This window comes from Streptomyces sp. NPDC024555 (assembly GCF_055559335.1).
Window position 1 is genome coordinate 180,356 of record NZ_JBVHKV010000008.1, and the last position, 55,400, is coordinate 235,755.

General features: G+C 72.5%; 52 protein-coding genes (2 of these 52 running past the window's edge). 28 read left to right on the forward strand and 24 right to left on the reverse strand.

All coding sequences use genetic code 11. The annotated features are described in order from the left end of the window. The 4 genes from ACZ4FH_RS15830 to ACZ4FH_RS15845 all read left to right on the forward strand — a co-directional run. Nucleotides 1-514, forward strand: partial view of an FAD-dependent oxidoreductase gene (locus ACZ4FH_RS15830; RefSeq protein ID WP_467305115.1) — the 3' portion only. The gene continues 1,241 nt to the left of window position 1, outside the view; only the last 514 of its 1,755 coding nucleotides appear in the window; the start codon falls outside the window, past its left edge; its stop codon occupies nt 512-514. A gap of 133 nt (nt 515-647) precedes the next feature. Further along, nucleotides 648-2,231, forward strand: a complete 1,584-nt coding sequence (locus tag ACZ4FH_RS15835) for an FAD-dependent monooxygenase (protein WP_467305116.1) — start codon at nt 648-650, stop codon at nt 2,229-2,231. After that, a complete protein-coding gene (locus ACZ4FH_RS15840) occupies nt 2,228-4,336 on the forward strand; it encodes an acetate--CoA ligase family protein (RefSeq protein ID WP_467305117.1) in 2,109 nt (702 codons plus the stop codon). The genes ACZ4FH_RS15835 and ACZ4FH_RS15840 overlap by 4 nt, the downstream gene beginning before the upstream one ends. Then, nucleotides 4,317-6,017: a (2,3-dihydroxybenzoyl)adenylate synthase gene (locus tag ACZ4FH_RS15845; RefSeq protein ID WP_467305118.1), complete on the forward strand. Its 1,701-nt coding sequence runs from the start codon at nt 4,317-4,319 to the stop codon at nt 6,015-6,017. Before ACZ4FH_RS15840 ends, ACZ4FH_RS15845 begins: the two co-directional genes overlap by 20 nt. A 52-nt stretch (nt 6,018-6,069) precedes the next feature. Here the strand turns inward: ACZ4FH_RS15845 and ACZ4FH_RS15850 are convergent, their stop codons facing one another. Beyond that, nucleotides 6,070-7,800, reverse strand: coding sequence for an outer membrane protein assembly factor BamB family protein (locus tag ACZ4FH_RS15850; RefSeq protein ID WP_467305119.1), 1,731 nt, complete (start codon nt 7,798-7,800; stop codon nt 6,070-6,072). Between the two features lie 139 nt (nt 7,801-7,939). Then, nucleotides 7,940-9,751, reverse strand: a complete 1,812-nt coding sequence (locus ACZ4FH_RS15855; protein ID WP_467305121.1) for an ABC-F family ATP-binding cassette domain-containing protein — start codon at nt 9,749-9,751, stop codon at nt 7,940-7,942. Nucleotides 9,752-9,904: 153 nt separating this feature from the next. On the opposite strand from ACZ4FH_RS15855, the gene ACZ4FH_RS15860 reads away from it, so the two are divergent. After that, nucleotides 9,905-10,570: a lipoprotein gene (locus ACZ4FH_RS15860; protein ID WP_467305123.1), complete on the forward strand. Its 666-nt coding sequence runs from the start codon at nt 9,905-9,907 to the stop codon at nt 10,568-10,570. Nucleotides 10,571-10,593: 23 nt separating this feature from the next. Here ACZ4FH_RS15860 and ACZ4FH_RS15865 read toward each other — a convergent pair whose 3' ends face one another. The 5 genes from ACZ4FH_RS15865 to rsmI all read right to left on the reverse strand — a co-directional run bounded on the left by ACZ4FH_RS15865 (nt 10,594) and on the right by rsmI (nt 14,813). Then, nucleotides 10,594-11,493, reverse strand: a complete 900-nt coding sequence (locus tag ACZ4FH_RS15865; protein ID WP_467305124.1) for a 4-(cytidine 5'-diphospho)-2-C-methyl-D-erythritol kinase — start codon at nt 11,491-11,493, stop codon at nt 10,594-10,596. Further along, nucleotides 11,490-12,395 carry a 16S rRNA (adenine(1518)-N(6)/adenine(1519)-N(6))-dimethyltransferase RsmA gene (rsmA, locus tag ACZ4FH_RS15870; protein ID WP_467305125.1) on the reverse strand — a complete coding sequence of 302 codons (906 nt, stop codon included), beginning with the start codon at nt 12,393-12,395 and terminating at the stop codon, nt 11,490-11,492. Before rsmA ends, ACZ4FH_RS15865 begins: the two co-directional genes overlap by 4 nt. A gap of 49 nt (nt 12,396-12,444) precedes the next feature. Next, a complete protein-coding gene (locus ACZ4FH_RS15875) occupies nt 12,445-13,311 on the reverse strand; it encodes a TatD family hydrolase (RefSeq protein ID WP_467305127.1) in 867 nt (288 codons plus the stop codon). Between the two features lie 65 nt (nt 13,312-13,376). Next, a complete protein-coding gene (locus ACZ4FH_RS15880; protein ID WP_467305129.1) occupies nt 13,377-13,757 on the reverse strand; it encodes a hypothetical protein in 381 nt (126 codons plus the stop codon). Nucleotides 13,758-13,916: 159 nt separating this feature from the next. Further along, the gene (gene rsmI, locus ACZ4FH_RS15885; protein WP_383646756.1) at nt 13,917-14,813 is read right to left on the reverse strand and encodes a 16S rRNA (cytidine(1402)-2'-O)-methyltransferase; all 897 of its coding nucleotides are present in this window, start codon (nt 14,811-14,813) and stop codon (nt 13,917-13,919) included. 53 nt (nt 14,814-14,866) lie between these two features. Between rsmI and ACZ4FH_RS15890 the strand changes: the two genes are divergently transcribed. The 4 genes from ACZ4FH_RS15890 (at nt 14,867) to ACZ4FH_RS15905 (ending at nt 19,283) form a co-directional block, all read left to right on the forward strand. Next, a complete protein-coding gene (locus ACZ4FH_RS15890; RefSeq protein ID WP_467305131.1) occupies nt 14,867-16,645 on the forward strand; it encodes a dolichyl-phosphate-mannose--protein mannosyltransferase in 1,779 nt (592 codons plus the stop codon). Between the two features lie 132 nt (nt 16,646-16,777). Beyond that, on the forward strand, nt 16,778-18,433 hold the full coding sequence (locus tag ACZ4FH_RS15895) for a penicillin-binding transpeptidase domain-containing protein (protein WP_467305133.1): 1,656 nt from the start codon (nt 16,778-16,780) through the stop codon (nt 18,431-18,433). A gap of 50 nt (nt 18,434-18,483) precedes the next feature. Further along, a complete protein-coding gene (locus ACZ4FH_RS15900; RefSeq protein WP_467305135.1) occupies nt 18,484-19,068 on the forward strand; it encodes a Uma2 family endonuclease in 585 nt (194 codons plus the stop codon). Beyond that, nucleotides 19,065-19,283, forward strand: coding sequence for an XRE family transcriptional regulator (locus ACZ4FH_RS15905; protein WP_467305137.1), 219 nt, complete (start codon nt 19,065-19,067; stop codon nt 19,281-19,283). Before ACZ4FH_RS15900 ends, ACZ4FH_RS15905 begins: the two co-directional genes overlap by 4 nt. A 57-nt stretch (nt 19,284-19,340) precedes the next feature. Here the strand turns inward: ACZ4FH_RS15905 and ACZ4FH_RS15910 are convergent, their stop codons facing one another. Genes ACZ4FH_RS15910 through ACZ4FH_RS15920 form a run of 3 tightly spaced genes read right to left on the reverse strand, consistent with a single transcriptional unit; the run spans nt 19,341 to nt 23,316 of the window. Beyond that, the gene (locus ACZ4FH_RS15910; protein ID WP_467305139.1) at nt 19,341-19,976 is read right to left on the reverse strand and encodes a GNAT family N-acetyltransferase; all 636 of its coding nucleotides are present in this window, start codon (nt 19,974-19,976) and stop codon (nt 19,341-19,343) included. Further along, nucleotides 19,973-21,667: a glycoside hydrolase family 9 protein gene (locus tag ACZ4FH_RS15915; protein ID WP_467305141.1), complete on the reverse strand. Its 1,695-nt coding sequence runs from the start codon at nt 21,665-21,667 to the stop codon at nt 19,973-19,975. The genes ACZ4FH_RS15910 and ACZ4FH_RS15915 overlap by 4 nt, the downstream gene beginning before the upstream one ends. A gap of 11 nt (nt 21,668-21,678) precedes the next feature. Beyond that, nucleotides 21,679-23,316 carry a beta-N-acetylhexosaminidase gene (locus ACZ4FH_RS15920; protein WP_467305142.1) on the reverse strand — a complete coding sequence of 546 codons (1,638 nt, stop codon included), beginning with the start codon at nt 23,314-23,316 and terminating at the stop codon, nt 21,679-21,681. A gap of 144 nt (nt 23,317-23,460) precedes the next feature. Here ACZ4FH_RS15920 and ACZ4FH_RS15925 point away from each other — a divergent pair, with 144 nt between their 5' ends. The 10 genes from ACZ4FH_RS15925 (at nt 23,461) to ACZ4FH_RS15970 (ending at nt 33,348) form a co-directional block, all read left to right on the forward strand. Then, nucleotides 23,461-24,471 (forward strand): ABC transporter permease, encoded by a 1,011-nt coding sequence (locus ACZ4FH_RS15925; protein ID WP_467305144.1) that lies wholly within the window; start codon nt 23,461-23,463, stop codon nt 24,469-24,471. Beyond that, nucleotides 24,468-25,361 carry a carbohydrate ABC transporter permease gene (locus ACZ4FH_RS15930; RefSeq protein WP_467305145.1) on the forward strand — a complete coding sequence of 298 codons (894 nt, stop codon included), beginning with the start codon at nt 24,468-24,470 and terminating at the stop codon, nt 25,359-25,361. The genes ACZ4FH_RS15925 and ACZ4FH_RS15930 overlap by 4 nt, the downstream gene beginning before the upstream one ends. 37 nt (nt 25,362-25,398) lie before the next feature. Continuing rightward, complete coding sequence (locus ACZ4FH_RS15935) at nt 25,399-27,042, forward strand: extracellular solute-binding protein (protein WP_467305147.1); 1,644 nt, start codon at nt 25,399-25,401, stop codon at nt 27,040-27,042. 40 nt (nt 27,043-27,082) lie between these two features. After that, nucleotides 27,083-27,820, forward strand: a complete 738-nt coding sequence (locus ACZ4FH_RS15940) for a ThuA domain-containing protein (RefSeq protein WP_467305149.1) — start codon at nt 27,083-27,085, stop codon at nt 27,818-27,820. After that, complete coding sequence (locus ACZ4FH_RS15945; protein WP_467305151.1) at nt 27,817-28,584, forward strand: sugar phosphate isomerase/epimerase family protein; 768 nt, start codon at nt 27,817-27,819, stop codon at nt 28,582-28,584. Before ACZ4FH_RS15940 ends, ACZ4FH_RS15945 begins: the two co-directional genes overlap by 4 nt. After that, complete coding sequence (locus ACZ4FH_RS15950; protein ID WP_467305152.1) at nt 28,581-29,561, forward strand: NAD-dependent epimerase/dehydratase family protein; 981 nt, start codon at nt 28,581-28,583, stop codon at nt 29,559-29,561. The genes ACZ4FH_RS15945 and ACZ4FH_RS15950 overlap by 4 nt, the downstream gene beginning before the upstream one ends. 55 nt (nt 29,562-29,616) lie before the next feature. Further along, complete coding sequence (locus tag ACZ4FH_RS15955) at nt 29,617-30,378, forward strand: GntR family transcriptional regulator (RefSeq protein WP_467305154.1); 762 nt, start codon at nt 29,617-29,619, stop codon at nt 30,376-30,378. An 83-nt stretch (nt 30,379-30,461) separates the two neighbouring features. Further along, nucleotides 30,462-31,499 (forward strand): SIS domain-containing protein, encoded by a 1,038-nt coding sequence (locus tag ACZ4FH_RS15960; RefSeq protein WP_467305155.1) that lies wholly within the window; start codon nt 30,462-30,464, stop codon nt 31,497-31,499. Next, nucleotides 31,496-32,395 (forward strand): N-acetylglucosamine kinase, encoded by a 900-nt coding sequence (locus ACZ4FH_RS15965; RefSeq protein ID WP_467305157.1) that lies wholly within the window; start codon nt 31,496-31,498, stop codon nt 32,393-32,395. The genes ACZ4FH_RS15960 and ACZ4FH_RS15965 overlap by 4 nt, the downstream gene beginning before the upstream one ends. A 2-nt stretch (nt 32,396-32,397) precedes the next feature. Then, a complete protein-coding gene (locus tag ACZ4FH_RS15970) occupies nt 32,398-33,348 on the forward strand; it encodes an alcohol dehydrogenase catalytic domain-containing protein (protein ID WP_467305158.1) in 951 nt (316 codons plus the stop codon). Between the two features lie 88 nt (nt 33,349-33,436). Here ACZ4FH_RS15970 and ACZ4FH_RS15975 read toward each other — a convergent pair whose 3' ends face one another. Continuing rightward, a complete protein-coding gene (locus tag ACZ4FH_RS15975) occupies nt 33,437-33,784 on the reverse strand; it encodes a VOC family protein (protein WP_467305159.1) in 348 nt (115 codons plus the stop codon). A gap of 269 nt (nt 33,785-34,053) precedes the next feature. Here ACZ4FH_RS15975 and ACZ4FH_RS15980 point away from each other — a divergent pair, with 269 nt between their 5' ends. The 3 genes from ACZ4FH_RS15980 (at nt 34,054) to ACZ4FH_RS15990 (ending at nt 37,511) form a co-directional block, all read left to right on the forward strand. Next, nucleotides 34,054-35,163, forward strand: a complete 1,110-nt coding sequence (locus ACZ4FH_RS15980) for a DUF1996 domain-containing protein (protein ID WP_467305161.1) — start codon at nt 34,054-34,056, stop codon at nt 35,161-35,163. Nucleotides 35,164-35,275: 112 nt separating this feature from the next. After that, the gene (locus ACZ4FH_RS15985) at nt 35,276-37,057 is read left to right on the forward strand and encodes a discoidin domain-containing protein (RefSeq protein ID WP_467305163.1); all 1,782 of its coding nucleotides are present in this window, start codon (nt 35,276-35,278) and stop codon (nt 37,055-37,057) included. A 16-nt stretch (nt 37,058-37,073) separates the two neighbouring features. After that, a complete protein-coding gene (locus ACZ4FH_RS15990) occupies nt 37,074-37,511 on the forward strand; it encodes a DoxX family protein (RefSeq protein WP_467305165.1) in 438 nt (145 codons plus the stop codon). Between the two features lie 102 nt (nt 37,512-37,613). Here the strand turns inward: ACZ4FH_RS15990 and ACZ4FH_RS15995 are convergent, their stop codons facing one another. The 3 genes from ACZ4FH_RS15995 to ACZ4FH_RS16005 are packed head-to-tail and all read right to left on the reverse strand — an operon-like array spanning nt 37,614 to nt 38,881. Further along, nucleotides 37,614-37,820: a DUF397 domain-containing protein gene (locus ACZ4FH_RS15995; protein WP_467305167.1), complete on the reverse strand. Its 207-nt coding sequence runs from the start codon at nt 37,818-37,820 to the stop codon at nt 37,614-37,616. Nucleotides 37,821-37,847: 27 nt separating this feature from the next. Next, the gene (locus ACZ4FH_RS16000) at nt 37,848-38,054 is read right to left on the reverse strand and encodes a DUF397 domain-containing protein (protein WP_467305168.1); all 207 of its coding nucleotides are present in this window, start codon (nt 38,052-38,054) and stop codon (nt 37,848-37,850) included. Then, on the reverse strand, nt 38,051-38,881 hold the full coding sequence (locus ACZ4FH_RS16005; protein ID WP_467305170.1) for a helix-turn-helix domain-containing protein: 831 nt from the start codon (nt 38,879-38,881) through the stop codon (nt 38,051-38,053). The genes ACZ4FH_RS16000 and ACZ4FH_RS16005 overlap by 4 nt, the downstream gene beginning before the upstream one ends. A 109-nt stretch (nt 38,882-38,990) precedes the next feature. Between ACZ4FH_RS16005 and ACZ4FH_RS16010 the strand changes: the two genes are divergently transcribed. After that, nucleotides 38,991-39,236, forward strand: a complete 246-nt coding sequence (locus tag ACZ4FH_RS16010; RefSeq protein WP_450682425.1) for a hypothetical protein — start codon at nt 38,991-38,993, stop codon at nt 39,234-39,236. After that, nucleotides 39,233-39,427: a hypothetical protein gene (locus tag ACZ4FH_RS16015; protein WP_467305172.1), complete on the forward strand. Its 195-nt coding sequence runs from the start codon at nt 39,233-39,235 to the stop codon at nt 39,425-39,427. The genes ACZ4FH_RS16010 and ACZ4FH_RS16015 overlap by 4 nt, the downstream gene beginning before the upstream one ends. A 124-nt stretch (nt 39,428-39,551) precedes the next feature. Here the strand turns inward: ACZ4FH_RS16015 and ACZ4FH_RS16020 are convergent, their stop codons facing one another. The 8 genes from ACZ4FH_RS16020 to ACZ4FH_RS16055 all read right to left on the reverse strand — a co-directional run bounded on the left by ACZ4FH_RS16020 (nt 39,552) and on the right by ACZ4FH_RS16055 (nt 46,716). Beyond that, complete coding sequence (locus ACZ4FH_RS16020) at nt 39,552-40,010, reverse strand: hypothetical protein (RefSeq protein ID WP_467305173.1); 459 nt, start codon at nt 40,008-40,010, stop codon at nt 39,552-39,554. Between the two features lie 271 nt (nt 40,011-40,281). Further along, the gene (locus ACZ4FH_RS16025; protein WP_467305174.1) at nt 40,282-41,328 is read right to left on the reverse strand and encodes a hypothetical protein; all 1,047 of its coding nucleotides are present in this window, start codon (nt 41,326-41,328) and stop codon (nt 40,282-40,284) included. Beyond that, entirely contained in the window at nt 41,325-41,888 is a 564-nt protein-coding gene (locus ACZ4FH_RS16030; protein WP_467305176.1) for an RNA polymerase sigma factor, read from the reverse strand. The genes ACZ4FH_RS16025 and ACZ4FH_RS16030 overlap by 4 nt, the downstream gene beginning before the upstream one ends. Nucleotides 41,889-42,035: 147 nt before the next feature. After that, a complete protein-coding gene (locus ACZ4FH_RS16035; protein ID WP_467305177.1) occupies nt 42,036-42,830 on the reverse strand; it encodes an SDR family NAD(P)-dependent oxidoreductase in 795 nt (264 codons plus the stop codon). Further along, nucleotides 42,827-43,987, reverse strand: coding sequence for a serine hydrolase domain-containing protein (locus ACZ4FH_RS16040; RefSeq protein ID WP_467305381.1), 1,161 nt, complete (start codon nt 43,985-43,987; stop codon nt 42,827-42,829). The genes ACZ4FH_RS16035 and ACZ4FH_RS16040 overlap by 4 nt, the downstream gene beginning before the upstream one ends. 131 nt (nt 43,988-44,118) lie before the next feature. Continuing rightward, entirely contained in the window at nt 44,119-44,892 is a 774-nt protein-coding gene (locus ACZ4FH_RS16045) for an energy-coupling factor ABC transporter ATP-binding protein (protein ID WP_467305179.1), read from the reverse strand. Further along, nucleotides 44,889-45,650: a cobalt ECF transporter T component CbiQ gene (gene cbiQ, locus ACZ4FH_RS16050; RefSeq protein WP_467305180.1), complete on the reverse strand. Its 762-nt coding sequence runs from the start codon at nt 45,648-45,650 to the stop codon at nt 44,889-44,891. The genes ACZ4FH_RS16045 and cbiQ overlap by 4 nt, the downstream gene beginning before the upstream one ends. Nucleotide 45,651: 1 nt before the next feature. Continuing rightward, nucleotides 45,652-46,716, reverse strand: coding sequence for an energy-coupling factor ABC transporter permease (locus ACZ4FH_RS16055; RefSeq protein WP_467305182.1), 1,065 nt, complete (start codon nt 46,714-46,716; stop codon nt 45,652-45,654). A gap of 234 nt (nt 46,717-46,950) precedes the next feature. On the opposite strand from ACZ4FH_RS16055, the gene ACZ4FH_RS16060 reads away from it, so the two are divergent. Beyond that, complete coding sequence (locus ACZ4FH_RS16060) at nt 46,951-47,322, forward strand: SsgA family sporulation/cell division regulator (RefSeq protein ID WP_467305184.1); 372 nt, start codon at nt 46,951-46,953, stop codon at nt 47,320-47,322. 221 nt (nt 47,323-47,543) lie between these two features. Here ACZ4FH_RS16060 and ACZ4FH_RS16065 read toward each other — a convergent pair whose 3' ends face one another. After that, a complete protein-coding gene (locus ACZ4FH_RS16065; protein ID WP_467305186.1) occupies nt 47,544-49,775 on the reverse strand; it encodes an MMPL family transporter in 2,232 nt (743 codons plus the stop codon). Nucleotides 49,776-49,903: 128 nt separating this feature from the next. Beyond that, nucleotides 49,904-50,476: a TetR/AcrR family transcriptional regulator gene (locus ACZ4FH_RS16070; RefSeq protein WP_467305188.1), complete on the reverse strand. Its 573-nt coding sequence runs from the start codon at nt 50,474-50,476 to the stop codon at nt 49,904-49,906. 260 nt (nt 50,477-50,736) lie between these two features. On the opposite strand from ACZ4FH_RS16070, the gene ACZ4FH_RS16075 reads away from it, so the two are divergent. The 3 genes from ACZ4FH_RS16075 to ACZ4FH_RS16085 all read left to right on the forward strand — a co-directional run. After that, nucleotides 50,737-54,018, forward strand: a complete 3,282-nt coding sequence (locus tag ACZ4FH_RS16075; RefSeq protein ID WP_467305189.1) for a S41 family peptidase — start codon at nt 50,737-50,739, stop codon at nt 54,016-54,018. Between the two features lie 179 nt (nt 54,019-54,197). After that, complete coding sequence (locus tag ACZ4FH_RS16080; RefSeq protein WP_467305190.1) at nt 54,198-54,770, forward strand: dihydrofolate reductase family protein; 573 nt, start codon at nt 54,198-54,200, stop codon at nt 54,768-54,770. Between the two features lie 45 nt (nt 54,771-54,815). After that, nucleotides 54,816-55,400: the 5' portion of a dihydrofolate reductase family protein gene (locus ACZ4FH_RS16085; protein ID WP_467305192.1), read on the forward strand. 21 nt of this gene lie beyond the right edge of the window; only the first 585 of its 606 coding nucleotides appear in the window; its start codon is at nt 54,816-54,818; its stop codon lies beyond the right edge, outside the window.

Genomic DNA, 55,400 nt, shown 5'->3' on the forward strand with positions numbered 1-55,400 from the left:
GGCCGCCTTCGACACGGCCGTGCGCGACACCCTGCTGTGCTTCAACACCCACGGGGTGGAGACCAACCAGAACTACACCTCCGGCGCGCTGGTGCCCGACGGCGAGGCGCCCGTGGCGCCGCGGGACGAGGAGATCCACTACTTCCCGACCACCTATCCCGGACGCCACCTCCCGCACGCCTGGCTGCTCGACGGCCAGCGCAAGGTCCCCGTCATCGACCTCTGCGGCCACGGCCGGTTCACCCTGCTCACCGGGGTGCTCGGCGCGGACTGGCGCGAGGCCGCCGCCAAGGCCGCCGCCGCGACCGGGGTGGAGATCGACGTGGTCTCCATCGGCCACGGCTGCGACTACGAGGACCGGTACGGCGACTGGGCCGGGGTGTCCGGTCTGGCGGAGGACGGCGCGCTGCTGGTCCGGCCCGACCACATCGTGGGCTGGCGCTCGGCCGGCCCGGTCGAGGACCCGGCCGGTGCGCTGCTGGACGCCCTGCGGTCGGTCCTGCGGACCGGCTGAGCCCGGCGCCGCCGGGCGCGGTGGCGGCGTCCCCCTCCGGACGCCGTCGCCGCGCCCGGCCCGGCCGCGCACCTTCGTGCCGTACCCCGTCGCGCGTACCGCACGGCACCCCCACAGAACCAAGGAGCACCTGATGCGCATCGCAGTCGCGGGGGGCGGCCCCGGCGGGCTGTTCCTCGCCACGCTGGTCCGGCAGGCGGACCCGTCGGCCGAGGTCACCGTCTTCGAACGCAACCGCGCCGACGACACCTTCGGCTTCGGCGTCGTCTTCTCCGACCGCACCCTCGCCGCGATCCACGAGGCCGACCCGGTGCTGCGCCGGGCGCTGACCGACCACGGCCGGCACTGGGACGAGATCGAGGTCCGGCTCAAGGGCGAACGGATCCGCTGCGGCGGCAACGGCATGGCCGCCGTCGCCCGGCGCACCCTGCTGCTGCTGATGCAGGACCGGGCCCGGGACGTCGGTGTCGACCTGCGCTTCTCCACCGAGGTCACGCTCGACGACCTGACCGGCTACGACCTGGTCGTGGCGGCCGACGGCACCGGGTCGAGGATCCGCGAGCAGCTGGAGGCCGAGCGGGGCGCGGACCTGGGGGCCGAGGTGGAGACCGCCGCCGCCAAGTTCATCTGGTTCGGCACCGACCACCTCTTCGACGGCCTCACCTTCATCCACGAACGCGGCCCGGACGGCGTGTTCGCCGTGCACGGCTACCCGGTCTCCGACACCGTGTCGACCTTCATCGTCGAGACGGACGAGGCCTCCTGGCGGCGCGCCGGACTCGACGCCTTCGACGTCACCCAACCCCCGGGCCCCAGCGACACCCGGTCCAAGGAGTACCTGGAGAAGCTGTTCGCCGGGCACATCGACGGCGGGAAGCTGCTGACCAACAACTCCCGGTGGGGCAACTTCCGCACCCGGCGCACCCGCCGCTGGCACACCACGTCCCCCCGGCCCGTGGTCCTGCTCGGCGACGCCGTGCACACCGCGCACTTCTCGGTGGGCTCCGGCACGAAGATGGCCATGGAGGACGCCGTCGCGCTCGCCGCGGCGCTCGCCGCCCACCCGGGCGATCTGCCGGCCGCCCTGTCCGCGTACGAGGAGGCGGCGCAGCCCTCGGTCCGCCGCATCCAGGACTCGGCGCGGCCCAGCCTCTCCTGGTGGGAGCACTTCGGCCGCTACCACGACACCTTCGAGCCGTGGCAGTTCGCCTACCACTTCCTCACCCGCAGCATCTCCGACGCCCGGCTCGCCCGCCGCGCCCCGGAGTTCGTGGCGGGCGGGCACCTCGGGTGGACGCGCACGCACGGCGCCGAGCCCCTGGAGACCCCGTTCCACGGCTCCGGCTGGCAGGCACCGGGCCGGCTGGTGGACATCGTGCGCAGCGCGGACGGCACCCCGACCGCCGTACGCGGCGTGGGTGAACTCTCCCTGTCCGCCGAGCCGGTGCCCGGCCCGTGGGGCGCCCTGCTCACCGCGCCCGACACGGAGGCCGGGCTGCCCGCGGTCCTCGACCGGCTCGCCGCGCTGACCGGGGCCGGTGGACCGGTCCTGGTCGCGGTGCACGGCGGCACCCCGCTGACCCGGGTCCTGGTCTGCGAGCAGGCCCGGATGGCGGAGGGTCTTCCCGCGCTCCTGATCGACCCGGAGCCCGACCGCGACCGGGCGCTGACCACGGTGCTCTCCGGCCGCGCCGACCTCGTGGGGGTGCCCGGATGACCGGCGCACCCGTCTCCGTCCGGGGGCTCGGCGCCCTCTTCTCCCCGCGCGGGATCGCGGTCGTGGGCGCCTCGCGCAAGCCCGGCAAGCTCGGTGCCGCGATGGCCCGTTCGCTGGAGGGGTTCGCCGCGCGCGGCGGACGTCTGGCCCTGGTCAACGACCGTGACACGAGCATGTACGGCTCGGTGCGCGCGGCGGCCCAGGACGGGCCGGTGGACCTGGCGATGATCTGCGTACCCGCGCCGGCCTGCCCGGACGTGCTGGCCGACGCGGCCGCCGCCGGGGCCGGTGCCGCGGTGATCTGCGGCGGCGGCTTCGCCGAGGCGGGCGGCCCCGGTGTCGCGTACCAGCAACGGCTGGCCGAGACCGTCGCGGCCACCGGCATCCGGCTGCTGGGCCCGAACACCAGCGGCTTCCTCGCCCCGCACACCGGGCTGACCGCCAGCTTCGTCCCGGGCGCGGCCCGGGTCCGGGCGGGCCGGGTGGCGGTGGTCGCGGCCAGCGGCGGCGTCAACCACGCCCTGGCGTTCCTGCTGGCCGAGGCGGGCCACGGCGTCAGTCTGGCCGTGGGGCTCGGCAACGGGGTGGACATCACCGCCCCGGACGTCCTGGACCACCTGGCCGACGACCCGCACACCGGGGCCGTCGCCCTCCATGTGGAGTCCGTCGCCGACGGCCCCCGGCTGGCCGCCGCCGTGCGCCGGCTCGCGGCCCGCCGCCCGGTGGTCGCCCTGGTCGTCGGCGAGCACGACGTCAGTGCCTTCGCCGCCTCGCACACCGGGGCGCTCGCCACGTCCTGGCGCACCACGCGGGCCGCGCTGGCCCAGGCCGGCGCCGTCGTCGTCTCCGACGCGCGGGAACTGGTCGACGCGGTGGGCGCGCTCTCCGTCACCCGGGCCCGGCCCGCCGCCGATCCCGGTGTCGGTGTGGTCACCGCCCAGGCCGGTCCGGGGCTGCTGCTCCTGGACGATCTGCGGGGCCGCCGCGCCCGGGTCCCGGAGCTGGCCGGGGCGACCACCGCGGCCCTGGCCGCGCTGCTGCCGCCGCTGACCTATCAGCTCAACCCCGTCGACACCGGCCGCCCCGGGCCGGAGCTCGGCCGGGTGCTCGGTGCGGTCGCCGCCGACCCGGGCGTCGACGCCGTCGCGGCCTACGCCCTGCACGAACCCGACGCCGTGGACCTGGTGGCGGCCGCCCGCGAGGGCGCCGTACCGGGGGTCCCGCTGGTGGTAGGGCTCGGCGGGAGCGGCGAGGAGGTGGCCGAGGCCCGGCGTTCCCTGCTGGACGCGGGGATCGCCGTGGCGGCCGATCCGCACGGGGTGGCCGCCGCGACGGCCGCCCTGCTGGCCGACGCCCGCGCCCGGCACTCCGCCGGGACGGACGCCCGTACGGACACACAGCCCGGCACGGACGCACCGGCCGGTGCCGCCCCCGGCCTCGTCGTCGAGGCGGGTGCCGCCTTCGACGAGGACGAGGCCAAGGGGATCCTCGACCGCCTCGGCGTGACGACGACGGCCCGCCGGGTCTGCGCGGACCGGGCCGGGGCCCATGCCGCGCTGGCCGAACTGGGCGGTCCGGTGGCGGTCAAGCTGCTGGACGCCGCCGTCCTGCACAAGACCGAGATCGGCGGTGTGCACCTGGGTGTCGGCTCCCCGGCCGCGCTCGACGCGGCCCTGGACCGGCTGGAGGAGGCGGGTGCCCGCCGCTTCCTCGTGGAGTCGATGGCGCCCTCCGGGGTCGATCTCGTCCTCGGGGCGCGCCGCGATCCGGTCTTCGGTCCGATCGTGCTGCTCGGACTGGGCGGTACGACGGCCGAGGCCCTGGCCGACGTCACCGTCCGCACGGCACCGCTCGCACCGGCGGTGGCCGAGGCCATGCCGGCGGATCTGGCCGGACGGGCGCTGCTCGACGGCTGGCGGGGCGGCCCGGTCCTGGACCCCCGGGAACTGGGCCGGATCGCCGCCGCCCTCGGTGACCTGCTGGTCACCCACCCCGGCCTCGAAGAGATCGAGGTCAACCCCCTGCGCCTGACCCACGGGGGTCTGGTCGCACTCGACGCCGTCGTCATCACCAGGGAGGCCGACCATGCCCACCCCCATCGCTGAGCACACCGTCCCCTGGCCCGGGGCCGAGGCAGCGCGCTATGCCGCCGAGGGCTACTGGGCGGGCGTCCCGCTCGGCACCCTGCTGCGCGAGGCGGCCGACCGGGCGCCGGGCGCCCCGGCCCTCACCGACCCGGTGGCCCTGGGCGGCGCCGGACTCCGCCTGACCCGCGCCGAGCTGGCCGACCGGGCCGACGCCGCCGCCGTACGCCTGCTGGACCTGGGCATCGAAGCCGGCGACCGGATCGTCGTCCAGCTCGGCAACGGCTGGGAGTTCGTCGTTCTGACCCTGGCCTGTCTGCGCGCGGGCATCGTGCCCGTGATGGCGCTGCCCGCCCACCGCCGTGCCGAACTGCGCTATCTGGCCGTGCACGCGGAGGCCGTGGCGATCGCGCTGCCGGACCGGATGCGGGACTTCGACCACCAGGCGCTCGGCCACGAGCTGGCGGACGAGGTCCGGGCCGCGACCGGCGCCGGCTGGCGGGTGCTGGTCGCGGGCGACGAGATCGCTCCCGGCAGCGTCGATCTGCGGGCCCTGTGCGCGCCGCCCGCCGATCCGGCGGCGGTCCGCGCCCTGCTGGACGCCCGCGCCCCGCACTCCCGGGACGTGGCGCTGTTCCTGCTGTCCGGCGGGACGACGGGGCTGCCCAAGCTCATCGCCCGTACGCACGACGACTACGCCTACAACGCGCGGGTCAGCGCGGAGGCCGCCGCGCTCGGCGAGGAGAGCGTCTACCTCGTCAGCCTGCCCGCCGGGCACAACTTCCCGCTGGCCTGCCCCGGCATCCTCGGCACCCTGCTGAGCGGCGGCCGGGTCGTCACCCTGCCGTCCCCGGAGCCGGTGCGTGCCTTCGCGACCGTCGCGGCCGAGGGCGTCACGCACACCGCGGTCGTCCCGGCCGTCGCCGGACGCTGGCTGGAGCACGCCGCCGAGCACGGTGCCGGGCAGCTGGCGAGCCTGCGGGTCCTCCAGGCGGGCGGCGCCCGGCTCGCGGACGAGCTGGCCCGCAAGGTCGGCCCGGTCCTGACGGCCACGCTCCAGCAGGTGTTCGGCATGGCGGAGGGGCTGCTGAACGTCACCCGGCTCGACGACCCCGAGGACGTCGTGTGCACCACGCAGGGACGGCCCGTCTGCCCCGCCGACGAGGTGCGGCTGGTCGACGAGTGGGACCGGGACGTCCCCGAGGGCGAACCGGGCTCGCTCCTCACCCGCGGCCCGTACACCCCGCGCGGCTACTACCGGGCGGCCGAGCAGAACGCCCGCGCCTTCACGGAGGACGGCTGGTACCGCTCCGGCGACATCTGCCGCCGCACCCCGGAGGGCAACCTCGTCGTGGAGGGCCGCGACAAGGACATGATCAACCGGGGCGGCGAGAAGATCTCCGCCGAGGAGGTCGAGAACCTCGTCTACCAGCTGCCGGCCGTCAGCCAGGTCGCGGCCGTCGCGATGCCCGACCGCGACCTCGGCGAACGGGTCTGCCTGTACGTCGTGGCGCGCCCCGGTACGACGGTCACCCTGGACGAGGCGCGCGGGGTCATGGAGGCGACCGGGGTGGCCCGGTTCAAGCTGCCCGAACGGCTGGTGCTGGTCGAGGCGCTGCCGCTGACCAAGGTGGGCAAGATCGACAAGAAGGCGCTGCGCGCGGACGTCGCCGCCCTCCTGGAGGGCGCGGGGTCCGTCTGAACCGCCGCCGGACGGACCGCCGCCGGACGGCCGTGACCGGGACCCGCCCCGGTCACGGCCCGAAGGCGACCATGGACCGGGTCTCGATCTCGTCCCCGTCGTGGATCCCGGTGACCCTGGTCTGCATGAGGAGGGTGCGGCCGCCGGCGTAGACGACCCTGGGGTCGTAGAAGCCGCGCTCCATGGACGCCCCGGACACGGGGTGGCGCTGGACCAGGAGCGGGGTGCCGCCGGTGGACGGCAGGGTGGCGACGGCACCGCCCTTGCCCTTGGCGGGTGCGGCGTACATCAGCAGTTTCCCGCCCTCGGTGCGCAGCGGCATGAGGGGCTGTCCCACCGGGGAGTCGGCGGTCCAGCGGGGTTTGCCGGTGGCCAGGTCGAAGGCGACGACCTTGTTGCGGGGCTCCTCGTCCTTGGCCGGGACGACCTTGGTGGGGAGGTAGAAGGTCCCCGCGTCGGCGGCGACGCCCAGGCAGTTGTCGAGGTTCTTGCCGAGGGTCATCAGATCGTCGTCGCACTTGGGGCCGTAGTCGCCGGGCCCGCCGGAGAGCTGGGAGCGGTAGGTGCCGTCGGCGTTGAGCACGGCGATGGCCCACTTCTCGGGCTGGCGCAGCGAGATGACGGGCGGATCGGCCGAGTAGATCCGGTCGACCTGCCAGCCCTTCTTGACCTTGTACGTCCACAGGACCTTGCCGGTGGCGGGGTCGATCCGCTGCACCTGCTGTTCCTTGTGGTCGTCGGCGGCGGTCTGGCAGCTGGTCGCGGCGATCGCGACGGGGCCGCTGGCGAAGCCGTAGGGCTGGCAGTTGCCCGGGAGCTTGCCGAACAGCACCTTGCCGTCGCTGACCCGGTAGGCGTCGGTCCGGCTGGTGCGGCCGACGGTGACGGTGGAGCCGTTGATGGACATGGCCACGTCGGAGAGCCCGTCCCACAGCCCCTTGCGGACGAAGGCCTTGCGCCAGCCGGCCTTGCCGGTGGTGAGGTCGACCATCTGGACGTTGTCGCAGGACGCGCCGGACCCGGTGCTGCCGTTGATGGCGAAGACGATCTTGCCGTCGGCGGTGGCCTGCGAGGGGGCCGCGCACACCGTGGTCGGCATCCGCAGGCTCCACTTGAGCGAGCCGTCGCTGAGCGCGTACGCGGAGACCGTGCGGTACATGGCCTTGACGACGGTGTCGCCGACGATCCACGGGCCGAAGACGTCGGAGCCGTTGCGCGGCAGGTCGACACCGCCCTTCTGGAGCCAGAGGACCTTCGACTCCCCGGACCGGACCTTCGCGTTGATGGCGGCGGCCTCGGCTGCGGGGCTGATCACGGGCTCGCCCGTGGACCCGCCGGTCGGCGAGGCGGTGGGCGCGGGGACGGGCGGCGCCGAACTGTGGCCGCCCGCCTCGGGCTTCGGGTCGTCGCCGTCGGAGCCGGTGGCCAGCCAGATGCCGCCGCCGGCCAGGAGCACCACCGCGAGCACGGCACCGATGACCACCCCGGTCCGGCCGCGGAACCGCCCGCCGCCGCCCGGCGGAGGGACCGGCGGCTGCGCGGGCCGGGTCGGGGGCTGCTGCTGGGGCGGGTAGCCGTAGCCCTGCGGCTGCTGCCCGTAGGGGCCGGGCTGCTGGTACGGGCCCTGCTGACCGTACGGTCCCGGACTCCCGTACGGGCCGGGGCTGTTGTACGGGCCTGCGGGCTGCTGCGGACCGGCGGGAGGCGGGTAGGCCCCGGGCTGCGGGTCGTAAGGAGCTCCGAACCCGCCCTGCGGCGGCTGCTGTCCGGGCGGCTGACTCATCGACCCGTCCCCCTGTTCGATCGGTACCACGGCGTTCGGGCAGGGTTTCTTTCTACCACCCGCCCCGTGAGCCACTTCCGTCACACCTGTCACCGTGCGCGACGGCGCCGGTCCTCCGGCGGAAGGGCGTACCGAACGCTCAGGCGTCCTCGGCCAGTTCGAGCCAGCGCATCTCCAGCTCCTCGCGCTCCGCGACCAGTTCGCGCAGTTCGGCGTCGAGCGTGGCGACCTTCTCGAAGTCCGTGGCGTGGTCGGCGATCTGCGTGTGCAGGGCCGCCTCACGGGTGGAGATCTTGTCGAGCTGCCGCTCCACCTTCTGGAGTTCCTTCTTGGCAGCGCGGGCCGCCTGCGCCGAGACGGCCGGGGCGGCGGCGGCCGGGGCGGCCTGGGCCGGGGCCGCGGGCGCGGCGGTCTCCGCCTGCCGCTGCCTGCGCTCCAGGTACTCGTCGATGCCGCGCGGCAGCATCCGCATCGTCCGGTCGCCGAGCAGCGCCATGACCCGGTCCGTGGTGCGCTCGATGAAGAACCGGTCGTGGGAGATCACGATCATGGAGCCGGGCCAGCCGTCGAGCAGGTCCTCCAGCTGGGTCAGGGTCTCGATGTCGAGGTCGTTGGTGGGCTCGTCGAGGAAGAGGACGTTCGGCTCGTCCATCAGCAGCCGCAGGATCTGGAGCCGGCGCCGCTCACCGCCGGAGAGGTCGCCGACCGGGGTCCACTGCTTCTCCTTGGTGAAGCCGAACTGCTCGCAGAGCTGGCCCGCGGTCATCTCCCGGCCCTTGCCGAGGTCGACGCGGTCGCGCACCTGCTGCACGGCCTCCAGCACCCGCAGCTCCGGGTTCAGCTCGTGGACCTCCTGGGAGAGGTAGGCGAGCTTCACGGTCTTGCCGACGACGATCTTCCCGGCGGCGGGCTGCTCGTCGCCCTGGCTGCGGGCCGCCGTGGCCAGCGCCCGCAGCAGCGAGGTCTTGCCCGCGCCGTTGACCCCGACCAGGCCGATGCGGTCGCCGGGGCCGAGCTGCCAGGTGAGGTGGGTGAGCAGCGTCTTGGGGCCCGCCTGGACGGTCACGTCCTCCAGGTCGAAGACGGTCTTGCCGAGCCGGGCGTTGGCGAACTTCATCAGCTCGCTGGTGTCGCGCGGCGGCGGCACGTCGGCGATCAGCTCGTTGGCGGCCTCGATGCGGTAGCGGGGCTTGGAGGTGCGGGCGGGGGCGCCGCGCCGCAGCCAGGCCAGCTCCTTGCGCATCAGGTTCTGCCGCTTGGCCTCCTCGGTCGCGGCGATCCGCTCCCGTTCGGCGCGGGCGAAGACGTAGTCGCTGTAGCCGCCCTCGTACTCGTGGACCGCACCGCGCTGCACGTCCCACATGCGGGTGCAGACCTGGTCGAGGAACCAGCGGTCGTGGGTGACGCAGACCAGCGCGGAGCGGCGGGCGCGCAGATGGCCGGCCAGCCAGGAGATGCCCTCGACGTCGAGGTGGTTGGTCGGCTCGTCGAGGACGATCAGGTCCTGCTCGGCGATGAGGAGCTTGGCCAGGGCGATCCGGCGGCGCTCACCGCCGGAGAGCGGGGCGATGACGGTGTCCAGGCCGTGCTCGAAGCCGGGCAGGCCGAGACCGCCGAAGAGCCCGGTCAGCACATCGCGGATCTTGGCGTTGCCGGCCCACTCGTGGTCGGCGAGGTCGCCGATGACCTCGTGGCGGATCGTGGCCCTGGGGTCGAGCGAGTCGTGCTGGGTGAGCACGCCCAGGCGCAGTCCGCCGCTGTGCGTGACGCGGCCGGAGTCCGCCTCCTCCAGCCGGGCGAGCATCCGGATGAGGGTCGTCTTGCCGTCGCCGTTGCGGCCGACGACACCGATGCGGTCCCCCTCGGAGACACCGAGGGACACACCGTCGAGCAGGGCACGGGTGCCGTACACCTTGCTGACCTGCTCGACATTGACGAGGTTGACGGCCACGAACGCTCCAGCTCGAAGGAAGACTCTGGCCTTCAGCGTAGTCGGCCCGGCGCCCACCTCCGTACGGGCGGCCTTCCGGCCGTGGGATACCTTGCGCGCATCGATCACCGGGCCCCCGGACGGGCCCGGAACAGGCACAGGGGTGGGGACGACATGACTGGTCGGACGGTCCGCGGGCTGGCGCCCGTGCTGCTGGCGGCGCTCGCGCTGACGGGCTGCTCGTCGGGGACGGACGACGGCGGGGACGCCGAGGGCGCCGGGGCGTCGAAGAGGACCGGGACGTCCGAGGCGGCCGGGGCCGGGGCGGTCCCGGCGGCGAAGGCGGGCGGGGCGGTCGGCGCGGCCGGGTCCGGGTGCGCGCTGCCGGTGGTCTTCGACCTGGCGGAGCACTGGAAGCCGAAGGCGGTGGCCCCCGTGGAGGCGGACGACCCCCTGGCCGCGCTCTCCATCCAGGGCCCGGTGCACATGGTCTGCGAGATCGACGCCAAACCGGCCGGCCACATCGGCTTCCTGCGCGTCTGGCAGGGCGGGGCGGGCGCCTCGGCCACCCCGCGCTCGGTGCTGGAGGGCTTCGTGAAGGCCGACGAGAACGCGTCGAAGGTCACGTACCGCGAGGTGAAGAGCGGGAAGACGGCCGTGACCGAGGTGACCTACACCCTCCACAGCGAGGTCATGGACGAGTCCCGCCCGGCCCGCGCCTTCGCCGTGGCCACCCCGGACGGTCCCGTGGTGGTGCATCTGGGCGGGCTGGACGCGACCGAGCACCAGGGGATGCTGCCGGCGTACGAGCTGGCCCGGGGCAGCGTGCGCCTCGGCTGAGCCGGGCCGCACGCTGCCCGGTGTCAGCGGACCGTCGCCCCCGGGGCCGGGGAGAGGGCCGTCCGGGCCGTGCGGCAGGTGCCCGAGGCGGTGAGCGCGTCGGCGACCTTGCGGGCGGACGCCTCGTCCTCGGTGAGGAAGGCGGTGGTGGGCCCGGAGCCGGAGACCAGCGCGGCCAGCGCCCCGGCCCGGGTGCCCGCCTCCAGCGTGTCGGCGAGCGAGGGGCGCAGGGACAGCGCCGGGGCCTGGAGGTCGTTGCTCAGGGCGCCCGCGAGGGCGTGCGCGTCACCGGTGCGCAGCGCGTCCAGCAGGGCTTCGGAGGCGACGGGCTCGGGCACCTCGGTGCCGGCCGTGAGCCGGTCGAACTCGCGGTAGACCGCCGGGGTGGACAGTCCGCCGTCGGCGACCGCGAAGACCCAGTGGAAGGTGCCGCCGGCCGCGACGGGCGTGAGCCGTTCGCCCCGGCCGAGGCCGAGGGCCGCGCCGCCGACCAGGCTGAACGGCACGTCGCTGCCGAGTCCGGCGCAGATCTCCAGCAGTTCCTCGCGGGAGGCGCCGGTGGACCAGAGGGCGTCGCAGGCCAGCAGGGCCCCGGCCCCGTCGGCGCTGCCGCCCGCCATGCCGCCGGCGACGGGGATGTCCTTGGCGATGTGGAGGTGCACGTCGGGGGCGATGCCGTGCCGTTCGGCCAGGGCGATCGCGGCACGGGCGGCGAGGTTGGTGGCGTCCAGCGGGACCTGGGCGGCGTCCGGACCGGAACAGGTGATGCGCAGCGTGTCGGCGGGGGTCGCGGTGACCTCGTCGTAGAGGCCGACGGCGAGGAAGACGTTGGCCAGGTCGTGGAAGCCGTCGGGGCGCGCGGCACCGACCGCGAGCTGGACGTTGACCTTGGCCGGTACCCGTACGGTGACGCTGCTGCTCACTCGGCACTCCCGGCGGATTCGTGGGCGGCGGGGAGGTCCCCCGCGGGCTTGTTCTCGGCGATGGCGGCGAACTCCTCGACCGTCAGCGACTCGCCGCGCGCCTGCGGCGAGATCCCGGCGGCGACGAGGGCGGCCTCGGCCCCGGCGGCGCTGCCCGCCCAGCCGGACAGGGCCGCGCGCAGCGTCTTGCGGCGCTGGGCGAAGGCGGCGTCGACGACGGCGAAGACCTCGGCCTTGCTCGCGGTGGTGGCGACGGGCTCGGCGCGGCGGACCAGTGAGACGAGCCCGGAGTCGACGTTGGGCGCGGGCCAGAAGACCTTGCGGCCGATGGACCCGGCGCGCTTGACGTCGGTGTACCAGTTGGCCTTGACCGAGGGCACTCCGTAGACCTTGTTGCCGGGGCGGGCGGCGAGCCGGTCGGCGACCTCGGCCTGCACCATGACCAGGGTCCGCTCGATGCTCGGGAAGCGGTCGAGCATGGTGAGCAGGACCGGCACGGCGACGTTGTACGGCAGGTTGGCGACCAGCGCGGTGGGCGGCGGGCCGGGCAGCTCCGTGACGAGCATGGCGTCGGAGTGGACGAGCGCGAACCGGTCGGCGCGCTCCGGCATCCGGGCCGCGACGGTCGCGGGCAGGGCGGCCGCGAGCACGTCGTCGATCTCGACGGCGACGACCCGGTCGGCGGCCTCCAGGAGCGCCAGCGTCAGCGAACCGAGGCCGGGGCCGACCTCGACCACCACGTCGTCCGGGCGGACCTCCGCGGTGCGCACGATCCGGCGGACCGTGTTGGCGTCGATGACGAAGTTCTGACCGCGCTGCTTGGTGGGGCGTACGCCCAGCGTCGCGGCCAGTTCGCGGATGTCTGCGGGGCCCAGGAGGGCGTCGGGCTCTGTGGTGCTCACCCGTCAAGCCTACGGGCGCCGGGGCCCGCGGGCGGCCCGGCCCCGGCGGTCAGTAGTCGAAGGCACGCGCGGTGTTCACCGCGATCGCGGTGGCCAGGGTGGTCTCGTCGACGCCCTTCACCTCGGCCATGGCACGCAGCGTGACCGGGATCAGATAGGGCGCGTTGGGCCGGCCCCGGTACGGGGCGGGGGTGAGGAAGGGCGCGTCGGTCTCGACCAGGACCAGCTCCGTCGGCGCGACGGTCAGCGCGTCGCGCAGCGGCTGGGCGTTCTTGAAGGTGACGTTGCCCGCGAAGGACATGTAGTACCCGGCCTGGGCGCACAGCTCGGCCATCTCGGCGTCGCCCGAGTAGCAGTGGAAGACCGTGCGCTCCGGGGCGCCCGCGTCGGCCAGGATCCGCAGCACGTCGGCGTGCGCCTCGCGGTCGTGGATGACGAGCGCCTTGCCGTGGCGCTTGGCGATCTCGATATGGGCCCGGAAGGACTCCTCCTGGGCGGCCATGCCCTCGGGGCCGGTGCGGAAGCAGTCCAGTCCGGTCTCGCCGACGGCGCGGACGTCGGGAAGGGCGGCCAGGGCGTCGATCTCGGCCAGCGCCTCGTGGAGCGCGGCCGTGCCGCCGCCCTCGCGCGCCCCCTGCCGCGACCAGCCATCGGGATCCCCGTGGACGATCCGGGGCGCCTCGTTGGGGTGCAGGGCGACGGCCGCGTACACGCTCGGGTGCGCGGCGGCGGTCTCGGCGGCCCAGCGCGATCCCTTCACGTCGCAGCCGACCTGGACCACCGTGGTCACGTTCACCGCGGCGGCCCTGGCCAGGCCCTCCTCGACGGTGCCGTCCTGCATGTCCAGGTGGGTGTGCGAGTCCGCGACCGGTACCGGGAGCGGTTCGGGCAGCGGCGGGGCTTCGGTACGGCTCATGGCCACGATCGTACGAGGACCGCGGCCCCGGGCCGCACCGCTGCCGGGACCTCACCGTGCGGATGTCACCGCCGCTGGAACGGGTGGAGCAGGTCGGAGAGGTGCCAGTGGTGCTCCCCCGCCGGCGCGGCGGTGGCGGCCACCGGCCCGGCGGCGGGCTCCGGCGGCACGGGCTCCTGGACCCGGTGGGGGTTGCGGAGCAGCTGCTGCACCGTGGAGACCCGGCCGGACCGCATGATCCGGACGACGTGTCCGCCGCAGTTGGCGCAGGTCGGTGTGGAGAGCGGGGACGGGACGCGCTCGCCGTTCGCCTTGTAGACCACGTACGCCTGCTGCGAGGCGTCGACGTGGTGCTCGATCTCGTAGGCCTGTTCCCAGCCGTATCCGCACCGCATGCAGGCGAATGCGTAGGCCTCATGCGCGGTGGTCGCTGCGATGTCGCTCATGCTGGCTCCTCTTGTCCGCCGGACAAGCACTCCGGAGAATGCGTCCTGGATCCAGTGGACGCCTTTACCGGCGGGAGCGCACCGGGCCCTGTCGAGTGTTGGACCGGTTTTGAGCTTCTCGTGGCAAAAGGGGCCGGTACGCGGCTCTTACTTTGCTTTTCACGATAGTCCTTTACCGTCCGCGGGGCCGGTCCGAGCCGCGTTCTTTGCCGCGACGACGGCGTCGAACACCTCGCGTTTGGGCAGGCCCGCGGCGGCGGCCACGGCGGCGATCGCCTCCTTGCGCCGCTCCCCCGCCTCCTCGCGCACCCGCACCCTGCGCACCAGCTCCTCGGCGTCCAGTTCCTCGGGCCCGGTCTCGGGGGCGCCCTCGACGACGACGGTGATCTCGCCGCGTACGCCCTCGGCCGCCCAGACGGCCAGCTCGCCCAGCGGACCCCGCTTGACCTCCTCGTACGTCTTGGTCAGCTCCCGGCACACGGCGGCGCGCCGGCCGGTACCCAGGACCTCGGCCATCGCGGCGAGGGTGTCGTCGAGGCGGTGCGGGGCCTCGAAGAAGACCATGGTGCGGCGCTCGTCGGCGACCTCGCGGAGCCGGCCGAGGCGTTCCCCGGCCTTGCGGGGCAGGAAGCCCTCGAAGGTGAAGCGGTCGACCGGCAGCCCGGACAGGGCGAGGGCGGTGAGCACGGCGGACGGGCCGGGCACGGCGGTGACCCGGATGTCGTGCTCGACGGCGGCGGCGACCAGCCGGTAGCCGGGGTCGGAGACGGACGGCATGCCCGCGTCGGTGACCAGCAGCACCCGGGCGCCGCCGAGCAGCGCCTCGACGAGTTCGGGGGTGCGGGCGGACTCGTTGCCCTCGAAATAGGAGACGACACGCCCCGAGGTGTGGACGCCCAGGGCCTGGGTCAGCCGGCGCAGCCGCCGGGTGTCCTCGGCGGCGACGACGTCGGCCGTCTCCAGTTCGGCGGCCAGGCGGGGCGGGGCGTCCGCCACATCGCCGATGGGGGTCCCTGCCAGTACCAGCGTTCCAGTCGATCCAGTCACAACGTCCATCCTCCCAGCACGGGCGGCAGCGTCCGCACAGACGTGTTCCCTACGATGGCGCGGTGACGAGTACTGCGCCCGAAGCCCGGCAGGGCCAAGACGCCGGGGAAGAGCACGGCCCGGAGCCGACTTCCTGGCAGCGGCGGCTGCGCCGCTTCGGCCATGTGCCCCGCGCCGGAATCGGGCTGCGGGAACGGCTGATCCCCCCGTACACCCGGCCCGGCGGCCAGCTGTGGGCGGTGCTCGGGGTGCCGCCGCTGCTCGCGGACCGGCTGGTGCGCTGGTCGGCGTGGGGCGGCCCGGTGCTGGTCGCGGCGGTGGCGGGGGTGCTGCGCTTCTGGAAGCTGGGCAGCCCGCACGCGGTGATATTCGACGAGACGTACTACGCCAAGGACTCCTGGGCGCTGATCAACCAGGGGTACGAGGGGTCGTGGCCCAAGGACGTCGACAAGCTGATCCTCAACGATCCGTCCCAGGTGCCCGTCCCGACGGATCCCGGCTATGTGGTCCATCCGCCGATGGGCAAGTGGATCATCGGGATCGGTGAGCAGCTGTTCGGGTTCACGCCGTTCGGCTGGCGGTTCATGGTGGCCGTGCTCGGCACGCTGTCGGTGCTGATGCTCTGCCGTATCGGCCGCCGGCTCTTCCGTTCGACGTTCCTGGGCTGTCTGGCGGGCGCGCTGCTCGCCGTGGACGGTCTGCACTTCGTGATGAGCCGCACGGCCCTGCTCGACCTGGTGCTGATGTTCTTCGTGCTGGCCGCCTTCGGCTGTCTGCTCGTCGACCGCGACCGGTCCCGGCACCGGCTCGCGGCGGCACTGCCGGAGGACGAGGACGGGGTGCTGCGGCCGGACGCCGGAGTCGCGGAGAACCTGCGCCTGGGATGGCGGCCGTGGCGGATCGCGGCCGGGGTCTGTCTGGGCCTGGCCGCCGCGACGAAGTGGAACGGGCTGTACGTCATGGTCGCGTTCGGCCTGATGACCGTCCTGTGGGACGTGGGCGCGCGGCGGACGGCGGGGGCGATGCGGCCGTACCTCTCGGTGCTGAAACGGGATCTGCTGCCGGCCTTCGTCTCCGTCGTGCCGGTCGCGCTGGCCACGTACCTCGCCTCCTGGACCGGCTGGATCGTCCGCAACGACCCGAAGCACCACGGCTACTACCGGGACTGGGCGGCGACCGACGGCAAGGGCGGCTCCTGGACCTGGCTGCCGGACTGGCTGCGCAGCCTGTGGCACTACGAGAACCAGGTCTACGAGTTCCATGTGAACCTGACCTCCGGCCACACCTACCAGTCCAACCCCTGGAGCTGGATCGTCCTGGGCCGCCCCGTCTCCTACTTCTACGAGGAGCAGAACGGCTGCGCCCAGTCCGCCACCGGCAAATGCGCCCGCGAGGTCCTGGCCCTCGGCACTCCGCTGCTGTGGTGGGCCGCGTGCTTCGCCCTGGTCTACGTCCTGTGGCGCTGGTTCTTCCGCCGCGACTGGCGCGCCGGTGCCATCGCCTGCGGTGTGGCGGCGGGCTGGCTCCCCTGGTTCCTCTACCAGGAGCGGACCATCTTCCTCTTCTACGCGGTCGTCTTCGTGCCCTTCCTCTGTCTCGCCGTCTCCATGATGATCGGCGCGATGCTGGGGCCCGCGGCGAATACCGGAACCGCCCATGAACTGGGTCTGACGAAAAGCGACCCCACCGGCGAACGCCGCCGGACGGTGGGCGCCGTGGCGGCGGGCGTGCTGGCCCTGCTGATCATCTGGAATTTCATCTACTTCTGGCCGCTGTACACGGGAACACCGATTCCGGAGGATTCCTGGCGGGACCGGATGTGGCTGGACACCTGGATCTGATGTCTCCGTCCACGCCATCCCGGATCGCATTCCGATAACAACTATCTCCCCCTTCCCCACCGTCCCGTAGGGTTCCCGGGAATGCCCCCTTGAACATGTTCAAGGGGGCCTCCTGGGGAGGGGGACGCAGAAATGCGCAGCGGGGCGAAGGTGGCCGTCGTCGGCGGGGTGTTCGCGGTCGTGGTCGGCGGGGTGGGCTACGGGGCGTACAACATCCTGGACGGGCTGGGGGACAGCGGGGTCGGGGGCGGTTCGGACGCCAGGACCACGACGGCCGAGGTGCGGACGGGGCCGGTCACGAAGGACGAGATAGCCGATACGTCGAAGAAGTTCCTGGCCGCGTGGGCGAGCGGGGACGCGACGACGGCGGCCCAGCTCACGAACAACGAGGGCGAGGCGGGCCCGGCGCTGACCGGGTACAGCGAGTCCGCCCATGTCACCGAGGCGGTGATCACCGCGGGCGCGGCGACCGGTTCGAAGGTCCCGTACACGGTGAAGGCGACGGTCTCCTACAAGGGCACGAAGAAGGCCTGGTCGTACGCCTCCGAGCTGACCGTGGTCCGCGGGCTGACCACCGGGAAGCCGCTGGTCGACTGGGAGCCCTCGGTGATCCACCCGGATCTCCACAAGGGCGAGTCGCTGGAGACGGGCGAGTCGAAGACCGCGTCGATCGAGGCGGTCGACCGCAACGGCAAGGTGCTCACCAAGGAGAAGTACCCCTCGCTGGGCGTCATCCTGGACGAGCTGCGCAAGAAGTACGGCACGAAGGCCGGCGGGACCACGGGCATCGAGACGTGGATCAACAGCGCGACCGCCGACGGGGCGGACAAGACGCTGCTGACCCTGGTGAAGGGCAAGCCGGGCCGGGTGCCGACCACGCTGGACGCGGGGGTCCAGGCGGCTGCCGAGCGCGCGGTGAAGAAGTACCCCGAATCGTCGGTGGCGGCCGTCGAACCGTCGAGCGGGGCGATCCGGGCCATCGCCAACAACCGGGCGGACGGCTACGACGCGGCGCGGTGGGCCAAGGTGGCCCCCGGCTCCACGATGAAGATCGTCACCGCCGCGATGATCATCCAGCACGGTCTGGGCAGCGCGAACGGGCCCGTCAAGTGCCCGGCCACGGTGCCCTGGGAGGGCCGGGTCTTCCACAACCTGGACGACTTCTCGATGACCGACAACCCCACGCTGAAGCGGGCCTTCGCCCGGTCCTGCAACACGGCCTTCATCAAGCCCGTGCTGCCGCTCGGCGAGGGCACCCGGGACACCGCACTCGGCGACGAGGCCTCGCGCTACTTCGGCATCGGCCAGGAGTGGAAGGCCGGCATCACCACGTGGGACGGATCGGTCCCGGCCTCCCAAGGCGCGGAGACCGCCGCCTCGTTCATCGGCCAGGGCAAGATCCAGATGAACCCGCTGAACATGGCGTCCGTCACCGCCACCGCCGTCCACGGCCGGTTCCTCCAGCCGTACATCGTCCCGCGCTCCCTGGACAACCGGACCTTCGCCACCGCGACCCCGCTGCCCGGCGGCGTCTCGGCCCAGCTCAAGGAGATGATGAACTACACCGCCACCAGCGGCGAGGGCACGGCCACCCAGGCCATGGCCGGCGTCGACGGCTACAAGGGCGGCAAGACCGGCTCCGCCGAGGTCGACGGCAACGCCACCTCCGACAGCTGGTTCACCGGCTTCTCCAACGACCTCGCCGCCGCCGCCCTCGTCCAGTCCGGCGGCCACGGCGGCACGGCCGCGGGCCCGGTCGTCGCGGAGGTGCTGCGGGCGGGGCCGTGAGGCGGGGCGAGCTCCGGGCGCCTCATATGATTCTCGATATACTCGGAGTCATGAGCCGGGACTACGCGTGGATGCGCAAAGTCGCTGACGACCTCTCCGAGTACGCCGAGCACCTGGAGGGCGCCTGGAGCGTGGAGATCGGCGCGGGTGGCCCCGTCATGGCCATGATGAGCCCGGTCAACCGGCACGAGCGGATCGCGGGCCGGATCCGGGACCAGATCAACCGGCAGATCGACGGGACGCACCCGGGCTGGATCGCCGAAACCGGACCGGAGGTCGAGGATCCGCGCGTCGGGCGCATGCGCCGCCCGGATGTGCTGGTGTGCGAGGAGAGCGCGCTGGAATCCGACCGCGATTCGCTCGCACCGGACGAGGTGCTGGCCTGCGTCGAGGTGGTCTCGAAGTCGAACCCGGGCAACGACTACGTCGAGAAGCTGGCCGACTATCCGGCCATGGGGATCGACCGGTACATGATCGTGGACCCGCGGAACGGCACGATCACCGTGCACGACGAGCTCTGCCACGGCATCTACCGGAACAGCCAGTCGTACATCTTCGGGGACCTCGTCGGCTTCGGGGCCTGGACCATCGACACCAGCGCTTTCCGCCGATACGGGAAGAGCGGCGACGCGTGAGACCGGCGGAACTCCGGGAGCGGGCGGGACTGACACAGTCCGAGGTGGCGGCCCGCATGGGCACGGCCCAGCCGAACGTGTCCCGGCTGGAACGCCTGCCGGTCCACGAGATCAGCCGGCGCCGGCTCCGCCGCTACCTGGGCGCCCTGGAAGCCGGACTCGTGCTCGTCGCCACGACGTCCACGGGCGACGAGATCCCGCTGACCGCTCCCTGACCTGCCCCCGCCTCCTCGGAGGAGCCGGGGGACCTGAGCCTCTGCGCAGGGGCGCGCTCACCCCGGGACGTCCTCCGGTTCCGTGAGGTCGCGGACCATGACCGACCCCCAGTCCTGGCGCCGCAGTTCCGTGAAACCGGTCCTGAGGTAGAAGGCGTGGGCCCCGGGGTTGCCGCTGCCCACGCCCAGGTGGACGCCGGGGACGCCCCGGGCGCGCAGGGCGGTGAGCAGGGTGGTCATCAGACGGCGGCCCAGCCCGGTGCCCTGGGCGCGCGGAAGGATGTCGATGTGGAGGTGGGCGGGGTAACGGGCGAGGAGGGCGTCCGGCTCCGGGGGGTCGGGGCGGTGGAGATGGGCGACGCGTTGCCAGTCCTGGGTGCCGTCGCCGGGGTCGGCGGCCAGGGCGACGGGGTAGCGGTGGCGCAGCGGCGGCCACCAGTGCCGCTCCAGCCAGGCGTCGAACGCGGGGGTGTCGGCGGTGGCGACGATGTAGCCGGCGACGCCGTGCTCGTCGGCGGCGACGAAGGTGAGGCCCGGGTCGGCCGCCGGATAGGGGCCGGCGTAGATGTGCGGGAGCAGGTCCGGGTCCCGGTAGAGCGGCGTGGCGTCCCGGCCGGAGTCGCCGGTGCGCAGGCAGACGCGGTAGATGCCGGGCAGGTCGAAGGGCGCGTAGGGGCGTACGTCGGGGGTCATCGGGCCGCCGACATGGCGAGCAGGAACCAGGCGGAGTGCGGGATCCACTGCTCGGCCCAGCGCCAGCTGTTGCCGGTCTCCCGGTGGTGTTCGGGCATGAAGGCGATGTCCTGTTCGTCCTCGAATCCGGCGGTGATCCCGTTGAGGATGCCCCCGGGGACGTTGGGATAGTCCGGGTGGTACTCCACGTTGTTGCGGCCGACGCCCTTGATCATCGAGGAGTCGAAGGGATTGAGCCCGGCCACCCAGTGCAGCTGGTCCTCGGCCAGGCGCAGCAGCCGTTCGCGCAGCTCCGGTGCGCAGTCGGGGAGGGCGGCGGCGCGTTCGGCGGCGTACGCGACGGAGCAGATGTTGGCGTTCTCGCCCTGCCACCAGTAGCCGGTCTCGTTGTCGTGCGGGAAGAAGAAGCCGGTGCGGGGCGCGGCTCCGGCCGGCTGGGCGTACTGCCGTACGCAGCCGAAGGGGTTGGCGACCTCGTCGGCCAGGGTCGCCGCGTCGCGGAGCAGGGCGAGCGCGGTGGTGCGGGCGTTGGCGGCCAGTGCCGAGCCGGGGCGGACCCGGGCGTAGCGCAGCAGGGCGACGGCGGGCAGCCCGGATTCGGCCGCGTGGAAGAAGGGGCGGCCCTCGATGTCGCCGGTGAGGCAGCCGAAGCCCTTCCCGGTGTCGGTGTAGCGGCCGGTGAGCAGGGCGGCGCGGCGGTCGGCGGCGGCCTCGACGACCGGGTCGCCGGGGGCGGCGGCGAGCAGTTCGGTGGCGGCGAGCAGGGCGCAGTAGTCGTCGATGACGGACTCCTCGCCGTCGTACAGGTACTCCCGGTTGTGCGCCTCCAGGTGGTCGAAGCCCCGGCGGGCGGCGGCGAGGTAGTCCCGTGAGGTGAAGTCGCCGTGGTCGTCGAGGGTGGCCGCGCGGGCCAGCGCGGCGATGGCGAGGCCGCCGCCCTGGCGGTAGGCGGCCTGCCAGCGGGTGGTGCGCACGGAGTCCTGGAGCGGGGCGTTGATGACGCGTTCGTCGAGGTCCTTGGTGAGGGCGTCGAAGATCGCGGTGTAGAAGTAGCCCTCCGGGGCCTGGAAGCGGACCAGGAAGTCGGCGCCGAACAGCGCCTCGTCGCGCAGCCGGGTGCCCAGCACGGTGTGCAGGTGCGGGTCCCGTTCGGCCAGCGTCTCGGCTGCTTCCATGAACGCCCAGGCGCAGAAGGGGAGTTGCTGGGGGTTCATCATGCGCGTGTAGTTGAGGTGGCTGAGGAACTTGCTGAAGTCCCCGGAGGCGTCGAGCCAGCCGCCGCGCGCGTCGACGGTGCGGCCGGAGTCGTCTCCGTAGAAGCGGGCGTGGCGGTCCTTGCGGTCGATGGCGCCGCTGGAGCGCACCGAGCGGAAGTAGTACAGGACGTCGGAGAGCGTGGCCCGCTGGGCGACGCGGGCGCCGATGGTGAAGGGCTCGGAGACCTCGTCCCCGTACTCCACCCGGAAGGTGCCCTCGGTGCGCGCGTCCGAGAAGTCGATCCGGCGGAAGGTGCCGAGCGACCAGCGGTCGACCCGTTCCTCGGGGCCGACGGGGAGCGGGGTGCGGGTGCCCTCGCCGACGAGGTGGGCGGGGGCGGCCGGGGTCTGCGGGGAGCCGGGGCCGAGGAGGACCACGGCCTTCTTGGTGCCGGCCGTGTTGTAGCCGATGTGGCTGGTCAGGATCGTCGTCATGGTCGGGTTCCTCAGGCCTGATGGGAGATCGAGTCGAGCCACGCGCGGGTCTCCGCGATGCGTCCGGGCGAGGAGCGCCGCCAGACCCCCGTACCGCCCTCCTGCCAGGGGTGGGGGCCGTCCAGGGGACGGTACTCGACGCCCATCGCGTCGAGCCTGCGCAGATGCCGCTCCAGCCGGGCCCGGAAGGCGTCCGGGTCCGCGACGCCCCCGGTCCACAGCACCTCGGCCAGGGCGCAGGCGCGCGGGAAGGCGAGGTAGTCCAGGTGCCGTTCGTCGTGGACCCATTCCGTCCAGATCTGGAACTGGCCGCCGAGCACCCGCTCCCGCTGCTCCGGGCTCCAGCCGGACGGGGCGGGCTCGAAGGCGGCGACGTCGTCGAGGGTGATCGGGCCGCCCTCCGAGCGCCGCTCGGCGGGCAGGTCGGACTGGTCGAAGTTGAAGTAGGTCGGGAAGAGCGGGGAGCGGACGATCTGGTGCGTGGCGGCGGCCCGGCCCGCGGCCTCGTCGCCGCGCCAGGCCATGACGATGCTGTCGGGCAGCACCCCGCCGGTGACATGGCCCTCGTCCCAGACGACCATGCGCACTCCGCGTCCGGCCAGGAAGCGGCCGAGCGAGCGCAGGAAGTGTCCGTGCATCTCCTGCGGGGTGGCGCAGCCGGCCTCCGCCATGGCCCCGGCGACCTCGGGGTCCTCGGCCCACCAGTCCATGGCGCACTCGTCGCCGCCGAGGTGGACGTAGGGGGCGCCGGTGGCGTCGATGATCTCGCCGAGCACGTCGCGCAGGACGGCCTCGGTGCGCGGCAGCGGTGCCACGGAGGTGCCGCCCGCCCAGACCGTGTCCAGGACGGCCTGGTCCTCGCCGGGCCGGCCCAGTGCGGGCAGGGCGGCGCGCAGGGCGGAGCTGTGCCCGGGGACGTCGATCTCGGGGACCAGGGTGATGCCGCGCAGCCGGGCGTACGCGGCGATCTCGGCGAGGTCGTCCAGGGTGTAGTGGCCGCCGTGCGGGGTGCCGTCGTCGGGTCCGTCGGGGCCGAGGCGGGTGGAGGGGCGCCAGGATCCGGTGCGGTGCAGGGCGGGGTGCAGCCGGCTCTCGACCCGCCAGCCCTGATCGTCGCTCAGGTGCAGATGCAGCCGGTTGAAGCGGTGGGCGGCGAGCAGGTCGACGTAGCGCAGCACGGTGCGCGGGGGGAAGTAGTGGCGGGCGACGTCGAGCATCGCGCCGCGCCAGGGGTGGGCGGGCCGGTCCTCGGCCGTTCCGCAGGGCAGCCGCCAGCCGCCCGGGGGCGGGGTCGCGGCGCGGCGCCAGACCGCGTCCGGGAGGAGCTGGCGCAGGGTGGTGAGCGCCTGGGCCACGCCCTCGGTGCCGGCGGCCCGGATCTCCACGCGTTCCGGGGTGATCCGCAGGGTGTGGGCGCCGGGGTCGGGGGCGTCCTCGTCGACGGTCACACAGACCTCGGCGTATCCAGTGGTACTACCTGGTATCTCGTGGTCTGCTCCCGGGAGCAAGGACGCGAGAAAGGCACGCACCATCGCGGCGGCCGTCGGCGGACCGTCCACGGTGAACGGCGATTCCGCCCCCAATGCGCAGTACTCCGAGGTGAACTCGGCTTTCACCGGGGCCGGGAGCAGGGCGGTGCGGTCATCCATGACGGGTCCCAACTGTGGTCCATGGCGGGTGGGTAGAGCGTCCTCACGTCACCGGGACGCTACTTGTTGTATTGCTTTGGTTCAAGTGGTACGTTCCCCGCACTCTTCTGGTTTCTGCTCGGTTTTACGCGACGAGAGGTGCGCATGGCGGTCAACGAAGCCCCGCCCCGGGTGCTGAGGTCACTGCGCGGACGTCCGCCGGACTCCCCGGACGCACCGCGGACATCCCCGCGGCCCACGGACGGACGCGCGTCCTTCCTCACCCGGCTGCGGCAGGACTCCCCGCTCCTGCTCATGACGGTCCCGGCCGTCGTGGTCCTGCTGCTCTTCACCTACATACCGCTGCTCGGCAGCGTGGTCGCGTTCATGGACTACGTGCCGTTCCTCGGCTTCTCCGGCTCGACCTGGGTGGGCTGGTCCAACTTCACCGGCCTGTTCCAGGACAACCTCTTCTGGAGCGCGCTGGGCAACACGTTCCAGATCACGTTCCTCCAGCTGCTGCTCTACTTCCCCGTACCGATCCTGCTCGCCGTCCTCTTCAACTCCATCGCGATGCCGATGGTGAAGAAGTTCGTGCAGTCGGTGATCTACCTGCCGCACTTCCTGTCCTGGGTCATCATCGTGGCCCTCTTCCAGCAGATGCTGGGCGGCGGCGGCACCGTCAACCGGGTGCTCGCCACCCACGGCATGAGCGGGATCGACATCATGTCGGACCCCGGCACCTTCCAGCTGCTGCTCACCTCGCAGGCCATCTGGAAGGACGCGGGCTGGGGCACGATCGTCTTCCTCGCCGCGATCGCCGCCATCGACTCCCAGCTCTACGAGTCGGCGGTCATGGACGGCGCGGGTGCCTGGCGCCGGTTCTGGCACATCACGCTGCCCGGGATGCGGCCCATCATCATCCTGCTGCTGATCCTGCGCCTGGGCGACGCCCTCACCGTCGGCTTCGAGCAGATCCTCCTCCAGCGCGACGCGGTGGGCCCGGGGGCCGCCGAAGTCCTCGACACCTACGTCTACTTCAACGGCGTCGTGGACGGGAACTGGGGCGTGGCCACCGCGGCCGGCCTGCTCAAGGGCGTGGTCAGCCTCGTGCTCGTCCTCGCCGCGAACAAACTCGCGCACCGCTTCGGCGAGGAAGGTATCTACCGCCGATGAGCATCTCCCCAGCACGCCCGCCCTGGCAGGGCAAACCCCGGCCCGTCGCCCTCGCGCTCAAGGGGCTCGCGCTCTTCCTCATCTGCGCCGTGGTGATCTTCCCGTTCCTGACCGTCGTCTCGACCAGCCTGGCGACCAAGGAGCAGATCGACGCCAACGGCGGCTACGTCCTCTGGCCCACCAGCGTCTCCTTCGAGGCCTACCGGCAGATCTTCGACGGCACGGGCGTCGCCCGCTCGCTCGTCGTCAGTGTGCTGGTGACCCTCGTCGGCACCGCCTTCAGCCTCTTCTGCACGGTGCTCGCGGCCTACGGCCTCAGCCGCCACGGCTCGCTCTTCCAGCGCGGGCTGCTCTCCTTCACCCTGCTCACCCTGCTGTTCGCACCGGGGATGATCCCGGTCTATCTGATGGTCAAGCAGCTCGGGATGCTCAACACCTACTGGTCGCTGATCATCCCCGGGGCGGTGAGCGCCTTCAACATCGTGATCGTCCGCGGCTTCATCCAGGCGATCCCGCAGGAACTGTTCGACGCCGCCCGGATCGACGGGGCCGGCGAATGGCGGATCTTCCGCTCGGTCGTCCTGCCGCTGTCCAAGGCGGTCATCGCGGTCGTCGGGCTCTTCATCGCCGTCGGCTACTGGAACAACTACTTCGGCCCGCTGCTGTACCTCACCGACCAGGACAAATGGCCGCTCCAGCTGGTGATGCGCTCCTTCGTCCTGCAGAACCACGTCACCTCGAACGCCGCGACACCCGTCCGGTCGGCGCCGCCGGCCCAGTCCGTGCAGATGGCGCTCGTCGTCATCGCCACGCTTCCCATCCTGTGCGCGTACCCCTTCCTCAGCAAGCACATGTCCAAGGGGATGCTCACCGGGGCCATCAAGGGCTAGTCAGCCCACCGGGTCCTCTCTAGGAGAACACCGCGTCATGTCGAACACCCAGTTCAGCCGCCGCACCCTGTTCAAGGCCGCCGCGATCACCGCCGCGAGCGGTGGCGCGCTCGCCTCCCTCACCGCCTGCGAGGACGGGGCCGCCAAGGGCTCCACCGCCGCCGCGGGCAAGGCCGTCCCCGTACCGACGTACGTCGAACCCCTCAAGCCGAAGCCGCAGTACGCCGGGAACGCGCAGGGCGTCATGGACGTCTACGCCGGCTTCCCGGTCGACGGCCCGCGCACCGTGAAGGGCCCCGTCGGCGACGGCGGCGACTTCGAGGTGCTGGTGATGACCTACGGCCAGCCCGCGCCGCCGCTGGAGAAGAACGCCTACTGGCAGCTCCTCAACAAGGAGCTGAACGTCAAGGTCAAGCCGGTCCTGGTGCCCTCCGCCGACTTCGCGACGAAGTTCCCCGCGATGGTCGCGGGCAACGACCTGCCCGAAGTGGTCTCCGTCCCGGTCTTCATGAACGTGGCCCGCCTCCCGCAGCTCGCCGAGGCCCAGTTCACCGATCTGAGCGACTACCTCTCCGGCGACGCCGTGAAGAAGTACCCCAATCTCGCCGGCATCCAGGAGGCGAACTGGCTCAACGGGTACCTCAACGGCCGCATCTACGGCGTCCCCAAGTCCGACCCGGTCTTCACCACGCAGCTCTACACCAAGACCGACCTCCTCGCGAAGGCCGGCGCCAACGCCGTCCCGGCCACCCTGACCGAGCTGAAGGAGATGGCCCGCGCCGTCACCAGCGCCCGCCACGGCGTCTACGCCTTCTGCGGCGGGGTCAACGACACCGCGATGCCGGACTCGATGCTGATGATGTTCGGCGTCCCCAACAAGTGGGAGACCGGGAGCGACGGCACCTTCGTCTCGGCGTACGAGCACGAGCAGTTCGTCCCCGCGATCGCCGCGCTCGCCGACCTGCGCCGCAGCGGCTGGTTCCACCCCGACACCGCGACCATGAGCAAGGTGCAGCGCGACGCGCTGTTCCGCTCCGGCAAGCTCGGCGTCGTCGCGGACGGCAACCGCGCCATGGGCATCGTCGCCGAGGACCACACCCTGGAGTTCGGGATGATCCCCCCGTTCGCCCAGGACGGCGGCAAGGCCGTCTACTGGCAGGGCGGCGGCGCCTACGCCATGACGATGCTCAAGAAGACGAGCGACAAGGCGCGCGTCGACCGCTTCCTGCGGGTGCTCGACTACATCGCCGCCCCGTTCGGCTCCCGCGAGTCCTTCGTCATGAGCTACGGGGCCGAGGGCTCCGACTACACGATGAAGGACGGCGTGCCCGTCCTCACCACGCGCGGCCAGCGCGAACAGGACCTCGGACTGGCGTACATCGTCGGCGGCCCGCAGGTGCTCTGCAATCCGCAGGGGGCGCCGGGCGTCGACAAGCAGTACCACGACTGGCAGCAGAAGGCCGTGCCGCTGCTGGTCAAGAACCCGGCCGCGCACCTGTACTCGCAGACCTACAACACCAAGGGCGCCGCGCTGGAGCAGCAGATGCGCGACGCCGTCACCGCCGTCTTCCTCGGCCGCTCCCCCGCCTCCTCGCTGAAGGACGCGGTCCGCACCTGGAAGGGCAACGGCGGCGACCGGATGGCCCGCGAGTACGCCGAGTCCCTCAAGAAGTCCGGCTGAGCCGGGACGACACCCCCGCGACGAAAGGCAGCGAACGGCGATGAGACTGCGAGGCCCCGCCTCGGCCCTGGTCGTGGTGGAGGGGACGGACCTCCACCACGACCTGATCGGCGCCGCCCTGGCGCTCCAGGAGATCGTGACGGAAGCGGGCCTGCCCACCGCCCGTGCGATGGGCCTCGACCGCTTCGTCGATCCGCTCCCGGCCACCTCGGAAGCCGATGTGTACGTCCTCTACCGCTCCTCCACCCGCTTCGACCCGCGCCAGCAGGAGGCGCTGTCGTCGCTGGTGGCGGGCGGCAAGGGGCTGGTCGTCCTGCACTCCAGCAACCTCTTCGGCTTCGAGGAGGGCGGGCTGGAGGCCGACCGGGCGGCGTACGGACTCGTCGGCTCCCGCTACCTCTCGCACGGCGACCAGGGTTCCGAGGGCCGCATCGAGGTGCGGATCCGCGCGGACCACCCGGTCACCCGGCATCTGCCGGACTTCGCCGTCGACGACGAGTACTACGTCCTGGAGTACGCCGACGACGTGACGGTCCTCGCCGAGCGCGAGACCCCCACCGGGACCGAACCCCTGGTCTACGTGCGCGAGCACGGCGCCGGACGCGTCTGCTACACCGCGCTCGGCCACGACCCCCGTGCCTGGGGCAACCCCGGCTTCCGCCAGCTCGTGCGCCAGGCGGCGCTCTGGGCGGCGGGCGTCGGCGAGGAAGGCATCGCTTCGTGGTCCACCCGCTGGCCACTGGGCAACGGACGCACGATCGGAGACACCACCGCATGACCCCACCACCCCCGCCCGTCGCCGCGCAGCTCTGGTCGCTGCACGAGGACGCCTCCCGCGACCTCCTCGGCGTCCTGGAGAAGGTCGCCGCGCTCGGCTACCCGGCCGTGGAGACCATCAGCCTGTACGGGCACCGCCCCGCCGTCGTCCGCCGCCGGCTCCACGACCTCGGGCTCGTGCTGTGCAGCGCCCACGCCCCCTTCCCGGCGGGCGAGGACGCCGAGAAGATCCTGGACACCTACGAGGAACTGGGCGCCGACACCCTGGTGTGGAGCCTGGAGCCGGAGGAGTTCGCCTCGGCCGGCGCGCTCGCGCGCGGCGCCGAGCGGATCAACGAGGCGGCGGCCAACGCCGCCCGGCGCGGCATGCGCGTCGCGTACCACAACCACTTCGCGGAGTTCCGCCACCACTACGGCGGACGCACCGCCTACGAGGTGCTGCTCGACGCCCTGGACCCGGCGGTCCTGGTGGAGCTGGACACCTACTGGGCGCACACCGGCGGCGCCGACCCCGCCGCCGTGGCCGCCTCGCTGGGCCCTCGCCTGGAGTCCGTCCACCTCAAGGACGGTCCGGCGCGCGGCATGGACGACGCGATGGTGCCCTTCGGCGAGGGCGTCGTGGACGTGGCGGCGGCGGCGCGCGCCAACCCGGGCGTCCGCTGGCACATCGTGGAGATGGACCGCTCGGACCACGACATGTACGACCTGCTCGGCCGCTGCTACGACCAGCTGGTCGGGCAGGGCATCTCCCGGGGGCGACGATGACCGGACAGCGCATACTCTTCCTCGGCGGCACCGGCGTGCTCAGCTCCGCCTGCGCCCGTGAACTCGCGGACACGGACGCAAAGTTGACGGTCCTCACCCGGGGCCGCGACACCCGGCGTCCGGTGCCGGACGCGGTGCGGGCCCTGACCGCCGATGTCCGCGACGACGCCTCGGTGCGGGCCGCGCTGGGCGACGAGACCTTCGACGTCGTCGTCAACTTCATCGGCTACCACCCCGACGACGTCACGGCCGACGTCGCCCGCTTCGCCGGACGCACCGGGCAGTACGTGTTCGTCTCGACCGCGTCCGTGTACGCCCGCCCCGCCCCGCTGCTGCCGGTCGACGAGTCGGCGGCCCGCCGGGCCGGCGCCTTCGACTACCCCCGGCTCAAGCTGGAGTGCGAGGAGGTGCTGGAACGCGCCTACCGGCGCGAGGGGTTCCCCGCCGCGATCGTGCGGCCCGCCCATGTCTACGACGAGCAGGTCCTGCCGCTGCTGGCGGGCTGGACCGTCGTCGACCGCTGGCGGCGCGGCCGGCCCGCCGTCGTGCACGGCGACGGCACCTCGCTGTGGAACCTGATGCACGCCCGGGACTTCGCCCGCGCCCTCACCGGCGTACTCGGGGACGACCGGCTCACCGGCTCCTCCCTGCACATCACCTCGGACGAGGTGCTCACCTGGGACACCATCCACCGCACCCTGGCCCGCGCGGCCGGGACCGAGCCCCTGCTCGTCCACCGTTCGAGTGAGGACATCGGGCGGGAGATCGACTGGATGGGGCCCGTACTCACGGAGGACTTCCGTCATTCCCTGCTCTACGACAACGGCAAACTCGCCACGCTCCTCCCCTCGTTCAGCCCTCGCACCCCCTTCCGGGAGGGTGCGGCCGAGATCATCCGCTGGTTCGACGCCGACCCCGCCCGGCAACGGACCGACCCGGGCCTCGACGCCGCCTTCGAGCGGCTCGCGGGGGTGTGAGAATGGACCGCAGTTCGCCCGCACCGCGGCGGCCGCTGGGAAGGACAGGCATACGGTGAACACGACGCCCGAGGACAACGCGCCCCTCGCCGCCGACCACCACGAGCCCCTCTGGGTGCAGGCCGCCGAGGTGATCGAGCAGCGCGTCAAGGACGGCTCGCTGCCCGCCGGCCGCCGGCTGCCCGCCGAGCGCGAACTCTGCGCCCAGCTCGGGATCAGCCGCGTCACCCTGCGGCGCGCCCTCCACCACCTGGTCGAGCAGGGCACCCTGCGCTCCTCGCACGGCCGGGGCTGGTACGTGGAGGGGCGCGCCGATCGCGTATGGCCCAACTCCCTGGAGTCGTTCACCGAGACGGCCCGCCGCAAGGGGCTGGTGCCCACCTCGCAGGTGCTGCGCGCCGAGGTCGTCGCGGCCACGCTCGACGAGGCCGAGGAGTTCGAGGTCGCGGCCGGTACGGAGCTGTTCCGGCTGGACCGGGTGCGGCTGCTGGACGGGCTGCCGATCGGCGTCGACTCCTCCCGGGTGGTGCTCCACCACGCGCCCGGACTCGTGGACACCGACTTCACCACCTCCTCGCTCCTGGAGGAGCTGACCTCCGCCGGTTCGGAGCCGGTCAACGCCGAGTCGATGATCGAGTCGCGCGGCTGCCCGCCGGAACTGGCACCCCATCTGGACCTCTCGGCCGGGGACCCGGTGCTCGTCATGCAGCAGTCCATGACGGACACCAGGGGCCGCGTCGTCCTCGTCACCACGATCACCTACCGGGGAGACCGGTACCGGCTGCGGACCTCGTTCGTCCGCGGCGGCTCCGCCTGACCCTCCCCCCACCGACCCGACGCACCACGCCGGACCGCGCCCGCGGCACGGCGCGGCGTGGTGCGCCCGCGAAAGGACCCCCCGTGGCCGCAGCGCCCGAAGGAACCATTCCGTATCTCGCCGGACGGGCCGCCCAGCCCGCCGCCCTGGAGCGCGTCGCCCGCCGGGTGGCCGAGCAACTGGCCCTCGGCGCACCGGTGCCCGAGGCGCGCGAGACCGTCTTCGTCGGGATCGGCGCCAGCCACGCGGCCCTCGCCCTGCCGGTGCGCGTGCTGGCCGAGGACGGGATCGCCGCCCGCCGCGAGCTGGCCGGGGACCTCGGTCCCCGCACGGCCTTCGCGGCCCGCGCCGGTCTGGTCGTCGGGGTCTCCCAGTCCGGCCGCAGCACCGAGACGCTGGAGGCGCTGTCGCTCGTGGCGCCCGAACGCCGGGTGGCCCTGGTCAACATGGCACCCTCCCCGCTCACCGAGGCGGCCGCCCGCAGCATCGACCTCGGCAGCGAACCCGACAGCTACGCCTCGACCCTCGGCTACACCGGCACCCTCGTCGGCCTGACCATGACCGCCCGCGCCCTCGCCGGGCATCCGCTGTCCGCGATCACCGCCCAGTGGGCGGGCATCGCCGAACGGGTGGCGGAGCACGAGCGGACGACGGGCCCGGTCGTGGACGCCTTCGCCGCCCTGGCCCCGGACGCGGTCGCGGCCGACGTCGTCGCCTCGGGCGCCGGGCTCGCGGCCTCCGAGGCGGGCGCGCTGCTGCTGCGCGAGGTCTGCCGCGTGCCGGCCACCGCACTGGCCACCCGCAACTATCTGCACGGGGCGATGGAGTCCGCGGGACGCACCCTGCACGTGGTGATCGGGGACGGCCGCGAGGTGCCGCTCGCCCGCACCCTGGCCGGGGCGGGCCATCCGACGCTGCTGGTCACCGCCGCGCCGGTGGCCGACGACGGCCCGCTGCGCGTGGCCCGCGTCCCGGACGGGGTGCCGCTGCCGGTGCGGACGGTCCTGGAGACGGTGACGCTCCAGCGGCTCGCCGCCTCCCTCGCCCACGCCCGGGGCGTGGAGATCGAGGACTTCGTCTTCCACAACGCCGACACCAAGACCGCGGAGCCCGTCGCATGACACCCCCCGTCCCCGGCCTGGTCGCCGGGATCGACATCGGCGGCACGAAGACCCGTGCCCTGCTGGCCAGCGCGCAGGACGGCACCGTGACCGAGGACCGCACCTGGCCGTCCACCGGCTGGCAGACCCGCTCGCTCCCGGACGCGGCCGACTGGCTGACGGAGCGTCTGGGGACCGTCCCGGACCGGCTCGCGGTGGGCGCGCACGCCTGCGAGACGCCCGAGCAGTGCGCGGTCCTGGCCGGGGAGCTGCGTGCCCGGCTCGGCATTCCGGTCACCGTGGTCAACGACGCCGAACTCCTGGTGCCCGCCGCCGGGTTCGGCCACGGCGTCGGCGTGGTGGCCGGCACCGGCTCGATCGCCGTGGGCCGCCACCGCGACACCGGCGCCCCGCTCTCGGCGGGCGGCTGGGGCTGGGTGCTGGGCGACGAGGGCTCGGGATCGGCGCTGGTCCGGGAGGCGGCACGGGCGGTCCTCGGGCGGGCCGACGAGGGCGGTGCGCCCGACGCCCTGGACGCGGCGCTGCTCGGGGCGTTCGGGGTGCCCGGACTGCCGGAGCTGGCCGCCGTGATGAGCTGGGACGACGGGGTCGAGACCTGGGGGCGGCACGCCCCGGTGGTCTTCTCCGCCGCCGCGGCCGGGTCGGCCGCCGCCGCCCGGGTGATCGAGGAGGGCGGCCGGGCGCTGGCCGCGCTGGTGGGCCGGCTCGCCGCCCGGGGCGCGCGCACCGACGCCGTCGTGGCGGCGGGCGGGGTCGTCACCGCGCAGCCGCGGCTGTTCGACGCGTTCGCCCGGGAGCTGGCCGGGATCCTGCCGGGCACGGTGCCCGTACTGCTCGACGTCCCGCCGGTCCGGGGCGCGCTCGCCCTGGCGCTCCGCCCCGAGGAAGGCCGCTGACCATGCGTTTCTCCCAGCTCGTCGCCCCGCGTCTGAGCGAGACCGTCGAGGTCCCGGACACCGCGCCCGGCCCGGGGCGGGTCGCGGTGCGCACCGTGCTCTCCGGGGTCTGCGCCTCCGAACTCCCCGCCTGGACCGGCCACCGGGGCCCCGAGCCGCTGCGGCTCGGCCATGAACTCTCCGGTGTGATCGAGGCGCTGGGGCCCGGGGTGCACGGCTGGCGGATCGGCGAACAGGTCACCGGATTCGCCTCCGGGGCCTTCGCCGACCTCGTGCACGTGCCCGCCGCCGACCTGCTGCCGCTGCCCGCGAACACCCCGGCGGACACGGTCCTCGGGGAACCGGTGGCCTGTGTCGTCGAGGCCCTGTCCCGGTGCGGGCTGCGCCCGGGGCAGCGGGTCGCGGTGGTGGGCCTGGGCTTCATGGGCCTGATCGCCGTGCAGACGGCGGCGGCCCACGCGCCCGCCCTGCTGACCGGCATCGACCCGCTCCCCGGGGCCCGCGCCCTGGCGGCGGAGCTGGGCGCCGACGACGTACGCGCCCCCGGGGACGCCGAACCCGCCGCCTACGACGTGGTCGTCGAGTTCACCGGCGGTGCGGCGGGCCTGCGGCTGGCCGGACAGCTCACGGCCCCGCACGGCACCCTGTGCGTCGGCGGCTACCACCACAGCGGCCCCCGCGAGCTCGACGTCGAGCTCTGGTACCGGGGCGTCACCCTCGTCAACGGCTTCACCCCGCAGCGCCACCGCCACCGGGACGCCCTGCGCACCGGCCTGCGTCTGATGGCCGAACGCCGGCTGACCCTGGAGCCCCTCCTGACCCACACGGTCCCGCTCGACGCCGTCGACGACGGCTTCGCCCAGCTGGCCGACCGCCGGCCCGGTTTCGTGAAATGCGTGGTGCGCCCGGACCGCCCGTCGCCCTCGCCCGGCGGCGGCGCGGCGCTTCGGTAGGTCAGCGGGTCAGCAGTTCCCCGCCCGGCCGCCGTCGCCGCCGGCGGAGGCGCCCTCCCCCGCCTCCGCCGGGCCGCGGCCACCGCCGTCAGCGATGCCCCAGCACATTGACCACCCGCCCCGCGGGGTCGCGGACGAAGAACCTCCGTACGCCCCACTCCTCGTCCCGCAGCGCATGGACGATCTCCGCGCCGCTCTCCCGCAGGACCTCGTAGGCGGCGTCCACGTCGTCCACCTCGATGCTCATGTCGGGCACGACGGGCGCGGTCTTGTCGCTCTGCATGACGCTGATCTGCGCCGCCGGGCCGGCCGGGGAGGCGAGCGTCATGATCCAGCCGTGGTTCATGACCTCCTCGAAGCCCAGCAGGCCGTAGAACTCCCGGCTCTCCTGCGCGGCCTCCGTACGGATGTTGGGTACAACGCGGCGAACGGCCATCGACGACTCCCGGACGAGAACGAACCTTCCTTGCCCCTCCAGGGGTACTACACCGCACCCACCACCGAGGACCTTTCCGCCGCACACCCCCGCCGTGACGACCGGTCACACCCCGGGGGAGGGCCGGCCGGCGGCGGCCCCGCGCCCCGCCGCGCGTGCCCGTAGTTCACCAACTATTGACACGCTCTTGTCAGGAGCGGAACACTCCCGAGTGGGAGAGCGCTCTCCCAACTCCATGCAATCCCCCACGAACGCAGGAGGAGGTCTCCATGCCACGGAGGTCGAGAACCCTCACCGGACTGCTCTTGTTCACTTCGCTGACGCTGACCACGGCGGGGATCGCCGGGATCACGGCGACGGCGAACGCTTCCACCGAAAGCCCCGCACAGGCGGCGGGCACGCACGCGCAGCACGCCGCGTACTCCATGCCGGGGATGCCCGGGATGGCGAACTCCACGCAGGCCTCGGCGGACGATCCGGACGGGGACGGCTACATCATGGCCGATCCGCCGGTCACCGGGGTCACCCCGTCGATGGAGGTGCCGCCGCAGGCGTACTTCCACGAGTTCCAGGCCAAGTGCGCGCCGACGCACACCGCTCCGGACGACCCGATCGTGTATCCGGGCCAGCCGGGCAAGTCCCACGACCACACGTTCATGGGCAACACCACGACGGACGCGTACACGACCGCCGACTCGCTCCAGAACGGCGACACCACGTGTCTGGCCCCCGGTGACAAGTCGGGGTACTGGATGCCGAGCCTGTTCAACGGGGACACCAAGGTGCTCCCGGACGGCGTCCAGACGATCTACTACAAGTCGGGGGTCACCGACTACCGGAGCGTCCGCCCCTTCCCCAAGGGCCTGCGGTACGTCGTCGGCTCCCCGATGCAGACCCAGGACGAGTTCAAGAACCTCAAGGGCACGGTCGAGGGCTGGGAGTGCGCCGAGAGCTTCAAGAACTACGACTTCCCGGCGGCCTGCCCGGACCGCCGCGAGGTCCAGCTCAACCTCCGCCTCCAGGCGCCGAGTTGCTGGGACGGCATCCATCTGGACACCCCGGACCACAAGAGCCACATGGCGTACCCGGTGGCCTCGGGCAACAACTACAACTCCTGCCCGGCCGATCACCCGGTGGCACTGCCGATGATCGAGTTCAAGATGGCCTGGCCGGTCAACGGTGACATGTCGCAGGTGAAGCTCGCGAGTGGCCGCGGCTTCTCGTTCCACTACGACTTCATGAACGGCTGGGACGCCCGCACGCTCGACGCGATGGTCACCCACTGCGTCAAGGGCGGCCTCCAGTGCGACCCGCACGGCTACGACGAGAACCACCCCGACAAGGGCGCGGTCCTCGACGAGAACTACCAGCTCCCGTAGTCCCCTACACCCCCACAACCGGACGGAGGCGGGGCCTTTTTTCGGCCGATCTTGGAGAGCGCTCTCCAAGATCGCTTCCGTCGCACCCTCACCACCCGCTAGGAGCACTCGCATGCACCATCCCCCCACACACCGGTCCACGCGCCGGGCCGCCCGCAGGACCAAGCGCCTGGTGACGCCGCTCGCGGCGGCCGCCCTGCTCGGCGGCGGACTGCTCGCCGTGCAGGCCCCGGCGGCCCAGGCCGCGGGCAGCGTCGTCAAGGTCACCGGATCACAGGGCAACTGGCAGCTGACCGTGGACGGTTCGCCGTATACGGTCAAGGGCCTCACCTGGGGCCCCTCGGTCGCCGACGCCGAGAAGTACCTGCCCGATCTGAAGTCCATGGGCGTCAACACCATCCGCACCTGGGGCACCGACGCCACCAGCAAGCCGCTCTTCGACACGGCGGCGGCCAACGGCGTGAAGGTCATCGCCGGCTTCTGGCTCCAGCCCGGCGGCGGCCCCGGCAGCGGCGGCTGCGTCAACTACCTCACGGACACGCAGTACAAGAACGACATGCTCGCCGAGTTCCCCAAGTGGGTCGACACCTACAAGGACAACCCCGGCGTGCTGATGTGGAACGTCGGCAACGAGTCCACGCTCGGCCTCCAGAACTGTTACGGCGGCGACGAACTGGAGGCCCAGCGCAACGCGTACACCTCCTTCGTCAACGAGATCGCCAAGAAGATCCACCAGGTCGACCCCAACCACCCGGTGACCTCCACGGACGCCTGGACCGGGGCCTGGCCGTACTACAAGAAGAACGCCCCCGACCTCGATCTGTACGCCGTCAACGCCTACAACGCGGTGTGCGACGTCAAGTCCGACTGGGAGCAGGGCGGTTACGACAAGCCGTACATCGTCACCGAGACGGGTCCGGCCGGTGAGTGGGAGGTCGACGACGACGCCAACGGCGTGCCGACCGAGCCCACCGACGTCGCCAAGGCCGAGGGCTACACCAAGGCGTGGGGCTGCGTGACCGGACACACCGGGGTGGCGCTCGGCGCCACGATGTTCCACTACGGCACCGAGAACGACTTCGGCGGCGTGTGGTTCAACCTGCTGCCCGGCGGCGAGAAGCGCCTCTCGTACTACGCGGTGAAGAAGGCGTACGGCGCCGACACCTCCGGCGACAACACCCCGCCGGTGATCAGCGGCATGACGGTCGACGACGCGACGAGCGGCGTACCGACCGGCGGCCAGGTCCACATCACCGCCCCCACCAGCGACCCGGACGGTGACGCGCTCACCTACCAGGTCCTCTTCAGCAGCAACTACATCGACCAGAACAAGGCCCTGGTCCCGGCCGAGACCACGGTCAACGGCGACGGCTCCCTCACCGCGAAGGCCCCGTCCAAGACCGGTGTCTACAAGGTCTACGTGAAGGCCACCGACGGCCACGGCAACGCCGGCATCGAGACCACGTCCCTGAAGGTCGTCCCGCCGAAGGTGGAGGGCACGAACGTCGCGCTGGGCAAGACGGCCACCGCCTCCTCCTTCCAGACCGACCCGACGGGCGGCTGCCCCTGCGCCGCGTCCAGCGCCGTGGACGGCAAGTCCGACACCCGCTGGGCCAGCGACTGGAGCGACCCGCAGTGGCTCCAGGTCGACCTGGGCGCCTCCACCACCTTCAAGCACGTCCAGCTGTCCTGGGACCCGGCGTACGGCAAGGCGTACGACATCCAGACGTCCGAGGACGGCCAGAACTGGACGACGGTGAAGTCCGTGACGGACGGCGACGGCGACATCGACGACTTCGACGTCAATGGCACCGGCCGCTACGTACGGATCAACGCCACCGCCCGCGGCACCGGCTGGGGCTACTCGCTCTACGAGTTCGGCATCTACAGCTGACGGGAGGCGTCCGCACATGAGGGTCACGCACCTCGACCGGGCCCGCCCCTACGTCCTCGGTCTGTTCCGGATCGTCGTCGGACTGCTCTTCACCTGCCACGGCGTCGCCTCGCTCTTCGGCGTGCTCGGCAGGGAACAGCTCCCGGCGGGCAGCTGGCCGGGGTGGTACGCGGCCGTCATCCAACTGGCCGCCGGCACCCTGGTCCTCATCGGCCTCGGTACCCGGACGGCCGCCCTCATCGGCTCCGGCTCCATGGCCTTCGCCTACTTCGACGTCCACCAGCACACGGCCCTGCTCCCCATCGAGAACGGCGGCGAACCCGCCGTCCTCTTCTGCTGGACCCTCCTCCTGCTCACCGTCACGGGCCCGGGTGCCCTGGCGGCGGACCACCTGTTCGCCACCATCGAACCCGCGGCCCGCCAGGAGGAACACCACATCGGCGTCCCCGTCTGAGGGAACGGGTACACCGCGAGCGGCCCCCCAGGACTGTCCCTGGGGGGCCGCTCGGCGTTCACGTACACGGGAAGACCCGGGCGGCGGCCTTCACCATCACGCTCAGGCGGTCTCGAACCCGCCGCGCTTGATGTCCGTCACGAACGCGGTGAACGCGGCGGGGGTGAGGGCGAGGGCGGGGCCCGTGAGGTTCTTGGAGTCACGGACGGGGACGGTGCCGGTGGGGGCGAGGTTGGTGGCGACCTGGACGCAGGCGCCGCCGTTGTTGCTGTACGAGGACGTGTGCCAACGAGGGGATTCGGTTGTCACGGAGTGCCCTTTCGTCGCTGCCGAACGTCAGGCGGCCGGGAAACCGCCCTGCTTGATGCCCATCACGAACACGCTGTACGCAGCAGGGGTGAGCGCGAGAGCGGGGCCCGCCGGGTTCTTCGAATCACGGACCGGAACAGAGCCAGTAGGGGCGAGGTTGATGGCGACCTGCACGCACTGGCCGCCGTTCTCGCTGTACGAGGACGTGTACCAACGAGGGGATTCGGTTGTCACGGAGTGCCCTTTCGTAACTTGCTGAACATGGCCACGGACTCGGCGCGTGGCAGCGATTCGGCCTGGAGTTGATGGTAGTTCGCAAGGATGGGCAGGATCGAGGCGCCTTCTCTCTCCAAGTGACCGCGGATCGCGGATTCTGCGTAGGCGATGAGCGATCGGTCCGGCATCGTCAAGATCGTGACCGGCAGTGTCATCGGACGACGCGTGCCGATGCTGAACGGTGCCACTTGAAGGACCGTATTCGGTAGCTCGGAGAACTCGATGAGGCGCGTGAGCTGCGCGGCCATCACGCTGTCGTCGCCAACCGGCCGGAGCAGACAGCTCTCATCCAGCACCACGAAGACCATCGGTGGCGATGTTCGCGCAAGGCACGCCTGACGTTGAGTGATCAGGTTGATCCGCTCATCCGCATGCTCCCGCGTGGCCACGCCTCGTTGCACAGTGCTGTCCCCGAGCGCTGACGCGTACTCCGGGGTCTGGAGGAGGCCGGGGATGATGCCGACCTCGTAGAGCCGGATCTCCACGGCTCGTGCCTCGTGATCGACGTACTCGGGGAAGCCTTCGAGCAACGATCTGTAGCGCAGCGACCGGACCTGCCGTTCGAACAGGTCGCCGGTCTCAAGGACTCTGTCAGCACTTACTGCAAAGCGATGAGTTGGCGTCCGCCTACCAGTTTCGACGGCCGAGATATGGGCTCCTGAACAGCCCATGCGGTCGCCCAGCTCGTCCTGAGTCCAGCCTCGTTCGTCCCGCTTGCTGCGGAGACGCGCCCCGAACGCGGCACGAGGTGAGTGATCAGGATCAAGGTCCTTGAGGTTCACCATTGCGCACCCAACTCATCTGCCAGTTTCCGTAAGTTGATGACATTTCGAGCCTAGGGCACGCTGAGCCGCCTTGGTAGTGGAACGACTACGGAGAGGTACGGCAGTGTCTATGCAGGTACAACCGTCCGAATTCGCCCCGGCCCCCGGGACCCTCGTGGTCGATGTGACCCGTGCGCATCTGCCCCGGATCGGGGAGTTCCGTGGGGTCGCCGGCCCTTACTGGATGCTCCGGCCGGCCCGGGGCGGTGCCGAGTGGGAGGTGCTGCCCGAGCACACGCGGGAGGCGACGTCCCGGGAGCGGCTGTGGGCGCGGAACGCGCGGGAGAACGCCCGGAGTCGGGGTGAGGTCGTATGAGGGGCGACGGGCGCGAGGGCGCCGGGGCGGACGCCGACGCCGTCCCGTCGTCGGGTGGGTGCGGGACGTGCGACGCGTTCACCGCCGCCGAGGAGGCCGCGCAACGTGCGGGCGACGGGAGCCGGGAGACCGACTTCCGGGTGCTCCGGAGACGGCATGCGGAGACCGCGCACGGGGCGAAGGACGCGTAAGGCCGGGTGCCGGGCCTCCCGGGACTCCCCCGGGAGGCCGATGCCGTGCGGTGGGCGGTACAGGCGCCCACGCAGCCCCTGTTCCGCGCGGCTGACACCTGCTGCTCGGCCGCTCCCGGCGCAACTAGGAGGCGCGGCCCACCACGTAGGCGGTGCCCACCTTGTCTTCCTCGGGTGAGTCCGCCTGGATCGCGAGGCTCGGCCCGGCCGTGGTGAAGTCGAACGCGTTCGTCATCGGCTGCGTGCAGTCGACGCGCCTGGCTGTCTTGGCGGAGCCCGAGACGACCGTGAAGGTGACCGCGCCCTCCCCCGCGCACGCCACCTCCACCCGCAGGGCTGTACCGGACTTGATCGTCTCGTCCCGGTTCTCTCCGGGCACCGCGAGGGAACCGGCCGAGACCAGGACGTCCTCGTCCGACTCCAGGCGATCCGTCAGGTTGAGCAGGTCGCCGGCTTCCTTGTCCAAGCGCTTCCTGTCGAGCTGGGACGACGGCTGAGCCGTGGGAGCCGTGGTGGAGCTCGTCGGCTTCTCGGGCTGCGCGGCCTTGGACGCCGTGGGCGAGTCGGAACAAGCGGATGCCATGCCGGTAAGCAGCGCGACGGCAGCCAGAGCGATGCCGGAACGGCGAGTGAAGCGGTACAAGTGGTCCCCCCCGAAGTCACAGTCAGAAGCCAAGCAAGCGTGCGGAGCAAGATGATCATCCGGTGTGGACATCCGCGTCACCACCGCAATCTGCATATCGGCACCAGGTTGGTACACAGCTCCGACACGTTTCCCTCACAAGTCCCCGTCCCCCGTACGGACCCGCGCGGCCCCCTGTTCCGCGCGGCCCCGTGTGGAGCGGGACCGTGCGTCAGCCGATGCTGTCCGCCGGGCCGACGCGCAGATAGGTGAACGTGTTGGTGATGTGTCCGGGGTCGTTCACCGGGCTGTAGTCCGTCTCCAGGAGGAGCCCGTCGGAGGGCCGCACGATCCAGCCCGGATCGTGCTGGACGCTCAGGGGGAGGGTGCCGGACCAGGTCCAGCTGATCCGGGTGCCGGTCCGTCCGACCGCGTCCTTCACCCCTTCGGTGACCTTGGCGCCGGGTGTGTCGGCCATGACCCGGTAGAGCGCGGCGCGCAGCCGGGGCGGGGTGGGCGCGTCGGTGAGCAGTGTCCCGGCCTGGCGTACGGTCTGCTCGTCGGCTGCGCTCCCCCGGGCCCCCGCCGACAGGGCGCGGCGCAGCGCGTCCGGTGCGGTGGGCAGGGTGTCGAGGCCCTTCCAGCCGACCTGTCGGTCGCCGACGGCCCAACTGGTGCCGGAGGGGTTGGACTTGGTGACGGTCCGGCCGTTGTGCGTCTCGATGACGACCGTGTTCCGGCTCAGGTACACGTCGTCGGTGCGGGCCCGCTCGCCCTCCACCCAGGTCCGCACGGTGGTGTGCCAGTACGGGGCATCGGTCGCGTCCCCGGAGGCCGCGCGGTCGGCCATGGCGGTGAACACCTCGGCCGCCGAGGCGGTGGCGGCCGGTTCGCCGCCGATGTCGGCCACGGGCAGGAGAGCCGCTCCGGCGGCCAGCACCGCGACGGCGGCGGCCCCGACGAGCACCCGGCGACGGCCGGGGTGCGCCCTGCGCGGCCGGGTGGCGGTGTCAGCGGCGGGCCGGACGGCGGTACCGGCAGGGGCCGGGGCGACGACGTCAAGGGCAGTCGGGGCGGCGGTGTCAGCGGCGGGCCGGGCGACGGTGTCGGAAGGGGCCGAGGCGGGCCGGGCGGCGGTGTCGGCGGCGATGGCGGCGCGTACGAGGGAGCGGGCGCGCTCCCGGACCGTGTCGTCGGGCGGGGCGGTGCGGCCGGCCCGGTGCAGCGCTTCGGCGCCGGGGAAGTCGAGCACGTCGGCCCGCTGGTCGGTGTGGTTCATGCGAGGTCTCCCGTCAGGGTCGTACGGGTGGTGGCGGAGAGTCCGTCACGGAGCCGGGCGCGGGCCCGGTGCAGCCGGGAGCGCGCGGTGCCCGCGGGGATGCCGACGGCCGCCGCGGCCTCGGCCGGGGTCAGCTCCTCCCAGGCGACGAGGAGCAGCAACTCCCGTTCGGCCTCGGGAAGTCCGGCGAGTCCGGCGCGCAGGTCGGGGGCGACGGCGGCGGCGTCCAGGCGTGCGTCGACGGCGTGCCAGGGGTCGCCCGCCGCGTCGTCGGCGGGCGGCTTCGGCCGGCCCGCCGCCCGCGCGGCGGACTGCCGGTGGCGAGCCAGGACGTTTCTGGCGACGCCGAACAGCCAGCCCCTGGCCGATCCGCGTCCGGGGTCGAAGGTGCTCCGGTGGGCGTACGCCTGGAGCCACACCTCGGAGAGCAGGTCGTCGGCGGCGGCCGGTGCCCGGCGCACGAGGTAGCCGTGCAGGGCCGCGCTGTGCCGGTCGACCAGCGGTTCGAAGGCGTCGGGCTCGCGGGCCGCCCGCGTCAGCAGGTCCTCGTCCGGATCCATGAGGTCTCCTGTCCGATCCCGCCCGGGTGGCGGTCTCACCCCGTACTTGCGCGGATCCGGCGCAGGCGTTCGCGCGGGGTGTCGCTCGGCGGCGCGTGACCGCCGGAAGGTCTCGCCGTACGACCGGCAGGGCCTTCCGGCCACGGCCTACTCCATGGCCAGGGCCTGCCGGAAGCCGTTGTTGACGGCGGTGAGGCCGCCGTCGACGCGGAGGGTGGTGCCGGTGATCCAGGCGGCGTCCGGGGAGGCGAGGAAGGCGACGGCGGCGGCGATGTCCTCGGGTTCGCCGACGCGGCCGAGGGGGTAGAGGGCGCGGACCCGGTCGAGGGCGTCGCCGCGGCCGGACCAGGCGTCGGTGCGGACGGTGCCGGGGGCGACGAGGTTGACGCGGACGCCGCGCGGTCCGGCGTGGCCGGCGAGGGTGCGGGTGAGGCTCTCCAGGCCTGCCTTGGCGGCGCTGTAGGCGTGGTTGCCGAAGTCCTGGAGGCCGTTGACGGAGCCGATGGAGACGATGGCGCCCCGGCCGGACGCGGCGAGGTGCGGCAGGGCGGCGCGGGCGCAGCGGTAGGCGCCGGTGAGGGTGATGTCGAGGTCGCGGGCCCAGCTCGCGTCGGGTTCGTCCTCGAAGAGCGGGGCGTCCTCGGTGCAGGCGCAGGCGTTGTTGACGAGGACGTCGAGGCGGCCGAAGAGGGAGACGGCGTGGGCGACGGCCGTCTCGACGGCCTCGCGGTCGGCCACGTCGCAGTCCAGGGCCGCGGCCTGGCCGCCGTCCTCCCGGATCTCCGCGGCCGTGTCCTCGGCCCGTTCGCCGTCCAGGTCGGTGACGAGGACGCGGGCGCCCTCGTCGGCGAGCCGGCGGGCGGTGGCGGCGCCGATGCCCCGGCCCGCTCCGGTGATGAGGACGCCGTATCCGTCGAGTCGGGGCCGTACGGGAGAAGTCATAGCGCCGACCGTACTGCCCGCACCAGCGCCTGGGCACGGGGGTCGGCGGTGACTCCCTTCTGCAGACCGTTCGTCACATAGCCGAGGGCGATGCCGGATTCGGGGTCGGCGAAGCCGAGGGAGCCGCCCCGGCCGGGGTGTCCGAAGGAGCCGGGGGCCAGCAGCGGGGCGGCCGGTCCGTGCAGCATGTAGCCCAGGCCGTAACGGGTGTTGACGACGAGGACGCGGTCCGGGCCCGCGGATTCCTCGGTGCGGGCGAGGGTGAGGGTGGCGGGGGCGAACAGCCGGTGGCCGTCGACGGGGCCGATCATCGCGGCGTAGCAGCGGGCCAGGCCGCGGGCGGTGGCGATGCCGTTGGAGGCGGGGAGTTCGGCGGCCCGGTAGCCGGGGTCGTTCTCGTCGGGGAGCGGGTCGATGGCGCCGAACGCCCGCCGGGTCAGCGACTCCGGGTCGCGGTAGGCGTCGGACACCGCGCGCTTGGGGCGCATCCGCAGCCCGCCCCCGGCGTCGCCCGGGGGTGCCTCGACCGGGCCGATCCGGCCGATGCGGTGGGCCTCGTCCGCCGGGATGCCGAACCAGAAGTCCAGGCCGAGCGGGCGGGCGATCTCCTCGGCGACCCAGCGGCCGACGGTGCGTCCGGTGACGCGGCGCACCAGTTCACCGATGAGCCAGCTGTAGGTCTGGGCGTGGTAGCCGTGGTCGGTGCCGGGCTCCCACTGGGGGCGCTGGGCGGCGACCGCGCGCGGTCCGCTGATGCCGTCGGCGGCCTCCGCCGGGGTGAGCGGACGGTCGAGGGCGGGGACTCCGGCCCGGTGGGCGAGGAGGTGGCGGACGAGGACGCGTTCCTTGCCGTTCGCTTTGAACTCGGGCCAGTAGGTGGAGACCGGGGCGTGCAGGTCGATCTGGCCGCGCTGGTGCAGCAGCAGCGGCACGGCTGCGGCGATGCCCTTGCCGGCCGAGCGGACGATCTGCACGGTGTCGACGGCCCAGGGCTCGGTGCCGTCGACGTCCCGGGTCCCGGCCCACAGGTCGACGACCTTGTACCCGTGCCGGTAGACGGCGACCGCCGCCCCGCGGTCGCCGCGTTCCTCGAAGTTGCGGACGAAGGCGTCCCGGACCGCTTCGAATCCGGGCGCCACCGTGCCCCGTACGTCCACGCCTGCTCCCGCGCTGCCGCCGCTCATGCCCCCATGGTGCACGGCGTCGCAGGTCGCGGGTGGGCCGGGTCACCCCTCGGGCACCCGGTTGCGGACCGTGGGCCCGTCCGCGGCCCGTCCTCAGGCGTGTCTCACGCCGAAGGCACCGTCACCGAACGCGGGTCGAAGCCGAAGGGCAGCTCCAGCCGGTGGGCGCGCATCAGGTCCTCGTCGCAGAGGAGGTCCTGGGTGCGGTCGTCGGCGGCGATGACTCCGTCGCTGAGGATGACGGAGCGGGCGCAGAGTTCGAGGGCGTACGGCAGGTCGTGGGTGACCATGAGCACCGTGACGTCCAGGCCGCGCAGGATGTCGGCGAGTTCGCGGCGGGAGGCCGGGTCCAGGTTGGAGGAGGGCTCGTCCAGGACGAGGATCTCGGGGCGCATGGCGAGGACCGTGGCGACGGCGACGCGGCGGCGCTGGCCGAAGGAGAGGTGGTGCGGGGGCCGGCCGGCGTACTCCTCCATGCCGACCTGCTTCAGCGCCTCCGTGACCCGTTCCTCCAGCTCCGCGCCGCGCAGCCCGCCGGAGGCCGGTCCGAAGGCGACGTCCTCGCGGACGGTCGGCATGAAGAGCTGGTCGTCGGGGTCCTGGAAGACGATGCCGACGCGGCGGCGGATCTCGGCCATGTTCCGCTTGTCCACCGGCGTTCCGGCGACGCGGACCGATCCGGCGCCCGCCTCCAGGATGCCGTTGAGGTGGAGGACGAGGGTGGTCTTGCCGGCCCCGTTCGGGCCGAGCAGGGCGACGCGCTCACCGCGCGCGACGGTCAGGTCGACGCCGAAGAGCGCCTGGTGGCCGTCGGGGTAGGCGTAGGCGAGGCCGCTGACCTCCAGGGAGGGCGGTACGGGGGCGGGGTCGGGGCTCATACGGTCCATCCCACCAGACAGACCGCGAGGGCGAGCACCGGGAGTGCCGAGGCGTACGCCCACTGGGCGCGCGAGGCGGTCACCTCGTCGATGACGGGCATGGTGCCGGTGTAGCCCCGGCTGACCATGGCGAGGTGGACGCGTTCGCCGCGTTCGTAGGAGCGGATGAACAGCGCGCCCGCCGACTTGGCGAGGACGCCCCACTGCCGGACGCCGCGCGCCTCGAAGCCGCGGGAGCGGCGGGCGATGGACATCCGGCGCATCTCGTCGGTGATGACGTCGCCGTAGCGGATCATGAAGGAGGCGATCTGGACGAGCAGCGGGGGCAGTTTCAGGCGCTGGAGGCCGAGCAGCAGGGAGCGCAGTTCGGTGGTGGAGGCCAGGAGCACGGAGGCGGCGACGCCGAGGGTGCCCTTGGCCAGCACGTTCCAGGCGCCCCAGAGGCCGGGGACGCTGACGGAGAGGCCGAGGACCTGGGTCTGCTCGCCGGGCACGACGAACGGCATGAGCAGCGCGAAGGCGACGAACGGCACCTCGATGAGCAGCCGTTTGAGGAGGAAGCCGGCGGGGACGCGGGCCGCGGCGGCGGCGCCCGCGATCAGCAGGGCGTAGAGCCCGAAGGCCCAGACCGCCTCGCGCGGGGTGGACACGACGACCACGACGAAGCAGAACACCGCGGCGATCTTGCAGTGCGGCGGCAGCGCGTGGACCGGCGAGTGCCCGTGCCGGTAGAGCTTGTGGGCGTGGCCCGCGCCCATGTCAGACCTTCTCGTGGGTGTCGGACGCGGAGGAGGCGTCGTCCTTGGTACGGCGGCGGCGGGAGACGACGTAGAACGCGCCGCTGCCGGCGACGAGGGTGGCGCCGACGCCGATCACTCCGGCCAGTCCGCCGGAGAGCCGGGTGTTGGAGACGTCCTTGACGCCGTAGTCGGCGAGCGGGGAGTCCTTGGCGGCGTGGTCCTTGACCTTCTCGTCGATGCCCTTGTCGGTGGCGACCTTCTCCAGTCCGTCCGGGTTGGCGGAGGCGTAGAAGGAGACGAATCCGGCCAGGACGACGGCGGTGGCCAGTCCGGTGATCCACAGCCCGCGCGTGGAGCGGTGGGCGGCGGGGGCGGGCTCGCGGGCGGGCGCGGGCGCGTCGACGAGTTCGCCGTCGATCCGGAGCTTGAGCGGGGCGGTGAGGCCGCGGGCGCCGTGGACCAGGTCGGGGCGGACGGCGATGACGGCGCCGACGGTCAGCGCGGTGATCAGGGCCTCGCCGATGCCGATCAGGACGTGGACCCCGACCATCGCGGTGAAGACCTTGCCGATCGGGATGTCGGTGGTGCCGCCGATCCAGTAGATCAGCGTGAACGCGGCGGCGGCGGCCGGGACGGAGACCAGCGCGGCGACGAAGGAGGCGACGGTCGCGGAGCGGCGGGTGCGCGGCAGCACGCCGAGCAGGCCCCGGAAGAGGGCGTACGCGACGACGGTGGTGACGACGCCCATGTCGAGGATGTTCACGCCGAGCGCGGTGAGCCCGCCGTCGGCGAAGAGGATGCCCTGCATCAGCAGGACGACGGATATGCAGAGGACCCCGGTGTAGGGCCCGACGAGGATCGCGGCCAGCGCCCCGCCCAGCAGATGTCCGCTGGTGCCCGCGGCGACCGGGAAGTTCAGCATCTGCACGGCGAAGATGAACGCGGCGACGAGTCCCGCGAGCGGCGCGGTGCGCTCGTCCAGCTCCCGGCGGGCGCCCTTCAGGCTGACGGCCACCGCCCCGGCGGCCACCACCCCGGTGACGGCGGAGACGGGCGCGTTGATGAATCCGTCGGGTACATGCATGGGGGGGAGGCTCCGCTTCTGCGTGATCGCATGGCTGCGCGGGGTCATGAACCTCTCAATGATAGGCCCTTGTTGCAAAGAGGTCGCAAGAGCGGGGTTGTCACAACTGCCCGGCACCCGCCATCGCGACAACCGCCCGCCCGACACCCCTCCCGTCGTGCTCTTTTACGAAAATATGGGACATTAGAGGTCGAAGACACACAAAATACAGGTGCACACAGGAGGAGCCGGCCCATGTCCCCCGTGATCAAAGAACATGCCCGAGCCCGGCTCGTCACCGATGCCCGCGATCTGCCCGTGGTCCATGTCGAGCTGCGCCACGATCCCGCGACCGACCCCGGCACGATCCTGATCGCCTTCCCCGGCGGCTCCGTCTGGCCGGTCGGACGCGAGCTGCTGGAGCAGGGGCTGCGCTCCCCCGCCGAGCGCGACGGTCTGCGCGTCTGGCCGTGCGGCCGCGTCCAGCTCGTCGTCGAACGCGATACGCCGGAGGGCGTGGACGTCGTCCAGTTCGACACCGCGCCCCTGATCCGCTTCCTGCGGCGGGCCCGCAAGGCGGCGGCCGAGGCGGAACGGACGGCGGCGCAGGAGACCGCGCCCGCCTGAACCCCGGACGGCGACGAACATGGTGAGAGCCCCCGTGCCCAGATGCACGGGGGCTCTCGTCGCCCCGGTCCCCCGTCCCCACAGGTAACCGGCGCTCCCGGGACCGCGTTCCGCTCAGACGCGGTCCCGGAGTTCGGCGGCCCCCGTCACGATGTCCGGGAGCCGGTCGGACAGGAGCCGGTCGGGCCGGCCCGGTAGGACCGGACCCGGCCGGACCCGGCTCAGACCCGGGTCAGCTCGCGCTCGTCCCCGGCGTCGGGGCCCGGACCGTCCGCGGCCGGCTCGGTGGCCAGCTCCTTGCGGAGACCCTCGCCCTCGACGTCCACGTTGGGCAGCGCCCGGTCCAGCCAGCGCGGCAGCCACCAGGCGCGCTTGCCGAGCAGCGCCAGGACCGCGGGCACGATCGCCATGCGGACGACGAACGCGTCGAAGAAGACGGCGATGGCGAGCGAGAAGCCGATCATCTTGATCATCTGCTCGCTGGAGCCGATGAAGCCGGCGAAGACCGCCATCATGATCACGGCCGCGGCCGTGACGACCCTGGCCCCGTGCTTGAAGCCGGTGACGATGGCCTGGCCGGGCTTCTCGCCGTGGACGTACGCCTCGCGCATCCGGGTCACGAGGAAGACCTCGTAGTCCATCGCGAGGCCGAAGACCACGCCCACCATGAAGATCGGCATCATCGACATGATCGGACCGGTCTGCTCGACCCCGAAGAGCGAGCCGAGCCAGCCCCACTGGAAGACCGCGACGACCGCGCCCAGGGCCGCGACGACCGAGAGCAGGAAGCCGAGCGCCGCCTTCAGCGGCACGAGCACCGACCGGAAGACCACCATCAGCAGCAGGAAGGCGAGGCCGACCACGAGCGCCAGGTACGGCAGCAGCGCGTCGTTCATCTTCTGCGAGAAGTCGATGTTCATCGCGGTGGAGCCGGTGACCAGCACCTCGGCGCCGGTGCTGGACTTGATGTCCTTGCCCGCGTCGCGGATCGAGTGGACCACGTTCTCCGTCTCGACGGAGCTGGGGCGGTCCTTCGGGACGACGGTGATCATCGCCGCGTCGCCGGCCTTGTTGAAGGTGGCGGGGGTGACGGCGACGACGCCCTTCATGCCGGAGATCTCGTCGCCGACCCGCTGGGCCGCGGCCTTGCCGTCGGAGCTGTTCTCGGTGTCGACGACGACGAGCAGCGGCCCGTTGAAGCCGGGGCCGAAGCCCTCGGAGAGCAGGTCGTAGGCGCGGCGCTGGGTGGTGCTGGTGGGCTGGGAGCCGTCGTCGGGCAGGCCCATCTCCAGCGAGGCGGCCGGGACGGCGATCGCGCCGAGGCCGAGGACGCCGACGAGCAGCACCCAGACCGGCTTGCGCAGCACGAACCGCGCCCAGCGGGTGCCCATGTTGGGCTTGGCCTCGGGGGCGTTCTCCGCCTCGGCGGCCTTGCGGGCCTTGCGGCCCATGACCCGCTTGCCCGCGAAGCCCAGCATGGCCGGGACGAGGGTGAGCGCGATCAGGACGGCGATGGCGACGGTGCCGGCGGCGGCGAAGCCCATCTTGGAGAGCATCGGGATGTTGACGACGGCCAGGCCGACCAGGGCGATGACGACGGTGAGCCCGGCGAAGACGACCGCGGAACCGGCCGTGCCGACCGCGCGTCCGGCCGCTTCCTCGCGCTCCCGGCCCTCGGCCAGTTCGGCGCGGTAGCGGGAGACGATGAAGAGCGCGTAGTCGATGCCGACCGCGAGGCCGATCATCATCGCGAGGGTGGAGGTCGTGTTGCCCAGGTCCAGCACATTGGCCAGCGCGGTGATCGTGGAGACGCCGATGCCGACGCCGATCAGGGCGGTGAGCAGCGGGAGTCCGGCGGCGATCAGCGAGCCGAAGGTGACGACCAGGACCACGGCGGCGATGGCGACGCCGATGATCTCGGTGGCGCCCGTCTCCGGCATCACCTGGAGCGCGTCACCGCCGATCTCGACGGTCATGCCGCTCTTCTGCGCGTGGGTGCCCGCGTCCTCCAGGGCGTCCCGGGTCGCGTCGGTCAGCTCCATGGAGTTGACCTTGTACGTCACCGAGATGTACGCGGTCGAGCCGTCCTTGGAGACGGCCTTTCCGGCGTACGGGTCGACGACCGAGGCGATCTGGTCCGAGCCCGACTTCAGCTCGGTGGTGATCTTGTTGACCTCGGTCTTGTTGGCCGGGTCCGTCATCTTCTCGCCCTCGGGGGCCTTGAAGACGATGCGCGCGGTCGCGCCGTCGGCGCTGGCGGCGGGGAAGCGCTGTTCCAGCAGGTCGAAGGCCTTCTGGGCCTCCGTACCGGGAATGGAGAAGGAGCTGGAGGTGGCGGTGGACGCGGAGGCCGCGCCGAACCCGGCGAGGGCCAGCAGTGCCACCCAGATCAGGGCGACATAGCGGCGGCGCCGGAAGGCGAGCCGTCCGAGTTTGTAGAGGAATGTGGCCACGGAGGCGTACTCCCGGTCAGGTCGTTGAGAGGAAATGGGCGTGTGGAACCAGCCCGACGACGAGAGCGGCGTGTCAGGTGGGGCTTGGGGAGGGGGCCGTACGTGAGAAGACGCGGGGACCGGTGTGGTCAGGCTCCGAGAGCGGGGAGGATCACGGAGTCGACGTAGTCGAGAAGGAAGGCCTGGTCGACGGGGCGGTCCTCCACCAGCTGTCTGGTGGCGAAGGCGCCGATCAGCATGTGCGGTACGTATCTGAGCGCCGGATTGTCCGGGCTCAGCTCTCCCCGGTCCACGGCGCGGCGCAGCAGTGTGTCGAGACCGGTCATCTCCGGTTCGACCAGCAGTTCGCGGAGCGCCTGGAGGAGGTCGGGATTGTCGTGGACGGCATGGCTCAGACCCCGCATCAGCGCGGCGTCCTTCTCCATCTGACAGTCGTCACTGCGGCTGAGGACGGCATGGAAGTCACCGCGCAGCGAGCCGGTGTCGACATCGCCGAGGGAGACGGGCTTGTTGTGCCGCAGGGCCGTGACGACGAGCGCCGGCTTGCTCCCCCACTGGCGGTAGAGGGTGGCCTTGCTGGAATGCGTACGCGCGGCGACGGCGTCCATGGTGAGGGCGTCGTAGCCCACCTCGCGGAGCAGGTCGAGCACGGCGGCGTACAGCTCGCTCTCACGCTCGGGCGTGAGCCGTGTGCGTGCCATGTGTCGACCTCCTGTTCTCCTCGGGGCCGTTCCGTCCGGTGTATCGAGCGATCATCGAACGAAACTGTTTCGTACACATGCACGCTACCCCCTCCCTCCAGCGAAACGGAACAGTTTCGCTTGTGGGCCGCACCACAGCTGTCAGCAAGCCATAAAGACCGGGTTGCGAAGACCGCCGCGCGAACCGGCCGGGCGGACCGTCCGAACGTTCCCCCGTCCCCTGAGTTGCCGCGCCCCCCGCGCACCGAAAGCATTGGGGGGTGAGTGACGACGACTCGTATCTCCGGTTCCCGCACCTCCACGAGGATCTGCTCTGCTTCGCCGCGGAGGACGATCTGTGGGTCGCCCCCCTCGCCCCCGAGGGCGAGGTGCCCGGACGCGCCTGGCGCGTGACCGTCGACCGCACCCGGATCGGCCACCCCCGGTTCTCCCCCGACGGAAGCCACATCGCGTACACGACCTGGCGCAGCCTCGACCCGGAGATCCATGTCGCGCCGGTGGCGGGCGGCCCGTCCCGCCGGCTCACCTACTGGGGGTCGACGGACGCCCGGGTCTGCGGCTGGACCCCCGACGGGGACGCGGCGCAGATCCTCGCCGTCTCCTCGCACCGGCAGCCGTTCTCGTACTTCTCCTGGGCCTACGGCGTCCCCACCGACGGCAGCCCCGGCGGCCGGCTGCCCTGGGGCCCGGTCTCCGACATCGCGGTCGGCGACATCGGCGGCGAGCGCCGCACCCTGCTGCTCACCGGCACACCGCCGCACGAACCGGCCGCCTGGAAGCGCTACCGGGGCGGGGCCACCGGCCGGCTCTGGCTGCACGGCGAACGGCTGCTGCCGGACCTCGACGGGCATCTGGACTCCCCCATGTTCGTCGGGGACCGGATCGCCTTCCTCTCCGACCACGAGGGCGTCGGCAACCTCTACTCGTGCCGGCCCGACGGGAGCGGTCTGCGCCGCCACACGGACCACGACGCGTTCTACGCCCGGCACGCCTCCAGCGACGGCCGGCGGGTCGTCTACCAGTGCGCGGGCGAGCTGTGGCTGGTCGACGACCTGGAGACCCCGGACGCCGTGCCCCGGAAGCTGACGGTCCGGCTCGGCGGCCCGCGCGCCGGGCGGCGCGTCTACCAGGTCCCGGCCGCGAGCAACGTCGACGGGCTCTCCGTGGACGAGACGGGCCGCGCCAGCGCCGTCTCGGTGCGCGGCAGCCTGTACTGGCTCACCCACCGCGACGGCCCGGCCCGCACCATCGCGGACACCCCGGGGGTCCGGGTGCGGCTGCCGGAGATGCTGGGCAGCGGCGGCCAGGTCGCGTACGTCACCGACGCGGAGGGCGAGGACGCGATCGAGATCGCGTACCTGCCGCGCGCCAGCGGCGACCGCACCCCGCGCCGGCTGGCGTCCGGCCGGCTGGGCCGGGTCCTGGAGCTGATCTCCGACCCGGACGGCGAACGGCTCGCCATCGCCTCGCACGACGGGCGGATCCTGCTCCTGGACACCGACGAGGAGACGTCCACCGGAGAGCCCACCGAGCTGATCCGCTCCATCAACGGCCCGGTCCGCGATCTGGCGTTCTCCCCGGACGGCGACTGGCTGACCTGGTCGCACCCGGGCGTCGGCCGCTCGCTGCGCCAGATCAAACTGGCCCGGATCCAGGGCACCGGCGCCCCGATCATCGTCGACGTCACCAACGGCCGCTTCGAGGACGAGAACCCGGTCTTCACCGGCGACGGCCGCTATCTCGCGTTCCTGTCCTGGCGCGGCTTCGACCCGGTCTACGACGTGCACACCGGCGATCTGTCCTTCCCGCTCGGCTGCCGCCCCTACCTGGTCCCGCTCTCCTCGGCGACCCCGTCCCCGTTCGCCCTCTCCCCCGACGGGCGCCCGGCGGCGGGCGGTCTGGACCCGCTGGACTCCGACGAGGCGGAGGCGGCGGAGGGCTCGCCGGTGACGGTGGAGTTCGAGGGCCTGGAGAGCCGGGTCACCCCGTTCCCCGTCTCGGCGTCCAAGTACTCGGCGCTCTGCCCGGTCAGCGGCGGCGGGCTGGTCTGGCTGCGCTGGCCGATCTCCGGCGCGCTGGGCGAGACCTTCGCCAACCCGGCGGACATGTCGGGGCGCCCGACGCTGGAGCACTTCAACATCGCCAAGGCCAAGCGGACCGAACTCGTCGACCACCTCGACTGGTTCGAGGTCAGCGGCGACTCCTCGCGGCTGGTCGTCATGGACGACGGCGAACTGCGCGCGGTCCCGGCGAACGAGCCCGGCGACAACGACTCCACCGTCTACCTCGACCTGCGCCGCATCCTCCACGAGGCGGACCCGGCGGCGGAGTGGCGGCAGGCGTACGGGGAGGCGGGGCGGCTGATCCGCTCGTACTTCTGGGAGCCGGACATGTGCGGGATCGACTGGCCGGCGGTCCTGGACCAGTACCGCCCGCTGGTCGAACGGGTCGCCACGCCCGATGAGTTCGCGGATCTGCTGCGCGAGGTCCTGGGCGAGCTGGGCACCTCCCACGCGTACGTCGCGCCCGCCCGCCGCAACGAGGGCCCCCCGCACTACCAGCGCGCGATCGGCCTGCTGGGCGCCGACTTCACCTGCCGGGACGGTGCCTGGACGCTCCGCCGCATCCTGCCCGGCGACTCCTCGGACTCCAAGGCCCGCTCCCCGCTGGCCGGTACGGGCATCCGCGAGGGCGCCGTCCTCACCCATGTCGACGGCCGCCCGGTCGACCCGGTCTCCGGCCCCTACCCGCTGCTCTCCGCGGCGGGCGGCACCACGGTCGAACTCACCTTCACCCCCGCCGAGGGCCAGGGCCGCTCCCGCCGCGTCGCCGTCGTCCCCCTCGTCGACGAACGCCCCCTGCGCTACCAGGACTGGGTGGCCAAACGCCGCGCCGTCGTCCGCGATCTCAGCGGCGGCCGCTGCGGCTACCTCCACATCCCCGACATGGGCGGCTCCGGCTGGGCCCAGTTCAACCGCGATCTGCGCCTGGAGGTCTCCCGCCCGGCCCTCATCGTCGACGTACGCGGCAACGCGGGCGGCCACATCAGCGAACTCGTCGTCGAGAAGCTCACCCGCACCATCCTCGGCTGGGACCTCACCCGCAACGCCCAGCCCGTCAGCTACGCCTCCAACGCCCCCCGGGGCCCCGTCGTCGCCCTCGCCGACGAGGCCACCTCCTCCGACGGCGACATGATCACCGCCGCCTTCCGCCTCCTCAAGCTCGGCCCGGTCGTCGGCCAGCGCACCTGGGGCGGCGTCGTCGGCATGACCGGCCGCCACCGCCTCGTCGACGGCACCGTCATCACCGTCCCCATGAACGCCGCCTGGTTCGACACCTACGGCTGGTCCGTCGAGAACCACGGCGTCGAACCCGACCTCGAAGCCCTCCGCACCCCCCTCGACTGGGCCGAGGGCCGCCACGCCGTCCTCGACGACGCCGTCCGCCTCGCCCTCGACCTCCTCGCCGCCCACCCCCCGGCGACCCCGCCGACGTACGACACGGCCCCGGACCGGAGGCGGCCGCCGTTGCCGCCGAGGTAGGGCGGGGGGGGCGCGCACGGCGTCAGTGGCAGCCGAGGAGGGCGTCAGGACCGCCGACGGAGGATGGCGTACCGGCTCCGCCGTCCTGGGGACCGGTCCGGAACGCCGGACCGATGACTTTTCCCCCGCCGCGCGGTCTGAACCCATGTAAAGCACGCCGCACGTACCCCGAGGACACCATGCGCACACTTATCAGCACCGCTTTCGTCTCCCTCGACGGTGTCATGGAGGCGCCGGGCGGCGAGCCCGGCTACCGGAACTCCGGCTGGACCTTCAAGGGCATCGACTTCCTCCCCGAGGCGTACGAGATCAAGGGCCGGGAACAGGAGGAGGCCGGGGCGCTCATGATGGGGCGGGTCAGCTACGAGGCGTTCAGCCCCGTGTGGCCGGGCATGGAGGAGTTCGCCGGCTACAAGGCGATGCCCAAGTACGTCGTGTCCACGACGCTCACCGAGGACGGCCTCGTGGACACGTGGGGCGAGACCCACATCCTCCGGTCCATGGACGAGGTGGCCGCGCTGAAGGAGACCGAAGGCGGCCCGGTCATCGTCCACGGGAGCGCCGCCCTCAACCACGCGCTCTCCGACGCCGGTCTGATCGACCGCTATCACCTCCTCGTCTTCCCGCTGCTCCTCGGCGCGGGCAAGCGCCTGTTCAGCGCGGCCGACAAGGACACCCGGCACCTGAAACTCGTGGAGCACGAGGCGTTCCCCAACGGCATCCAGAAGAACGTCTTCGACGTGGTCCGCTGAGGCCGACGGCCTCGGGGCCCGCCCACGACGAGAGGAGCTCACACCATGCGCAAGATCATCGTCACCACGTTCCTGACCCTCGACGGCGTCATGCAGGCCCCCGGCGGCCCCGACGAGGACCCCGAGAGCGGCTTCCCGCACGGCGGCTGGCAGAAGCCCACGTTCGACGAGGGCGTCGGCGAGGCGATCGCCGCCTGGTACGACGACGCCGACGCGATGCTCCTCGGCCGCAAGACGTACGACATCTTCGCGTCGTACTGGCCGACCGCCGACCCGGACAACCCGTTCACGGAGCGCATGAACTCCATGCACAAGTACGTGGCGTCCCGCACCCTCACATCCGTGGACTGGCAGAACTCCACCCTCCTGGACGGTGACACCGCCGACGCGGTACGCCGCCTCAAGGAGACCGAGGGCCGCAACATCAACGTCGTCGGCAGCGGCGACCTGGCCCAGACCCTGATGCGCGAGAACCTGGTGGACGAGTACCGCCTCACCATCCACCCGGTCATCCTCGGCACCGGCAAACGCCTCTTCGCGGACGGCGCGATCCCGACGGCCCTGCGGCCGGTCACGGTCACGGCGACGAAGGGCGGCACGGTCCTGGCGGTGTACCGGCCTGCGGGACGG

Coding starts and splice junctions, on each gene's coding strand:
- ACZ4FH_RS15835 (WP_467305116.1), top strand. CDS start 648: ATGCGCATCGCAGTCGCGGGGGGCGGCCCCGGCGGGCTGTTCCTCGCC.
- ACZ4FH_RS15840 (WP_467305117.1), top strand. CDS start 2,228: ATGACCGGCGCACCCGTCTCCGTCCGGGGGCTCGGCGCCCTCTTCTCC.
- ACZ4FH_RS15845 (WP_467305118.1), top strand. CDS start 4,317: ATGCCCACCCCCATCGCTGAGCACACCGTCCCCTGGCCCGGGGCCGAG.
- ACZ4FH_RS15850 (WP_467305119.1), bottom strand. CDS start 7,800: ATGAGTCAGCCGCCCGGACAGCAGCCGCCGCAGGGCGGGTTCGGAGCT.
- ACZ4FH_RS15860 (WP_467305123.1), top strand. CDS start 9,905: ATGACTGGTCGGACGGTCCGCGGGCTGGCGCCCGTGCTGCTGGCGGCG.
- ACZ4FH_RS15875 (WP_467305127.1), bottom strand. CDS start 13,311: ATGAGCCGTACCGAAGCCCCGCCGCTGCCCGAACCGCTCCCGGTACCG.
- ACZ4FH_RS15880 (WP_467305129.1), bottom strand. CDS start 13,757: ATGAGCGACATCGCAGCGACCACCGCGCATGAGGCCTACGCATTCGCC.
- rsmI (WP_383646756.1), bottom strand. CDS start 14,813: ATGGACGTTGTGACTGGATCGACTGGAACGCTGGTACTGGCAGGGACC.
- ACZ4FH_RS15895 (WP_467305133.1), top strand. CDS start 16,778: ATGCGCAGCGGGGCGAAGGTGGCCGTCGTCGGCGGGGTGTTCGCGGTC.
- ACZ4FH_RS15900 (WP_467305135.1), top strand. CDS start 18,484: ATGAGCCGGGACTACGCGTGGATGCGCAAAGTCGCTGACGACCTCTCC.
- ACZ4FH_RS15910 (WP_467305139.1), bottom strand. CDS start 19,976: ATGACCCCCGACGTACGCCCCTACGCGCCCTTCGACCTGCCCGGCATC.
- ACZ4FH_RS15915 (WP_467305141.1), bottom strand. CDS start 21,667: ATGACGACGATCCTGACCAGCCACATCGGCTACAACACGGCCGGCACC.
- ACZ4FH_RS15920 (WP_467305142.1), bottom strand. CDS start 23,316: ATGGATGACCGCACCGCCCTGCTCCCGGCCCCGGTGAAAGCCGAGTTC.
- ACZ4FH_RS15925 (WP_467305144.1), top strand. CDS start 23,461: ATGGCGGTCAACGAAGCCCCGCCCCGGGTGCTGAGGTCACTGCGCGGA.
- ACZ4FH_RS15930 (WP_467305145.1), top strand. CDS start 24,468: ATGAGCATCTCCCCAGCACGCCCGCCCTGGCAGGGCAAACCCCGGCCC.
- ACZ4FH_RS15935 (WP_467305147.1), top strand. CDS start 25,399: ATGTCGAACACCCAGTTCAGCCGCCGCACCCTGTTCAAGGCCGCCGCG.
- ACZ4FH_RS15940 (WP_467305149.1), top strand. CDS start 27,083: ATGAGACTGCGAGGCCCCGCCTCGGCCCTGGTCGTGGTGGAGGGGACG.
- ACZ4FH_RS15945 (WP_467305151.1), top strand. CDS start 27,817: ATGACCCCACCACCCCCGCCCGTCGCCGCGCAGCTCTGGTCGCTGCAC.
- ACZ4FH_RS15950 (WP_467305152.1), top strand. CDS start 28,581: ATGACCGGACAGCGCATACTCTTCCTCGGCGGCACCGGCGTGCTCAGC.
- ACZ4FH_RS15965 (WP_467305157.1), top strand. CDS start 31,496: ATGACACCCCCCGTCCCCGGCCTGGTCGCCGGGATCGACATCGGCGGC.
- ACZ4FH_RS15970 (WP_467305158.1), top strand. CDS start 32,398: ATGCGTTTCTCCCAGCTCGTCGCCCCGCGTCTGAGCGAGACCGTCGAG.
- ACZ4FH_RS15975 (WP_467305159.1), bottom strand. CDS start 33,784: ATGGCCGTTCGCCGCGTTGTACCCAACATCCGTACGGAGGCCGCGCAG.
- ACZ4FH_RS15980 (WP_467305161.1), top strand. CDS start 34,054: ATGCCACGGAGGTCGAGAACCCTCACCGGACTGCTCTTGTTCACTTCG.
- ACZ4FH_RS15985 (WP_467305163.1), top strand. CDS start 35,276: ATGCACCATCCCCCCACACACCGGTCCACGCGCCGGGCCGCCCGCAGG.
- ACZ4FH_RS15990 (WP_467305165.1), top strand. CDS start 37,074: ATGAGGGTCACGCACCTCGACCGGGCCCGCCCCTACGTCCTCGGTCTG.
- ACZ4FH_RS16005 (WP_467305170.1), bottom strand. CDS start 38,881: ATGGTGAACCTCAAGGACCTTGATCCTGATCACTCACCTCGTGCCGCG.
- ACZ4FH_RS16010 (WP_450682425.1), top strand. CDS start 38,991: ATGCAGGTACAACCGTCCGAATTCGCCCCGGCCCCCGGGACCCTCGTG.
- ACZ4FH_RS16015 (WP_467305172.1), top strand. CDS start 39,233: ATGAGGGGCGACGGGCGCGAGGGCGCCGGGGCGGACGCCGACGCCGTC.
- ACZ4FH_RS16020 (WP_467305173.1), bottom strand. CDS start 40,010: ATGGCATCCGCTTGTTCCGACTCGCCCACGGCGTCCAAGGCCGCGCAG.
- ACZ4FH_RS16025 (WP_467305174.1), bottom strand. CDS start 41,328: ATGAACCACACCGACCAGCGGGCCGACGTGCTCGACTTCCCCGGCGCC.
- ACZ4FH_RS16030 (WP_467305176.1), bottom strand. CDS start 41,888: ATGGATCCGGACGAGGACCTGCTGACGCGGGCGGCCCGCGAGCCCGAC.
- ACZ4FH_RS16035 (WP_467305177.1), bottom strand. CDS start 42,830: ATGACTTCTCCCGTACGGCCCCGACTCGACGGATACGGCGTCCTCATC.
- ACZ4FH_RS16045 (WP_467305179.1), bottom strand. CDS start 44,892: ATGAGCCCCGACCCCGCCCCCGTACCGCCCTCCCTGGAGGTCAGCGGC.
- cbiQ (WP_467305180.1), bottom strand. CDS start 45,650: ATGGGCGCGGGCCACGCCCACAAGCTCTACCGGCACGGGCACTCGCCG.
- ACZ4FH_RS16055 (WP_467305182.1), bottom strand. CDS start 46,716: ATGCATGTACCCGACGGATTCATCAACGCGCCCGTCTCCGCCGTCACC.
- ACZ4FH_RS16060 (WP_467305184.1), top strand. CDS start 46,951: ATGTCCCCCGTGATCAAAGAACATGCCCGAGCCCGGCTCGTCACCGAT.
- ACZ4FH_RS16070 (WP_467305188.1), bottom strand. CDS start 50,476: ATGGCACGCACACGGCTCACGCCCGAGCGTGAGAGCGAGCTGTACGCC.
- ACZ4FH_RS16080 (WP_467305190.1), top strand. CDS start 54,198: ATGCGCACACTTATCAGCACCGCTTTCGTCTCCCTCGACGGTGTCATG.